Origin of the sequence: Blautia caecimuris, from assembly GCF_024622975.1 — a bacterium.
GTDB lineage: Bacteria > Bacillota > Clostridia > Lachnospirales > Lachnospiraceae > Blautia_A > Blautia_A caecimuris.
Map to the genome: position 1 here is coordinate 1 of NZ_JANJZT010000013.1, position 57671 is coordinate 57671.

A 57671-nucleotide genomic window follows, 5' to 3' on the forward strand; every position below is an offset into this window, starting at 1 on the left:
TTTATTTGTTTTCCAAAGCTTCGTTTTTCGGATCAGCGAAAAACTCCACAATGGCAAACAGGGCTTTGCCCTAACAAAAAAATGTATCACAAAAAACATTCACATATTGTTTTTTGTGATACAGATATTGACCGGATTTATATTCCACTGTCGGAGCCATAATCGGCTGCTCCCATATTCTGTTTTTGTTCATGCTCATACAATTTTTTAATCTTCTCTGCTGTCTGCTGCAGTTTCTGAGCACATTGTCCAAATATCCTCAGGGCCATATCTCCTGTTGTAAGCCGTGTGATGCCGCCCTCTGTTTCTGAAGCTTCATCAAGAATCTGCCAGATTTTTTCCTGAAGCTGCAAATTGGCTGCCGTATCTCTAAGTTTAGTCAAAAAGATATTCGCCACATGTGTGTACCCCTCATACATGCCTATCCCTTCCATCGGCATTCTGTCAGGCTCGTAGCAGGTGTTGTCGCGGTAAATCAGTTTATCATTTCTGTACAGAAGGACTTTTGAGGAAAATCTGCTGTACCGAAAACATTCATTATGTGCTTTTCGGCCACAGGAAATAATTTCCAGCAGGAACAGGCAGGAGGTTTCGTCTTCCAGATGAATCGTCATTCTGCTGTCAAAGGATGACTGTGCGAATGGAATAACCGGCTGGGGATAATAATACAGTGTGGCATTTTTATCCACCTGTACTTCAATAGTCCGGGATGCTGCTCCTTCGTCCATTTTATGAATTTTTTCAAAGGACTGTGACAGTACTTCCAGGTCTGCCCCTTCTTTTACATGGTAAAAAAAATTCTGAGAATCACCTGCCATGATTCCGGCGGAGGCACAGAGAGGCATGATCTGGATGCCGCCGTTCTCTCTCTCAAAAGGCATCATGATTTTATATGGAGCTGTAAAAGACAGCTCCTCCAGAATAGTCTTTCCATCTTTTAAAGCTGCACAGGCACTGATACGGGATATTTTTCCGAATTTATTATCCATATGCATATTCTTTTACATTCCTTCTAAAAGTACATTTTTTCTGATCCACTCTACTACTTTATCCACATTTTCGCCTTCACGGATGTTAGTAAACAGAAATGGTCTGTCACCGCGCATTTTTTCAGAATCCCTCCTCATTATTTCAAGGTTTGCGCCCACATAGGGCGCAAGATCGATTTTATTGATCACAAGGAGGTCAGAACGTGTGATTCCAGGACCGCCTTTACGCGGGATTTTATCTCCTTCTGCCACATCGATAACGAAGATCGTCGCATCTACAAGTTCCGGACTGAACGTTGCAGACAGATTATCCCCGCCGCTTTCAATGAAAAGAAGTTCAATATCCGGGAAGCGTTCTGTCAGTTCGTCTACCGCTTCCAGGTTCATAGAAGCGTCTTCACGGATGGCTGTATGCGGGCATCCTCCGGTTTCCACACCAATGATCCTTTCTACCGGAAGAACACTGTTCTTTGCAAGAAACTGGGCATCTTCTTTTGTATAAATATCGTTTGTAATAACTCCAATGCTGTAGTCCTCTGCCATCTTTCTTGACAAAGCCTCAATAAGCGCTGTTTTTCCCGAACCTACCGGTCCGGCAACTCCGACTTTTACATATGACATACTAATCTCCTCTTTTCTGATTTACTTGTTGACAGCATTTTTTAATCTGTTGCTCCCAGAGCTTTCTGACATGACTAAACTATGACATATACAGTCTGGAATACAGCTTTTCATGCTGGATTCCTCTGAGATCAAATCCAGGTGCGGAAAGGCATAAATCATCTTCCCTTCTGTTCATGACATCTGTTAAAATATCATCAAATTCCACGTAGCATCCGCTCAAAAGCTGCTGTCCGGATGTCTGACTAAGGGGAATCGTTTTTACGCAGTTAGTAACAATTGCAGATGTCTGGGCATAGAGATAATGAGTCATTGCCTCGTTCAATGCAATCTCCATCTCTGCACAGAAGACTCCGTAGATGCAGCTGTGGTTCACTGCTTTTCCTTTTCTCGCATCCAGATATTTCCTGAAAATCCCGTTTTTATTGATATTCAATCCAAGCTTTTCAATAGTTTTGGCAAAACGTGAACCCATTTTTCTGGCTGCTTCCCTCTGTTCCATTGGGATTCTTGATGCTTCCAGAATTTCTTCCAGATGCAGCAGTTTCTGAAGATCTTTTCCCTCTGCGGCTTCATATGCAAGTCTGGCTGACAGAAGTTCTGTATATGCAAGATTCCACTTGATTTTGTGGAGGATATATTCTCTGGCTGTATCTATATCGCGGACAATTCCACGCTGAATATAAGTCTCTAATCCCTGTGAATGGGAATATCCTCCAATAGGAAACAATGCATCATTTACCTGCAAAAGGTAAAACTGTTTTTCTGACATATAAATTCTCCATCCGCTTTCCTTAATGATGATGATTGTGAATACTTGCAGAAATCCTCTGATCAAAATCCAGCTTCAATATTTCTTTTTTTGCCTTAACACCATGAATTTTCTGAAGCATAGCAAGCATTGGTTCGTTATAGACAGTAATAAATGTGGCATTTTCTCCCCAGAAAAGCGGCGCATGTCTGTTTCCAATCTCATAGCAGACTTTTGCGGCCATTTTCTCGTGTCCTGGTTCAAAAGATACCCGTATAACTTCACATGGCGGAGTATTTATCACTACGAGTTTTGTCTCATCTGCATAAATCACATCATCCTGATACAGACCTCGGGCGAGAACAGAATCGTCCATACGAATTCCCACTTCTGTTCCTTTATCTGTTGTTTTCTTATGTATTTTTTTGAAAGCTTCATGCCATTCAATATCTACAAATTCTAATGTTTTTCCTGTAGTATCAAAGTCATGGAGCTTTCCTGAAACCTGTTCACACAGCATTATCTTCAACCTCCAATATCCGATAAATCTTTCTTATCGGTTTATTTTTACCAGATCTGCAGAAGCATCATAACTCCAGGAATCCATGCTGTTACAATGCCTTCAAACACCTGAAGATATGGAACAAATTTTCCAAGCTTCTTTCCACAGATGTCCTCCACAAAGGCAGTTCCCCAGAGAATCGCCCAAAGATACCAGATTGCTGCCCATCGCAGATCCGGTGCGATACCCAGCGCACTGCTTCCTGTAACCCCCTCGATAGTCCCAAAGATCACCGCATTGACTGCTACAAAAGTAGAAAACCATGCAAAAGGAATCGGACTTGCTTTCAGAAATTTCCCCAGAGCCACAAAAAGGTAGGTAAAGCAGAACAGTAATCCCGTTCCCGCTGCATAATAATTACCCTGTACCAAATTAACAAAGTTGATAAACAGGGACAGGCCGCCTGTAAAAATATTCATGATGGCTGTGGATTTTCCATCTACATTGTATAAAGAACACATACCATTATTGATTAATACAATGCCTACAAATAAAAGACAAACTCCTAACATAATAACGCTCTCCTCTCCTGCCCATCTTAAAACAAACTGTAAAGCTGTGTCAGCGGAAGTTTTTCTGCCGGTCTGGAAGTGATTTCTTCCCCGTCAACCGTAACCTTATATGTTTCTGGATCCACTGCCAGCTCCGGTGTTCTGTCATTAAGCACCATATCTTTTTTACTGATATTTCTGCACCCTTTTACAGGCACTACTGTTTTCTCAAGTCCATATTTCTCTTTTACATTTTCATCCACAGCTGCCTGAGATACAAATGTAAGGCAGGTTTCGTTTTTGGCTTTTCCGTGTGCAGCAAACATTGGCTGATAAAAAACTGGCTGCGTGGTCGGAATAGATGCATTTGCATCGCCCATTTTGGATGCAATGATCATACCGCCCTTGATAATGATATCAGGTTTTACGCCAAAGAATGCAGGGTTCCAGAGAACAAGATCTGCAAGTTTACCTTCTTCCACAGATCCTACATATTGTGAAATGCCATGTGTGACAGCCGGATTGATGGTATATTTGGAGATATAACGTTTTACACGGAAGTTGTCATTGCCGTGTCCTGAATCTTCCGGCAATGCCCCCCGCTCATCTTTCATCTTGCTTGCCGTCTGCCAGGTACGTGTGATAACCTCGCCTACACGTCCCATAGCCTGGGAGTCAGAACTCATCATACTGAATATCCCCATATCGTGAAGAACGTCCTCTGCCGCAATTGTCTCCGGGCGGATTCGGGAATCTGCAAATGCAACGTCTTCCGGGATTCTTTTATCCAGATGATGGCAGACCATCAGCATATCCAGATGCTCGTCCAGGGTATTTACTGTATATGGCATCGTCGGGTTTGTAGAAGACGGCAGTACATTTGGAGCTGCCGCCGCACGAATAATATCTGGTGCATGTCCTCCGCCGGCCCCTTCTGTATGATATGTATGGATGGTTCTGCCGCCGATAGCTGCAAGTGTGTCTTCTACACATCCACCTTCATTCAATGTATCTGTATGAATGGCAACCTGTACATCGTATTCATCTGCTACATTCAGGCAATGATCAATAACTGCAGGTGTTGCCCCCCAGTCCTCATGGATCTTCAGACCCATGGCGCCGGCTTTTACCTGCTCAATGAGGGGCGCCTCGTCTGAACAGTTTCCCTTTCCAAGGAAACCAAGGTTCATTGGATATTCTTCAGCAGCCTTTAACATCATTCTTAAATTCCATGGCCCAGGCGTACAGGTAGTCGCATTTGTGCCATCTGCAGGGCCTGTTCCGCCTCCGATCATTGTAGTGACACCGCTGTACAGCGCACAGTCTATCTGCTGTGGGCTGATAAAATGTATATGAGTATCGATTCCACCTGCAGTTAAGATCATCCCTTCGCCTGCAAGCGCTTCTGTAGAGGCTCCGACCGTCATCCCTGGTGTGACGCCGTCCATAGTATCCGGATTTCCTGCTTTTCCTATTCCTGCGATCCTGCCGTCCTTGATACCTATATCCGCTTTGACAATCCCTGTAGAATCTACGATTAATGCATTGGTAATTACCAGATCCAGATCCCCATCTTTACTGCAGGTTTTTACAGACTGTCCCATGCCGTCACGAATGGTCTTGCCTCCTCCAAATTTCACTTCGTCTCCATAAGTTGTATAATCTTTCTCAACCTCTATCACAAGGTTTGTATCTGCCAGACGTACCTTATCTCCCGTAGTCGGACCATACATTGCCGCATATTTGCTTCCAGAAATTTTTGTGCTCATCGTTGTCCCTCCCTATAGAAATCCTTTTCGTTTTGCATTTTCCATGGATGCTGCCTTCGTGTCGTCTGCTGCCCGCGCACAGGTAAGATCATTCAGGCCAAATACTCTCTGTCTGCCGCCCATCTCCGTAAGCTGAACCTCCTTTTCTTCACCTGGCTCAAATCTTACAGAGGTTCCTGACGGAATGTCCAGATGATATCCATAAGATTTTTCCCTGTCAAAGGAAAGGCATTTATTTACCTCAAAAAAATGAAAATGAGAACCTACCTGAACTGGTCTGTCGCCTTTGTTTGCCACTGTTACTGCCACTGTTTTTTTGCCTTTATTAAGTATAATGTCACGATCCACAGGCATAATTTCACCAATTTTCATACCTTATCTCCTCCTTACTGAATTGGATTATGTACTGTCACAAGCTTGGTTCCATCTGGAAATGTCGCTTCTACCTGGATTTCATCAATCATATCAACGACTCCGTCCATTACGTCATCTTTTGTAAGAATCTTCGTGCCAAGCTGCATCAGCTCTACTACGGTTTTTCCATCTCTTGCAAGTTCTAAGAGTTCAGAACTAATATATGCCAGCGCCTCTACATAATTTAGTTTAAGACCTCTTTCCTTTCTCTCTTTGGCAAGGTTTCCTGCCATATGAAGCATTAGTTTTTCCTGTTCTTTTTGATTCAGCCTCATAATATTCCTCCTCTCGAATTGTACAGATTATTATATTTTTCGCTGTTTTCTGCATATTTATGCCCCAAAATTCAAAATACACAAAACAAAAAAGAGCAGACAATGGGATTTTTCAGACCCCATTGTCTGCTCTTCACACGAAAAATTTTATATAGAGGATTATAACTTGAGTCTATATAATGGTCAAGATATTTTATGTTCTTCTTTATATTTTTCTCTATATTCGCTATTGAACCCCGACAATCAATACTCAATTTTGTTAAAAATTATTTGTCTTATTTTACCAGCCACTCACATCCCCTTTTGGCGGGTTGATTGATCGATGTTATGACTGCATGGTTCAATTTCAGTTTCATGGTACAGTTATCAGTTCAGATATTGTTCCGTGAATAATGGATAAATTATGTCAGAACCTGTTTCACGGCCTTTTTCCAGCCCTGGTATTTTTCATTTCGCACTTCCGGCTCCATTTCCGGAGAAAATTTTGTCCGGGTCATCTGGGAGAATACTTTTTCCCGGTCAAAAATTCCTGCTGCAATCCCTGCCGCATAGGCGGCTCCGATTCCGGAAAGCTCTTCCGCTGAGGGCACCTGAACAGTCACATCTGCAATATCACTCTGAAACTGCATCAGATATTTGTTTCTTGTAGGTCCGCCGTCCACCCGCAGCTCCTGAATCTTAATCCCGGATTCTTCGCTCATGGCATTTACCACATCTGTAATCTGATAGGCAATGGATTCCAGACCTGCTCTCACGATCTCAGCTCTTCCGGTCGTCCTTGTGATTCCTGTCAGGATTCCGGATGCTTCACTGTCCCAGTAGGGCGCCCCAAGGCCGCTGAACGCAGGCACCAGATAGGAACGATCACCTGGATTGGCTTTATTGGCCAGTATCTCTGTCTCTGAAGGTGAAGAGATCAGTTTCAGCTCATCCTTCAGCCAGGTAATGACAGCTCCTGTATAATTGATGTTTCCCTCCAGAACATAATTTACCTGGCCGTTCATTTTCCACGCCAGAGAAGTTACCACCCGGTCGCTGTATACAGGCTTCTGCCCAATGTTCATCATAATAGAAGATCCTGTGCCGTAAGTAGTTTTGATCATTCCCTTATCTGTACATCCCTGTCCGAACAAAGCGCCGTGAGAATCCCCCAGAACTCCCCGTATGGGAATGGGATTTTCAAAATATCCCTCAAAATCCGTATATCCGTATTCTCCGTCTGAATCCGTCACTTCCGCAAGACAGGATACCGGAATACCGAATAAGCTGCATACCTCCTGATCCCAGGAAAGACTTCCGATATGAAACAGCTGAGTTCTGGAAGCATTGGAATAATCTGTACGGAATTCTTTTCCTCCGGTCAGCTTATAAACAAGCCAGCTGTCAATGGTTCCGCAGCAGAGTTCTCCTTTCTCAGCCTTTTCCGCAGCTCCTTCCACATTTTCAAGTACCCACGCGATCTTTGCGGCCGAAAAGTAAGGTGAAAGCTGCAGGCCGGTATGGGAGCGGATCATTTCTCCATGTCCCTGTTCTGCAATTCTTTCACAGATCTTTGCGCCTCTGGCACACTGCCACACAACTGCATTATATACAGGCTTTCCGGTATTCCTGTCCCACACAAGGGCAGTTTCCCGCTGATTGCTGATACCAAGAACTTTTATATCATTTTTGTCAATTCCTGATTTTTCCACAAGTTTTTTTACTACCTGAACTGTATTTGCATAAATTTCCTCCGGGTCATGCTCCACCCAGCCCCGCTGATCAATATACTGCCTGTGAGGGAGATCACTTCGGCAGATAAGAGCACCGTTTTCATCAAACAGCAGTCCTTTTGTTCCCTGTGTACTCTGGTCAATTCCCAATACATATCTGTTCATACTATTTCACCAGCTCCGCTGCCTTTTCTGCAATTCCTTCTGCATTCAGGCCATAATAATCAAATACTTCCTTTGAAGTTCCCGTGATCACCGGAGCATCCGGAAGGGAAAGATTCACCACCTTTTTCGGGCACCGGCTTCCTACTATCTGACTTACCATGGATCCCAGCCCACCATAGGGAGCGTGTTCTTCTACTGTCAGCACTGCTTTTGCGTTTTCTGCAGCCTTTACAACCGCTTCAGCATCCAGGGGTTTTACGCAGTACATGTCAATTACAGAAGCGCTGATTCCCTGAGCATTTAAAAGTTCTGCCGCATCCTTTGCCGGCTTTACCATTTCTCCGCATGCAATGATTGCAATATCAGTTCCTTCGCATACAACCGTTGCCTTATCCATTTCAAAAGGAACATGTTCTTCTTCATAAACAGGCTCTACTGCATTTCTCCCCACACGCACATAAGCCGGTTTTTCGTCCTTCAGAAGAGCCTTTACCAGCTCCCTTGTCTGAAGATGGTCGCTGGGAATATATACCCGCATATTCGGAATCGCAGCCATAGCCGCAATATCCTGAGCAGAATGATGGCTCATTCCCAGCGCTCCGTAGCTGACGCCTCCGCTGATACCGATCAGCTTCACATTTGTGTTGGAATAAGCAACGTCCACCTTTGCCTGCTCATAGCTTCTTGTGGAAAGAAAGCAGGCCGGAGAAACTGCATATGCTTTTTTGCCGCACTTTGCCAGTCCTGCAGCAATGCTTACCAGATTCTGCTCTGCAATTCCTGTTTCCACAAACTGTTCCGGATAAGTATCTGCAAAAGGAGTAAAGGAACCGCTGCCTCTGGAATCACTGCACAGAGCAACAATATCCCTGTCTGTTTTTGCCGCATCCATCAAAACCTCACAAATCATCTGTTTATTGGCGATCTTACTCATTTCAGCGCAGCCTCCTTTCTCTCCTCCAGATCCTTCATGATCTGCTCATACTCTTCATCACCTGGCACATGATGATGCCAGGATGCCTTGTTCTCCATTACAGAGGAGCCGCAGCCCTTTACTGTATTGGCGATCAGTACCGTCGGTTTTCCTTTTACTGTTTTCGCTTCCTCAAAGGCCGCATCCAGTTCTTCAATGCTGTTTCCGTTTTTCACGTCAATTACATGCCAGCCAAAGCTTCTGAACCTTTCATGAAGATCATCATGATGCATCACATCTTCAGTATTTCCTGAAATCTGCAGGCGGTTCCTGTCAACTACTGCACAGAGATTATCCAGCTTATAATGAGCTGCAGACATTGCGCCTTCCCACACAGAGCCCTCTGCCAGCTCTCCGTCGCCCATTACTGTATAAACACGGTAATTCTGATGATTCATTTTTCCGGCAAGAGCCATTCCCACACATACCGGAAGCCCATGTCCCAGAGATCCCGAATTCATTTCTATTCCCGGAAGCTTATTATTGGGATGCCCGATAAATTTAGAGCCAAATTTGCTGAAGGTATCAATAACCTCCTCTATTGGGAAAAAGCCTTTCTCTGCAAGCACAGCGTAAAGAGCCTCCACAGAATGTCCTTTGCTCATTACAAAACGGTCGCGGTCAGGATCATCCATATTTTCAGGGCCGATATTCATCTGTTTAAAATAAAGTGTTACAAGTGTGTCGATCACACTCATATCTCCGCCGATATGTCCGGCCTTTCCGGAACGAATCATATTGATCACGTCTTTGCGAAGCTCATATGACAAAGCAGTCAGATTTTCCATAATTTCCATCCTCTCTTTCCGGTTCTTCATTCGCCGCGAAGATATGCTTTTACATCCTCTTCAATGGGGTCGTAGAGATCCGGTTTGATTCCAATATATTTACATGCTTCATACAGCACCGGAACAACGTCTTTGTGGATGCCCACACAGTGGTGAATGTATGGACCCTCTACGATCTTCGCTTCCAGACGTTTGATGTTATCCACCTCAACCCACAGATAGGTTCCCATTCCTTTTGGACCGTCCACACCTTTTGCATTTCCGAGAAGCAGAGAATATTCTCCATTATCACCGTCAAACCGCGCCAGAGTAATGTCTCCGTGCTTTGCCTCTGCAGTGATTGCACCCGGATGGTCAAAAGCCAGCGGATATGTAATCTTCGGAGTTTCTCCGGCAACTGAGATCGGCCACGGTCCGCAGTGCTGAAGCAGCTCACCGTTTTTAATATCCGGATGACGGATGGTCCAGTCTGCAAAGAAGCTTCTTGTTTCTCCCATTCCTGCAGCCTCTACCATAAGAGCAGTGATCGCTCCATGGATATCCGTCTCACATACAACCGGAATTCCTTCTTCATTCAGCAGGGCATTTGCGGCACAGGGCATGATTCCAAGCTCACTCTGCAGCTGGTTCCAGCACTGGATTGCCCCTGCCTGACATCCGTATTTTGTGATCAGATTTTTCATGGCAACCTTCAGAGCAGCTACATTTTCCAGTTCTTCATCCTTGATCTCAACAATCATATTGCTGCGGCAGTAGTCAATTACTTTTGCAACCTCTGTTCCCTCTTTTTTTACTTTTTTCACTTCATCTGTAAGCTCGGGCATGGGAATCGGAGAAAGCTGGATATTGAATTTTTCCAGAAGTTCTCCCTCATTGCACATGGTTGTCCAGAAATCAAAAGGTCTTGTGGAAATCTGAAGGATCCTCATATTTTTGAATTTCTTTACCACATTGCATACAGCCATAAAATCCCGGATCCCGCGTTCAAATACCGGATCATTCAGGCGGCAGTTTGTCATGTAGGTAAACGGAATACGGAAGCGTCTCAGAACCTTTCCGGTAGCAAAAAGTCCGCACTGTGTATCACGAAGCCGCACTCCGTTTTCATCCGGACGCTCGTCAAGAGGCCCCCACAGAAGAACCGGAACATTCAGCTCCTTTGCCAGACGGGCACATTCATATTCTGTACCAAAATTACAGTGGGGAAGAAACAGTCCGTCAATTTTTTCAGCCTTAAACTTTTCAGCAATTTTTTTCATATCTTCATCATTATAGAGAAGACCTTCCTCATTAATATCTGTGATATCTACAAAATCAACGCCCAGTTCTCTCAGACGGTCAGCAGTAAGTCCCCGATATTTAACCGCATCCGGCGCGCTGAAAATACTTCTTCTTGTAGGCGCGTATCCTAATTTAATATGATCCATTGTGATTCCTCCTTCAATATATCCTCATTTACGTTCTTTGAACTTTCTATAAACATTATTATAAATATTTTATATTTTTTTTCAATAAAATATTATGATTATGTTTATAAAATAGGATTTTGCACAATTTATCACCGTATTTTTTGTTGATATCGCCTATATTTTTCTGTTTAAATCATATTTTTCGGCAATTGTTATATAAACATTTATATAAACAAATATAAACAGGCACATATGTATTTTCAGAATTCCCACACACGAAATCACAGAATTTTCCGCAAAAAAGTACCCGGATATCTGAATCAAACAATCCAGATATCCGGGATACATTTTTTACTTATTTTATAGTTTTTTCACTGTATTACGATACACGATTTTCGGACATACCTGAGTTTTTATTACTGCATCTGTCCCTATCCCCTCTATCATCTCGGAAATGCGGCGTACAGCCATTTTCCCCATCTCTCTGTTTGGAACCCGAAGAGTTGTCAGGGCAGGCGTGGAAATCTCACTGAACGGCAGATCATCAAATCCCGCCACAGATACGTCCTCCGGTATCCTGTACCCCATTTCTCTCAGAGCTTTCATAGCGCCCAGAGCAATCATGTCATTATCTGCAAAAAACGCTGTAGGAAGCTTCGGAGAAGTTTTCAGATACTCCAGCATATCCTGATAGGCGCTGTTCAGAGAGGTTCCAAGAGTTACTGTATATTCCTCTTTATAAGGAACCTTCCGCTTTTTTAAAGCAGTCTGAAAGCCCACGAACCTGGAACGGAAGCCCTTTATGCGGAAAGAACCCCTGAGATATCCCACCTCTTTATGCCCATTGTCCAGAAGATGCTCTGTCATCATTCTTGCAGCATCCGCATTATTAATAAGAACCGCATTAAACTCCATAGATTCTGTCCAGTAGTCCAGAATCACCAGAGGACAGGGCGCATTTCTGTAGGGCTCCAGATCGCCGTCCATCATTTCTGTTGCAAGCACCACAACCGCCGCGCCCTGCTCGCTTAACATTTCTCTTACCTGATTCAGATATTCCGGATTCCTCTGATCTGCTCTGGAAACCACCATTTCATATCCAAGTCTTCTGCACTCTTCCTCAAATCCCTCGATCAGGCTCTGAAAGAACGGAGTATCCTCGATGATCCGGCCATTTTTCTTAAAGATCACCAGACGGATCTTTGTGACGGCATTGGCGCTTAAATATCCTGTCTCGCGTGCTATTCTGAATATTTCCTCTGCCGTATCCTTATTGACTCCTTTTTTGTGGTTCAGAGCATTTGAAATAGTTGCCGGAGAAAAGCCGGTCATTTTGCTCAGATCACGAATACTCACCTTCATACAGACACCTTCCTCTTGTAATTTTTACAGACTGCTGTTAAGCACCTCTTCTCTCAGAGGAATCGACGCAGTCGCACCCGGTCTGGAAACAGCGATCGCGGACGCCTTTGCCGCAAGCCGGAGTCCCTCCTGAACCGGCATTCCATTGATAATGGATGAAATAAAATATCCTGTAAACGTATCTCCTGCCGCAGTAGTATCTACAGCCTTTACCTTATAGATTCCCTGACGGTAAATACCTGTTTCATCCTGATAAACAGATCCGTCTCCTCCCAGAGTCAGCACGATTGCAGCTTTCGGATAAAGTTCCCTTATCTTTGCCAGAATCTTCTCCGGTTCTTTTTCCCCTGTAATCTGAAATCCCTCGATCTCATTTACAAGAAACAGACTTATTTTTTTTAAATCACATGTCTCCAGCGCCTTATCATACGGAGACGGATTCAGGATGATCATCATCCCCTTTTCATAAGCCTGGTCAATAATATAATCCAGTTCGTTGATCTCATTCTGCAGAAGAAGTATATCTCCTTTTTCAAAGGCAGAAAGAACCTCATCCACAAACTCTCTGGTAATACTTCTGTTGGATCCGCCAAAAAGAAGAATACAGTTCTGACCGTTTTTGTCCACCTGGATCACAGTATGGCCGCCGGGCCCCTGAATTTTTCTGATAAAGTCTGTATTTACTCCGTTTTCTCTGCAGGTTTCCAGAAGAATATCCCCTTCTTCTCCAATCATTCCCGCATGAAACACAGGAATACCGGCTTTTGCCAGCGCAATGGACTGGTTCAGTCCCTTACCGCCGCAAAATGTCTTCCTGTCTTTTGATGCCTGAGTCTCTCCGGGAATCAGAATAGACTCTACCTGATACACATAATCAAGATTTAAAGACCCAAAATTCAGAACCTTCATAAATATGCCCTCCTTTTTATGCAGGAAATGCAACCCCCGCTCTCAGAATAATATTGGGATATGGAGTAAATTCCCCTGTCCGGACGGCAAACTTCACCCGGGCTGATCTTTCCTTCAGCTCTGTATGCAGGATCATTTCCTCCTCCGCTTCCGGAAGCTTTTCTCTGATATAAGACAAAAGTTCCGGATTCTTCTCAACGATCTCCTTTGCTATAGTATAACTTTCGATTTCCGCCTCGTCAAGAACCGCATCCATTACCTGACGAAAAGTTGGCACGCCGCCGCACAAAGCCAGATCTACGATCTCCACCCCTTTCGGGATCGGCATACCTCCGTCGCCGATCATAAAGGTGTCCTTATGTCCAAGTCCCGCGATCAGCCCTGCAAGCTGTGCATTGATAATACCTCTTTTTTTCATAAAAAACCGCCTCCCATACATTTTTTTAGTCAAAAGATCCCGGTATGCACTCACACCGGGACCAAATATGTTTTATTTGTTTTCGTTGCGTGCCTGAAGCGCCATTTTTGCCTGAAGATTTCTCTGGAACTGGTCAATGATAACCGCTACAATAATTACCAGACCACGAATGATCTTCTGCCAGAATTCAGTTACACCACACATGGTCATACCATCGTTGATCACACCAATAACAAACGCGCCTACAATGGTTCCGCCAATACTGCCCACGCCGCCTGCCATGGAAGTACCACCAAGAACAGATGCCGCAATTGCATTCATCTCCCAGGACTCACCTGTTTTCGGAGTTGCGGAAACAAGCTGGGAAGTTGCGATAATACCTACAATAGCTGAGCACAGTCCGGAAAAAGCATAAACCCAGATTTTCACACGGTCAACCTTGATTCCGGAAAGCTTGGAAGCCTTTTCATTTCCTCCGATTGCCTGCACATGCCATCCGAAAGGTGTTTTCTTCAGGATCAGTCCTGCGATCACAGCTACAATAGCAAGAATGATAACACCTACAGGAATCATGGTTCCCATAAAGTTTCTTCCAAAAAATTCAAATCCTGTATTGCCAAGTCCTTCATGACCGGCAAGCTCTGAAAAGGTTGCCCCGTTGGAACGGATATTTGCCAGACCTCTGCAGATATACATAGAACCAAGTGTGGCAATAAACGGCGCTACATTAAATTTTGTAATTACCACACCGTTTAAAGCACCCACCAGCGCACCCATAAGAATAGTGATCAGAACTACAAGAGGTACGCTGAAATACACAGTCACGCCTGCAAATTTCAGAGTAAGACCTTCCTGGATCAGCCCGCCGGCGATCATTCCTGCCAGACCGGCCACAGAACCTACGGACAGGTCTATTCCGCCAGTGATGATTACATAGGTCATACCAATAGCAAGGATTCCGTAAAGGGCCACATGCTTTGCCACTGTCAGAAGAGAACCTACTGTCAGGAAATTATTTGCTGTAATGCTGAAAAAAATCAGCAACACGATCAGAACGATGAAAGTCCTTCCCTTTAAAAGGGTCATCATTAACGCATTATTTGATGTTTTTTTATCTGCTGCCATATCCTAATTCTCCTTTTCATGATTCTGTACATGATGTCCCTTATAGGACGCCAGTACCAGGGTATCTTCTTTGATCTCGTCTCCGCTGAACTCACCTGTTTTCAGTCCGTTTGAAAGAACCAGAACACGGTCCGCAATGGAAACGATCTCCTGAAGCTCCGAGGAAACAACAATAATGGAAAGTCCCCTCTTCGCATACTGATTGATGATATCAAACACCTCTGTTTTGGCTCCGATATCAATTCCACGGCTTGGTTCATCCATGAGAAGAATCTTTGGTTCTGTCAGGATGCCTTTTCCGATAACAACCTTCTGCTGATTTCCTCCTGAAAGAGAAAGAATCGGAAGATGTTTGTCAGCCACTTTAATATGGATATCCTTGATCTGTTCATCCACTTTCTGCCCTTCTTTGGATGAATCAAGGAATACCCCTGCTTTTTTGTACGTCTTCATTGCAGACAGAGAACAGTTTTTTTCAATGTCCATTGTCTGGACCAGTCCCTGAGCCTGACGGTCTTCAGGTATAAGGGCAAAGCCTTTGTCTATCTGTCCTGAAATGGATTTGATGTTCAGCTTTTCTCCTTCCAGGTATACCTCTCCTGTATGTTCCGGATGAAGTCCCATCAGACATTCAAAAATCTCGCTTCTTCCGGCTCCCATCAGTCCGTAAATTCCAAGGATTTCACCTTTTTTCAGGTCAAAACTCACATGATCCACCAGATAGCCGCCTCCGGCCTTTGGCAGGCACAGATTTTTCACCTCAAGAACATTTTCTACTTTTGACCAGTCCACTTTTGTTTCACGTTTCAGATATGCCTTTGCTCCTCCTGTCATCTCATGGACGATCCACGGAACATCAATATCCTTTACATCTGCATCTGAAACATATTTTCCATCCCGGAGAATAGTCACATGGTCGCCAATCTGCATGATCTCTTCCAGACGGTGAGATATGTAAACAATAGAAATCCCCTGAGCCGTCAGTTCCCTCATGATCTTAAAAAGAACCTGTACCTCCTGCTGGCTGAGAGAGGATGTGGGCTCGTCCATGATCAGGACCTTCAGATCATCAGCCACAAGATTTCTTGCAATTTCAATCATCTGCTGCTGACCTACCCTCAGTTCTCCCACAAGAGTCTCCGGGTCAATTTCATGTTCCAGTCTTTTCAGAATATTTTTCGTCTTTTCTATATGAGTTTTGTTATCAAGTCTGATTTTTCCTACTGTCTGCTCCCTTGCCATAAAAATATTCTGATACACATTCAGATTGGGAAACAGACTTAATTCCTGATGAATAATACCGATCCCATGTTTTCTGGCATCTGTAGTATCTTTAAACGCAACCTCCTGATCACCAATATAAAGCGTTCCTTCACTGGGGTGCTCGATACCTGCTATCATTTTCATCAGAGTCGATTTTCCGGCGCCATTTTCACCGATCAGAACATTCACCTTGCCTTTGAGAAGGTCAAAGGATACGTCATCCAGCGCTTTTGTACCGGGATAAATTTTACTGATATGATCCGCATGCAAAAACACATGCTCCGGACATTTATAAGCCATATCTGACCCTCCTATTTTGCTTCCAGTTCTATGGGTGTAATCAGTACCTTTGTATTGTCATTTGCAGTAAAGCATCCTGTAAATGAAATGGTTTTGCCTTTCAGAGATGCCGGATCCGCTTTTTTCACTATTTCTTCGTCAATCATTTCATTGATACTCTGGGAAACTGCCGCCCAGTCCTGCTGATTTGTATAATCACCGAATTTAATCACATCCAGAGAATCACGGACAGATGACCCCTTATATACAGAACCGATCTGAATGGAGATTTCCTCCGGACCATCGTAGCCGTCAAGCTTTACTGTCATATATCCAGCTTTTTTCTCCTGATTTACTTCCTCAACCGTACCTGTTCCTTTTACAACATAATTGATCTCGCCGCTGGTTCCCATAGAATATTTTCCATATTTATCAACAAGAGATTTCAGATCTCCGTTCGCTTCTGTCAGAAACTCTGAAAGCTCCACTGCTTTCTCCTGAAGTTCCGGCAGCGCTTCTGATTCCCAGATCGCCGCCACATTATCTACTGCATTAAATTCCTGTTCCCCTGTAAGCTCTGCTTCCTGACCGATTTTTACCACCTTTACACATCCGGTCATACAAGTTGTCATCATTACCGCCACAAGCCCTGCCGCTAACATACGTTTTCTCATAACTGCTCTCCTTTGACTGTTTCTTTACCGAAAATGGGGGGCTGCAAAATCACATACCCGCTGGTTTTGCAACGCCCCCGTCATACTGAATTTACGTTTAGAACAGCGGCTTATTCAGCAGCTCCCTCTGTTGTTTCTTCTGCACCGGCATCTTCTGTCTCGGCTTCTGCTGCCTCGGCTCCGCCTTCCGTATAAACAAATGTTTTCAGGTTGTCTACGTTGTCTGCTGTGATCGCAATACAGTCAACAAGCTGTTTTTCATCAAGACCTGTTGTTCCGTCTTTCAGATAAGCGTCTGCCTGCTCTACTGCCATTTCAGCCATCAGAGCGAACTGCTGAAGCGCTGTGCCGGTAGCTTTTCCGTCTTTAATAAGAGCTGCTGCCTCATCAGAGCCGTCAACACCGATAACCGGAATATTTTTGCCTGCTGCCTCACATGCCGCAACTGCTCCTTCCAGCATTGTGTCGTTTCCGCAGATAATTCCGTCCAGCTCAGGATTTGCCTGAAGGATCGCCTCTGTCTTGTCAAAGGCTTCTGTCTTTTCCCAGTTCGCAGTCTGCTGTGCAACCATTTCCAGATCCGGATACTGGTCGATCACTTCATGGAAAGCAGAAGAACGGACACCTGCGTTTGTATCAGATTCTTTTCCAAGAAGCTCTGCATATTTTCCTTCCTCACCCATTGCTTCTACCCATACTTCCGCAATGGCCTTTGCTCCCTGGTAGTTATTTGCTACAATCTGGGAAATCGCTACGCCGTCTTCGTTGATCTCACGGTCAACAAGGAAGGTGGGGATTCCCGCGTCTTTTGCCTTTTTAACAGCTTCAATGGTAGCGTCCGCACCTGCATTATCGCAGATGATCGCTGCTGCTTTGTCAGCGATAGCGCTGTCAAAAAGCTCTGTCTGTTTTGTAGGATCGTCGTCATGGGATGCTGCTTTCACTTCATATCCAAGCTCTTCCGCTGTTTTTGTAGCCACGTCAGCCTCTGTTTTAAATGCTGGATTGGATACAGATGGTGTGATCACATAAATAATATTGGAGCCGCCGCCCGGAAGCGGTTCTTCATTTTCGGCCGCCATTACTGTAACTCCGCCCATCGCCGTAACTGTCATCGCTGCTCCCAGTAATACACTCAGTAATCTTTTTCTCATTTTTTTACCCTCCTGATAACATTATGATTTCCATGCTGTTCCTCCAACAGCATTATGGGAATTTACTTCCCCTGTCGATGTTTATATTTTAAACGATTAGGTAAATATTTCAATAGTATTTTTATATTTTGTTTATTTTATTTTGTGTTTTCGTGAATTTTGCAGAATTTATCTCCCTATTTTTGTGCATATTTACTATCTATCTTGGCATTTTATGCTATCCTTCCTATAAATCCCGTATCATTTGTGTAAACATTTATATAAACATTTATGTAAGATTCCCGGATTCTCCGATCATTTATACATTTTACGTTTTATCCCCTGTTTCTTTTTGTTGGAAAAGCACGGAAAGCCTGTCCCGGGCATAAGCTGTAAGTAAATCCCCTTTGAGGTGAAGACTTGAAGACTTTTTTAAAACCTTTGACATCAGGCGAGGAAAAATTATATCTTCAGCGTTACCGGGAGGGTGATTTGGCAGCAAAAAATATCCTGATTGAGCATAACCTCCGCCTGGTCGCCCACATAGTAAAAAAATATCAGGGTTCCGGTGAAGATCCTGAAGACCTGATCTCCATCGGAACTATCGGTCTGATCAAAGCGATCAGCACCTTTGATGCGGAAAAATCCACGCGCCTTTCCACCTATGCGGCGCGCTGCATTGATAATGAGCTTCTGATGATGCTCCGTTCCAGAAAAAAACGCTCCCGTGAAGTCTCCCTGTATGATCCAATCGGAACAGACAGGGAAGGAAATGAGATCAGCCTTCTGGATATCATTGAAAGCCCTCCTGTAGATATTGTGGAACAATATGCCACGCAGAAGGATATCCGCCATCTTGTCAGTTCCCTGAAAACTGCTTTAACGCCCAGGGAATACCAGGTCATCTGCCTCCGGTACGGTCTGTTCGGAGCTTCTGAGGAAACTCAGAAAACAATTGCCCGGAAGCTTTCCATCAGTCGCTCCTACGTTTCCCGCATTGAAAAAAACGCACTGAAAAAACTCCGCTGTCTTTTTGATGAACAACCGAAAAATCACTGTTGAATATGTATACAGCAGAAGATACTTTTCTGTTTTCTCACCGGTAAAAGCGAACTGCCACAGTACAAAAAAATACAGGAACCGCCTGGCTTTGGCTGTTCCTGTATTTTTTATTGCTGATATTTTATGCGTCTCCTCTTCGGGTGTATTTCCAAAGCTTATAAAGCTCCGGAATATCTTTTATTCCATGACAGGGCTTTATGCCTCCGCCCTTCGGAGAAGATCATATTTTTCTACTTCTGCCCCCAGATCTACCGCAAGCTTCTGCTGAGGATGGGGCGCGCTTTCCACGGAAGCTCCTGTCTCGTCATAAATCCCCTGAACTGTAACCGTCAGGTTTCTTCCGTCCGGCTTCATGATCTCAATGGTTTCTCCTACGCTGAACTTATTTCTCTGAGTAATGTGGACCAGACCCTTTTCGTCAACCTCTTCAGCATATCCCAGATAAGTATATTCCTTTACATAGGTGTTGTTATCATAGATCTGTGTATTCTCATCCGGTTTTCCATAGAAAAATCCGGTAGTAAACTGACGGTACGTACAGTTTGAGATCTGCTCCTTATACCATTCCATATTCGCCTGGTATTTTTCCGGAGATTCCATATAATCGTCAATGGCTTTCCTGTAGGTTCTGGCAACAGTTGCCACGTAAAGAGCGGTTTTCATACGGCCTTCAATCTTCAGGCTGTCAATTCCGCTTGTAAGAACATCATCCATATGCTCGATCATGCACAGGTCTTTGGAGTTAAAAATATATGTGCCTCTTTCATTTTCAAAAACCGGCATATATTCTCCCGGTCTTTTCTCTTCCACAATAGAATATTTCCACCGGCACGGATGGGTGCAGGCGCCTCTGTTGGCATCTCTTCCCACCAGATAATTGCTGAGAAGACAACGGCCTGAATAGGAAATACACATTGCCCCGTGAATAAAGGTTTCAATTTCCATATCCTCGGGAATATGCTCTCTGATTTCTCTGATTTCTTCCAGAGACAGTTCTCTGGCAGTTACCACACGTTTTGCTCCCAGCCGGTACCAGAACCGGTAGGTTTCATAATTGGTGTTGTTTGCCTGGGTACTGATGTGACATTCAATTTCCGGACAAATTTCCTTCGCATAAGTAAAAATTCCCGGATCTGCAATGATCAGCGCATCCGGTTTCAGCCCCTTCAGCTCCTGAAGGTACTCCCGAACGCCTGGAAGGTCGTCATTATGAGCAAGAATATTTACAGTCACATAAACCTTTACGCCGTGCTCGTGAGCAAAAGCAATCCCCTCTGCCATATCTTCTCCGGAAAAGTTTTTTGCTTTTGCCCGAAGACCAAAAGCTTCTCCGCCGATATACACAGCATCTGCCCCAAATACTACTGCAATTTTCAGGACTTCCAGACTGCTGGCAGGTACCAGTAATTCTATTTTTCTCATATTGTCTCCTTACTGCGGGACGTTTCCTGTCCAAACGGCTGCCTGATACTGAGGGCGGCTCCGTCTCCCAGAGGAAGAATGCTTGTCAGAAGCCTTTCATCATGTTTCAGAGCATAAAGATAATCCCGCATTCTCTTATAAATGGTTCTGTTTCTCCGCTCTACCAGATAGCGCGATTCAATCAACTCGCCCTCCTGAAGAACATTATCCGAAAGAAGGATTCCCTCCGGATTCAAAAGACGCACGGCATCCTCCAGCCAGTGAATATACTGCCCTTTTGCCGCATCCATAAAAATCAGGTCAAAACCAGGTTCCAGCTCCCGGAGGATCTGTCCTGCGTCTCCCTCCAGAAGAGTGATCTGATGGCTCCGTCCTGCTTTCGCAAAATTTTCTCTGGCAATGGGAATCCTTTTTTCATAGTTCTCAATTGTTGTTACCTGAAGCTTCTCAGGTCCATATTCACACATAAGAAGTGTGGAGAAGCCTACGGCTGTCCCCACCTCCAGAATACGCTCCGGCTTTTTTACAGCCAGAAGCACCTTTATAAAGCTCTGCATCTCTCTCCGGATAATGGGAACTCCGGATGACAGAGCCTCCTTTTCCAGACTTTCCAGAAAATCTGTATTTCCCATATCCAGAGAATTGATGTAGGTTCTCATTCTCTCTTCTACGATCACGAGTCTGCGCCCTCCTGCTCAGCATCCCCTGCCATGATTGCAAGAAGCCTTGAAGGTTCATAGGCAGTACTCAGAAGATAAGTTCCCGGTTTCATCTGTCCTTTATAATTGGACAGCTTTTCCTGAATCCAGAACACCTTTGCATCCTCCACCAGCCCTTTGCTTTCCAGAGTCTTTGCAATGTCATACACAGAATCATCCTCTTTGACTACCACAGTGATCTCCTGTCCTTCTCCAGGACTCATGGGCTGCTGGTCAAAAATATCATGTCCGAATTGATAAGACAGTCTTCCCAGCCAGATGATCAGAACAACAATACAGACATAAAGCGCAATTTTAAAAGCGCCGCCTGCAACGATCACTCCCGCATTTCCTACCCGGTCTCTTGTGTCTCCCATGTTATCCTCCTTACTGTCCGCCCGTTTCAGAGCAGCGGAATATCATCCATTTCCATTCCATTCTGTTATCCAGTCCAGTTTATGCTTCCATGATGATCGGAAGGATCATCGGTCTTCTCTTTGTGCGCTTCCACAGATAGTCGCCTACCGCATCCTTGACAACAAGCTTGATCTTTCCCCAGTCTGTAATATTTCTGTCCATGCAGGAATCCAGAGCCTGCTCCACTACCTCCCTGGCATGTCCCATCAGGTCTTCTGATTCACGGACATACACAAAGCCTCTGGAAACAATATCCGGTCCCGCAAGAACCACATTGCTGTGACGTTCCAGGGTCATAACCACGATCATAATTCCGTCCTCAGCCAGATGCTGACGGTCTCTGAGCACAATATTTCCCACATCGCCAACTCCAAGTCCGTCTACCAGGATCGCTCCTGTCTGAACGTTTCCTGTGATCTGGGCGCTGTTCTCATCCACTTCCAGAACATTTCCCGATGCAAGAATAAAAATGTTTTCTTTTGGGATTCCAAGCTCCTCGGCAATATGTTTCTGAGCAGTCAGATGACGGTATTCTCCATGAATCGGAATCGCGTATTTCGGACGGACCAGGGAATAGATCAGTTTAATCTCTTCCTGGCAGGCATGTCCCGATACATGAGCATCCTGGAAAATAACTTTTGCGCCCTTCATATACAGCTCGTTGATCACTTTGGAAACTGCTTTTTCATTTCCCGGAATCGGATTTGAACTGAAAATAATAGTATCGTTTGGCTTAATGGTTATTTTTTTGTGAATATTAGCAGCCATTCTTGACAGGGCAGCCATGGATTCTCCCTGACTTCCTGTTGTGATCAGAACCACCTTGTCATCCGGGTAATCCTTTACCTGATCGATCTCGATCAGAGTATTTTCCGGAATTCTCAGATATCCCAGCTCTGAAGCTGTTGAAATAACATTGACCATGCTGCGGCCTTCTACCGCCACCTTTCTGCCAAAGCGGTACGCAGTATTGATAATCTGCTGAACACGGTCTACGTTTGAGGCAAAGGTTGCAATAATGATCCTGCTGGAATGAAATTCATTAAACAGGTTGTCAAAAACTTTGCCCACAGTACGCTCGGACATGGTAAAGCCCGGACGTTCTGCATTTGTACTGTCGCACATCAGAGCAAGCACGCCTTTTCTTCCGATTTCCGCAAAACGCTGAAGATCAATGGCATCGCCGAATACCGGCGTATAATCCACCTTAAAGTCGCCTGTATGGACAACGATTCCTGCCGGTGAATAAATCGCCAGTGCGGAAGCATCCTGAATGCTGTGATTTGTCTTAATAAACTCAATAGAAAAATCACCCAGGTTGATCACCTGTCCATGCTTCACTTCCTTCAGCTTTGTGGAACGGACAAGATTATGTTCTTTCAGCTTATTGGTGATCAGTCCCAGTGTCAGCTTCGTAGAATAAATAGGGACGTTTACGTCCTTTAATACATAGGGAAGAGCTCCAATATGGTCCTCATGTCCGTGGGTGATCACAAATCCCTTTACCTTTGAGATATTGTCCTTCAGATAAGTTACATCCGGGATCACAAGATCAATTCCCAGCATATCATCTTCCGGGAAAGACAGACCACAGTCTACTACTACTATACTGTCTCCGTACTCGAAAGCTGTAATATTCATTCCAATCTGTTCCAGTCCGCCAAGAGGAATGATCTTCAGGCGCTCGCTGCTTCTCCGTCCTCTGCGTCCCTGTTTCTGAAAGTTTCTTCCTGTATTTTTATTCATGGAATTTCTGGAAGAATTTTTTAATACAGGCTTCTGCTGCCTGTCCTGATTCTTTTCGGGATATCTTTCCGCAGATTTTTCCTGATATCTGCTGTTCTGTTTTGCCTGAGGCCTGTATTTATTATTTTTTGATCTGTTTACCTGTTTTCTTGTATTATAACCGGCATTTCTTCCATAACTGCCGTTTCTTTTCTGCCTTTCATCTGTTTCTTTTTTTGTATTATTATCACTGTTCAAATAATGCACCTCCATTTTCATGTGCAAATTTCCGCACGACAACTCAGGAATGCCAGTGACATTCCTTCATCATCCGTTAAATTTCGCTTATTTTCGTTTCATTTTCATGAGTTTTAAAACACAGTACCTGAATTTCCTGTCCGTCCTGTCCGAAAACCTTACATTTCCAGATCCACATCATCCAGCATCTGCTCAAAAACTTTATAAACCGCCTGCAGTTCTTCTTCCTCTTCTACCATTTCATAGCAGGCTTCCGGGCTGTCCTGGGAAGAACAGTCTTTCAGAATATATGCAGACGCCTCATCATCCAGAGAATCTGATACCAGAAGATAGGATCTGCCTCCGATCATTGTCTGTTCCTCTACATAAAACTCTTCTGTTGTCCCGTCCGGGGTCTGAAATTTTATTTTTTCCATATTGCTGTCCTTATCTGTTTGCAGAACAGTCCAGATATCCCTGCAGGATCAGTACTGCTGCAAGGGAATCCAGATGTTCCTTTCTGTCTTCACGGCGCACTCCGCCCTCCATGAGAACGCGGTTCGCCTCCATTGTTGTCAGACGTTCATCCCACATTTCCACAGGCAGTCCCGTTCTTTTCTCCAGCATTTCTTTAAATTCCAGAGATTTTTCTGCCCGCTCTCCAAGTGTATTATTCATATTCTTCGGAAGTCCCACAACAATTTTTTCCACACCATACTCAGCTACCAGCTCTTCAATACGCGCAAGTGTTCTGCGAAGCTTGTTTTCCTGCTTTCTCCATATGGTTTCTACTTTCTGGGCAGTCAGTCCCAGGGGATCACTGACTGCCACTCCTACGGTCTTTGACCCGTAATCCAGTCCAAGTATACGCATATCAGCTTTCCCAGGAGCGGTTCTTAATATACTCGTTCAGAAGCTCCTCTACCAGTTCATCCCGCTCAACCTTCATGATCATGCTTCTTGCGCCTTTATGACTGGTAATATAGGTAGGATCACCGGACATGATATAACCAACGATCTGATTTACCGGATTATATCCCTTTTCGTCCATTGCGTTATACACCAGATCCAGAACCTCTTTCACTTCCAGCTCCTGATCCGGCTTTGTCCTGAAATACTGTGTATTTCCTAAATTGTTTTCTGTCATTTTCTCTCACGTCCTTACTATTATTTCTTTTCTATTTTAATATAATTCACCGCAAAATACAAGGAGAGTTTTGTACGGGGCCATCGTTCACTCCAGGGCAACTATACCAGCTCGCCGCCTAGGATGTGCTCCTCTGTAAATCCCGTGATTTTTACAGTCAGAAGATTATTGACCTTCAGACTTTCTGTTTTCTCCACAGCTACCTTCACATATTCCCGGCTGTGTCCCAGATAATATGCTTTCCCCTGAAGCTCCACTTCCTCTTCCAGAAGGATCTCCAGGTTCTTTCCGATCATGGACTCTTCATATTCAAGGGAGCGCTGCCTGTTCAGCTCCAACATTTTTTCACTTCTGGCGGCTTTGACAGCCTCTGTGATCTGCCCTTCCATTGCAGCCGCTTTTGTTCCCTGACGTCTGGAATATTTGAAAATATGTGTCTCATAAAAATGAATGTTTTTTACAAATTCAAAGGATTCCTCAAAATCTGCTTCACTCTCCATTGGAAATCCCACAATCACGTCTGTAGTTAAAGCAGGGGCAGGATAATACTCCCGGATCAGGCTGCATTTCTGCGCATATTCCTCTGCCGTATATCTTCGATTCATATTTTCCAGAGTCTTCTGACATCCGCTCTGCAAAGAAAGATGGAAGTGAGGGCACACCTTGGAAAGACCGGAAATACCTTCCATAAATTCCCGGGTAATGATCCTTGGCTCCAGCGATCCCAAGCGGATCCTTTCAATGCCTTCTACGCTGTGTACAGCCTGAATCAGTGAAAGAAGGGTCTGTCTTTCTTCCGCCTCCTTAAAGTCAATGCCGTAAGAACTCAGGTGAATGCCTGTAAGAACCACTTCCCTATAGCCCTTTGCCGCAAGAGCCTTTACTTCCTCCAGGATCTCCTGTATTTTCCTGCTGCGCACCCTGCCTCTTGCATAGGGAATAATGCAGTAAGTACAAAACTGATTACATCCGTCCTGGACCTTAATATAGGCTCTTACATGTTCTGCCGTATGGTCAATGGAAAGCTCCTCATATTCTTTTGTTTTATTTATCTCGATCACGCAGGCTTTTTTTGCGTGTTCTTTCTCATATTCAGCAAGGGCCTCAACAATCCTGTTTTTCTGATTATTGCCAAGGATCAGGTCTACAGATGTATCTGCCTTTAGTTTTTCTGTGTCTGTCTGTGCATAACAGCCGGTGGCAACAACAATGGCTTCCGGATTCATTTTTTTTGCCTTATGGAGCATCTGTCTTGATTTCCGGTCCGCAATGTTAGTAACCGTACAGGTATTGATCAGATACACATCCGCCCCTTCCTGAAAAGGGACAATTTCATATCCGGCCTGTTCCAGAAGCTGCTGCATTGCCTCTACCTCATAAGCGTTTACCTTGCAGCCCAGATTATGAAGCGCAACTTTTTTACTCATATTTATATTCATTCCTTTTCTACTGATATAAATTGATTCTGTTACTGTTCACAGGTCATTTTTCCGTAAGGTGCTCTGGCATATATGCCGGAATCCCGGAACGTACATGGCAAAATACCATCGCCAGAGGTGATCTGGAATGCATTTTGACCAGGTTACCGTGAAGGTGGTGAACAGTAACTCGGTTCCTGTTATTTCATGGAAATTTAACAGCTTTTCCCTTGACTTTTTATCAGTGGACGTATAAGATAAAAGCTGTAAATACAATAATTTTTAGGGAGGTTATATCGTAATGAAAACATTAAAAATCTCACTGAACTCCATCGATAAAGTGAAAGCATTTGTAAATGAAATCAGTAAATTTGACTGTGATTTTGATCTTGTATCCGGAAGATATGTTATTGACGCAAAATCTATCATGGGAATCTTCAGCCTGGATCTTTCCAAGCCGATCAACCTGAATATCCATGCAGAAGGCGCAGCTCTGGATGCTATCCTTGCAGTTGTTCAGGCATATGTGATCGAGTAATATCACTGACCCTGTGCAGGCGGCTAAGCTTCGTCACACATTCCATACGGCATTTATTCCGGCGGTACATTCGGGAAACATTCCAGATGTCCGCCGGATATTTTTTGCCTGTTTCTGATTTCTGACAATTCTGTCAGTTAATCTCGATCACTTCTACAGTAGAAAGAGCCTCTTCCATAAGCTGATCAATTTTTTCTTCCAGCTTTGTTTCAGATCTGTGGATCACATTCAGATTCGGCTTGGTTACCGGATGTTTTGCCACAAAAATCGTACAGCAGTCCTCAAAGGGCTGGATAGAAGTCTCAAAGGTATCGATCTTTCTGGAAATCTCCACGATCTCCTGCTTGTCAAATCCGATCACCGGACGGTACACAGGAAGGGTGCACACCTCATTGGTTGCCGCAAGACTCTGTAAGGTCTGGCTTGCCACCTGTCCAATACTCTCTCCTGTGATCAGACCAAGGCAGCCGCATTTCTTTGCAAAATGCTCTGCAATACGCATCATATACCGGCGCATGATAATTGTAAGCTCTTCATGAGGGCACTGGTCGTAAATATAAAGCTGGATATCCGTAAAGTTTACCACATGAAGACGGATAGGTCCGCTGTAGCGGGCAACAAGCTTTGCCAGATCTACAACCTTCTGCTTTGCTCTCTCACTGGTGTAAGGCGGCGCATGGAAATAAACCGCATCAATTTTTACGCCTCTCTTGGCGATCATGTAGCCGGCAACCGGACTGTCAATTCCGCCGGAAAGAAGCAGCATTGCCTTTCCGTTTGTTCCAACCGGCATTCCGCCCGGTCCCGGAATAGTTTCTGAATAAACGTAAATCTTCTCTCTGATCTCCACAGAAAGTGTAAGCTGAGGATTGTGGACATCCACAGAAGCCTCCGGAAAAGCGTCCAGAATCAGCCTGCCAAGACTTGCGCTGACCTCCATGGAATTAATAGGATAGGATTTTCTGGCTCTTCTTGTATAAACCTTAAAGGTTCCGGAAAACTCCGGATACCTTGCCTTCATACAGCTTACAACATCTTTTCCCATCTGCTCAAAGCCCTGATCCTCATAGATCACAACCGGACTGATTCCCACAATACCAAAAACTCTCTGCAGCGCTTCTACTGCCTCGTCAAAATCATATTCCTCCGGGCAGAGCACATAAACACGGCCCTGCTCCTTGATCACACGGAAATCTCCTTCCACAGGTTCCAGAGCAAGACGCATCTGTTTTACCAGAGCATCCTCAAAAAGATACCTGTTTTTACCTTTAATGGCGATTTCCGCATACTTAATCAGAAATGCATGAAATATCATAAATGTTCTCCTTTTTGTATCTTTTACCTTCTTGAATATCTTCTCAGCATGGGAACCAGTTCTCCCATAACCTGAAGGAAGTAATCCGCCTCTTCTATGGTGTTTTCCTCACAAAAGCTTAAGCGCACAGTGCTTTCGATCTGATCTTTTGACATACCCATTGCTGCCAGAGTGGCGCTAGGCTTGCGTTTGTGGCTGGAGCAGGCGCTTCCTGCGGAAACATAAATGCCTCTTTCTTCCAGAGAATGGAGAAGCACTTCGCTTCGCACGCCCATAACACTGATGCTTAGAATCTGAGGCGCTCCCTCTCTTAAATCCATACCGTTGATGCGGATGTCCCCGATCTTCTCAAGGCCCTGCGCAATGTGTTCCTTGAGACGATACATGTTTTCCACATTCTCTTCAAGATTTTTGTAGATTTCCACAGCGGCAGCGCCAAGTCCTGCAATTCCCGGTACATTGTCTGTTCCGGAACGCATTCCGCCCTGCTGTCCTCCGCCAAGAATCTGCGGCTGGATTTTTGCTTTTTCATTAATATAAAGAAAGCCCACGCCCTTTGGCCCATGAATCTTATGACCGCTGACAGAAAGAAGATCGATTCCCATTTTTTTCGGGTAGATTCTGTACTTTCCAAAGGCCTGTATGGCATCTACATGAAACAGAGCCTTCGGGCTCTTTTCGTGAACAAGGGCTGCAATTTCCTCCACCGGCATCACTGCGCCCACTTCGTTATTTACATACATCACAGATACCAGAATGGTATCTTCTCTGAGTACGGCTTTCAGAGCATCCATTTTTACCACACCACGGCTGTCCACCGGAAGGTAGGTTACCTCAAAGCCCTGTTCCTGAAGGAAAAGCGCAGGCTGGCTTACTGCCGGATGCTCTACTGAGGTGGTGATAATATGATTTCCGCTTCTTTTATTTGCAAAAGCCGCTCCGATCAGAGCCAGATTATCCGACTCAGTTCCCCCTGAGGTAAACAGGATTTCCTTTTCCTGAACCTTCAGAAGACGGGCAAGGCTTTCTGCGGAACTCTTAATATATTTTTCTGCTTCCACACCCTTCAGATGCATGGCGGAGGGATTTCCAAAATCCTCTGTCATTGCTTTTACCACAATATCCTTTACCGAATCGTAGCATCTGGTGGTTGCGGAATTATCAAAATAAACTTCCATGATAAACTCCCTTTATTTTACTGCAGCTTCCTGCCGGACTCTGCATTCTGTTTTACTGTTCCAGCTGAAACATCAGCACGGACAGGATCGCAAGTCCGGCTGTCTCTGTCCTCAAAATCCGTTTTCCCAGAGTAATGGGAGAAACTCCCGCGTCAATAGCCGCTTCGATTTCTTTTTCCTCAAATCCTCCCTCCGAACCGATAAAAATACCAATGGACTGTCCGGGACGGATTTCAGACAAAAGGGCTTTTGTCTCAGCCATTCCCTGCGCAAGCTCATAGGGGATCAGCCGAACATCCAGCTCCTTTGCCCAGGCAAGAGCATCCTTAAAGGTCATCACCGGATGAACCGAAGGGATCAGCATACGCTTGGACTGCTTGGCCGCGCTCTCTGCGATCTGCTGCCACCGTTCCACCTTTTTTGCAGCCTTTTTGCCGTCAAGACGGACTACACAGCGTTTGGTTTCTACCGGGATCACCTGACAGGCTCCCAGCTCCACTGCCTTCTGGATGATCAGCTCCATCTTATCTGCCTTTGGAAGACCCTGAAACAGATAAATCTTATTTGGAAGCTCATAGTCCGGCTCCTGAGAATAAAGAATATGAAGGCAGACCTCTTCTGCATCAATGGCTTCAATGGTACAGTGGTATTCTTTTTTGTCTCCGTCACTGATCCAGAGCTCTTCCCCGGTTTTCATCCGCAGCACATTTACAATATGCTTCACATCACTTCCTGTAATGTGGATCTGATGAGCCCCCTCATCAATCTGGGACGGCTCCACAAAAAATCTCTGCATGGATCAGTCCTTTCTGGCTGTCACAGACACCCACTCGCCCTGCTTTGTAACCTCTACAAGAGTCAGGCCTGCATTTTTCACAGCTTCTGTCACAACGCTCTCTTTTACATCCAGAATGCCGGAAGTGATATAGTAAGCGCCTTTTTTCATCTGATGAACGATCACAGGAGTAAGAGGCACAAGAACGTCTGCAAGGATGTTTGCCGCTACAATATCATATTTCTCATAGCCCACCTGATCCTGAACCTCTTTGTCATCAATGATGTTTCCGATCATCATATCAAAAGCTTTATCCGGAATCTGGTTTGCTTCTTTGTTTTCCTGGACTGCAGGAACTGCGCAGGGGTCAAGATCTGTTCCCACTACATGGCCTGCGCCAAGCTTCAGAGCAGTAATTCCAAGAATACCGCTTCCTGTTCCCACATCAAGGAGCTCGCAGCCCTCTTTCACATATTTTTTCAGCTGGCGGATCACAAGCTGAGTAGTCTCATGCATACCGGTTCCAAAGGCTGTTCCCGGGTCAATGTGAAGGATCATTTTATCCTGATCCTCTGCCTTTACTTCCTCCCAGGAGGGAACGATCAGAATATCATCCACATAAAACTGTTTAAAATACTGTTTCCAGTTGTTGATCCAGTCAATATCCTCTGTCTCGTCAACCTCAATGCTGCCCTCTCCGATATCCAGAAAAGCTCTTAAAGCTTCCAGCTCTTCTTTTACTTCTTTCAGAATGGATTCTGCATCTGTCTCCTGGCCGTTTTTCAGAAGTTTTCCGTCCTCTGCTTCCTCCACGAAAAAGCTCAGATATGCAGTTCCGTCATCCTCCTGCATCTGAGGAAGGATATCCACAAACATCTGCTCCTTTTCCAGCGCAGTAAGAGGTACATTATCCTCAATCTGCGCACCTTCCAGGCCAATATCATATAAGGTGCTGATAATGATATCCTCTGCCTCGGTTCTGGTTTTTATTTTAAACTTTTTCCACTTCATAACAAATCTCCTGTTTTATCATAAAATATATGTTTCTATGATCTGCCGGGCTTCCGGCTGATACTTTGTTATACTTATAATACCTCGCACTTTATCATACACGAAAGAACAAAAAAAGAAAAGAGGTTTCCCTCTTTTCTTTAAAAGATTTATTAATCTTCAAAAGTCTCTTTCAGCTTATCCATAAAGCTTTTTTTCTTCTTTTCATGTTTCTCTGTGCCTTCGCTGTTTGTCTCTGACGGTCTGTTTCCACAGGCCTCGTCAAACTTGCGGAGAGCTTCCTTTGCCTCTTCATTCAGGTTTGTAGGAACCTGAACAACCAGAGTCACATAATGATCTCCACGGACATTCTTGTTTCTCAGAGAAGGAACACCCTTGCCTTTCAGACGGATGCGAGTATCAGTCTGAGTTCCCGGCTTCACATCATAAACAACGTCTCCGTCCACTGTATTGATATGAACCTCTCCGCCAAGAGCAGCCTGCGCATAGGTAATAGGCGCAGAAGAGAAAATATTCATATCCTGTCTCTGGAAAATAGGATGGCGGGCAATATTTACCTCCACAAGAAGGTCGCCTCTTGGGCCGCCGTTTGTGCCCGGTTCTCCTTTTTCACGGATACGGATGCTCTGTCCATTGTCAATACCAGCAGGAATGGATACCTGAATCTTCTTTCTGGAAGATGTATATCCGGTTCCACGGCAGGAAGTACATTTTTCTTTGATTACTTTTCCTGTACCGCCGCATTCCGGACAGGTCTGGACATTACGCACCATACCGAACATGGACTGCTGAGTATATACAATCTGTCCTTCTCCATTACATTTCGGACAGGTTACAGGCTGAGTTCCGGGTTTTGCTCCTGTTCCGTGACAATCCGTACATTCATCCTTCAGAACGATTTCCAGCTCTTTTTCACAGCCAAATACAGCTTCCTCAAAAGTGATATTCACTCTTGCACGAAGGTTTGCGCCTCTCATCGGTCCATTGTTTGCACGTCTTCTGCTTCCGCCGCCAAACAGGTCACCGAAAATATCACCGAAAATATCGCCCATATCAGCGCCGTTAAAGTCAAAGCCGCCGAATCCTCCGGCACCGCCGCCGCCATTTTCAAAGGCTGCATGACCGAACTGATCATACTGTTTTCTCTTATCCGGATCACTTAAAATGCCGTATGCCTCTGTAGCCTCTTTAAATTTTGCCTCTGCTTCTTTATCACCCGGATTTACATCCGGGTGATACTTTTTGGCTAATTTTCGATATGCTTTTTTCAGTTCCGCGTCACTGGCGTTTTTTGCAACGCCCAGGACTTCGTAGTAATCTCTTTTATCAGCCATCGTTTCTCTTTCCTGTGCTTTCTATCAGACTTCTTTATAGTCTGCGTCTACTACATCATCGCCATATCCGGCTTCGTTTCCACCCTGGGAAGCTCCGCCGCCCATGTTGCCCATATCCGGGCCTGCCTGGCCGCCGCCCTGCTGTGTCTGCTCATACATTTTTGCAAACAGCTTCTGAGCGCTTTCCATCATTTTTTCCTGTGCAGCCTTGATATCAGCTACCTGTGCATCTGTCATCTCAGCATTTGCAGTCTGTGCAAGAAGATCTTTCAGTGCGTTAAGGTCTGTCTCAACTGCTGCTTTGTCATTTGCATCAATTTTATCGCCTGCTTCTTTCAGGGCATTCTCAACCTGGAATACCATGGAATCTGCATTATTTCTTGTATCAATTGCCTCTTTACGTTTCTTGTCCTGAGCCTCAAACTCTGCTGCTTCTTTTACAGCCTTGTCAATTTCGGAATCAGACATGTTGGAGCCTGCTGTAATAGTAATGTGCTGCTCTTTTCCTGTTCCAAGATCTTTTGCAGAAACATTTACAATACCGTTGGCATCAATATCAAAAGTAACCTCGATCTGCGGAACACCACGACGTGCTGGCGGGATTCCGTCCAGACGGAACTGGCCAAGAGATTTGTTATCTCTTGCGAACTGACGCTCACCCTGTACAACATTGATATCTACAGCAGTCTGGTTGTCTGCTGCTGTGGAGAAGATCTGGCTCTTCTTTGTAGGAATTGTTGTATTTCTCTCGATCAGACGTGTTGCGATTCCACCCATTGTCTCGATAGAAAGAGACAGAGGAGTAACATCCAGAAGAAGGATATCGCCTGCGCCTGCATCTCCTGCAAGCTTACCACCCTGTACGGAAGCGCCAAGTGCAACGCACTCATCCGGGTTCAGAGATTTGCTTGGCTCTTTGCCTGTGATCTGTTTTACTTTATCCTGTACAGCCGGGATACGTGTAGATCCACCTACCAGAAGTACCTGGCCAAGCTCGGAAGCTGTGATGCCTGCATCAGACAGTGCACGACGTACCGGCTCTGCTGTTTTTTCAACAAGATCATGTGTGAGCTCATCAAATTTTGCTCTTGTAAGGTTCATATCAAAATGCTTCGGTCCCTCTGCTGTTGCAGTGATGAACGGAAGGTTGATGTTTGTAGTTGTTGCAGAAGAAAGCTCTTTCTTAGCTTTTTCAGCAGCTTCTTTCAGTCTCTGGAGAGCCATCTTGTCGCTGGAAAGATCTACGCCCTCAGTTCTCTTGAACTCTGCAAGCATGTAGTCTGTAATCTTCTGGTCAAAGTCGTCACCACCAAGGCGGTTGTTTCCTGCTGTAGAAAGAACTTCGATAACACCGTCACCAATTTCAATAATGGAAACATCGAAAGTACCGCCGCCAAGGTCATATACCATGATCTTCTGTTCTTTTTCATTGTCAAGACCATATGCAAGAGCTGCTGCTGTTGGCTCGTTGATGATACGTTTTACATCAAGACCTGCAATCTTACCTGCATCCTTGGTTGCCTGACGCTGAGCGTCATTAAAGTAAGCCGGAACTGTGATAACTGCTTCTGTTACAGTCTCTCCAAGATATCCCTCTGCGTCTTTTTTCAGCTTCTGAAGAATCATAGCGGAAATTTCCTGCGGAGAGTATTTCTTGTCGTCAATTGTTACACGGTAATCGGAACCCATCTCTCTCTTAATGGAGGAGATTGTTTTTTCTGCGTTGGTAACTGCCTGACGTTTTGCAGGCTCACCTACCAGACGCTCTCCTGTTTTTGTAAAAGCTACTACAGACGGTGTAGTTCTTGCACCCTCTGTATTTGCGATAACGGTGGGCTGGCCACCTTCCATAACTGCCACACAACTGTTTGTTGTACCTAAGTCAATACCAATAATTTTTCCCATGATAATTTTTCCTCCTGATTTATTTTCATTCTTTGTCTCTATATCCATGACTACTTATTATCTAAGAATGCTCGATTCACTAAATTCATCCTTCCCTGCGGTCGGATTCATTAAGTTCCTTCGAGCGACCTTCGCACTAAATTCAACCTGCGCCATACGGCTTGTTTTCATTAAGTGCTCTGGGTCAGTTGGCAACCTTTACCATACTGTGACGAACTACAAATCCTTTATAGGTGTAGCCTTTCTGAAGCTCTTCCACAACCATATTGTCTCCGGCTTCCTCATCTTCCACATGCATTACCGCATTATGGAAATCCGGATCAAATTCTTTGCCGACAGCCTCGATCGCTTCTACACCAAGTCCCTCCAGTGTTGTCATAAGCTGTTTGTAGATCATCTTCATGCCGTCTGCAAAAGCATCTCCCTCCTGAGCCTGTGCAAGTCCTCTCTCAAAGTTATCAACTACCGGAAGCATATTTTCAATGATCTCTTTTGCGCCGATCACATACATGCTGGATTTTTCTTTTTCTGTACGTTTACGGAAATTGTCAAACTCTGCCATGCTGCGTTTCAGCCGGTCAGTCAGCTCTTCAATCTGCTGATCTTTTTTATCCTTTTTCTTTTTTCCAAAGAAAGAGGTTTTTGTTTTTCCCTCAGTTTTTTCATCCGCGGAAGCTTCGCTTTCCTCTGCGGTATTTTCTCCGGCTGTGGCTTCCGGTGAATCGTCCTGAGCCTCTGTTACAGTCTCGTTTTCAGAAATTTCTTTTTCTGTATCTTCCTGTACTTCAGCTGCGTTCTTCTTTTCTTCTGCCACGCGTTCTCTACCACCTTTCTATCCAGCCTGCTGGCTGTCACCATTTTCCTTTTTATTTTTTCCAAATACCTGATCTAATTCAACCTTCAGGGTCTTCAGATTATTAACAACATTTTCGTAATCCATCCGTTTCGGTCCTACGATGCCAATTGTTCCATGCATCCCCTCGCCTAACTCGTAAGTGGCTGTTACAACACTGCAGTCTTTCATGGTAGGAATCGGAAGTTCATCTCCGATATACACCTGAACGCCTGTGTTGTCTGCATCTGCCATGCTTTCCTTTACAAGATCTGCAAGCTGCTGTTTTTCTTCAAATGCGGAAATCAAACCCGTTGCTTTTTCCTTATCTGATAATTCCGGATACTTGAAAAAGTTCGTAGCGCCTGACGTATAGATTTCCAGATCCTCTTCATCCACATGTATAGTGGCTGCAACTGCGTCCAGTACACTGGCTACCAGCCCGCTGTGGATTCCCGCCTGCTCCTTCAGCCTTGCGATCATTCCCAGGTTAATATCCTGAATCGGAAGCCCGTTGAGATTTGTATTAAGAAGAAGATTCAGTTTTAAAATTGTCTCATCATCCATTTCCTCATCAAGATCTATAATCTGGTTCCGGATGACATTTCCCTCACAGACAACTACAGCTACCAGCTGAAGTTCATTTACTCTGGAAAGCTGAATAAATTTCAGCTTGTTTCCGCTGTACTGGGGAACTGAGATCATTGTTGCATAATTGGTATTGCAGGCAAGAACTCTGGCTACCTTTTTCAGGACCTTTTCCATCTTGTCTGTTTTCTCAATCATCAGATTTCGGATCTCTTCAATCTCATCTTCCTTTTCCTGCATCAGCTCATCCACATACAGCCGATACCCTTTATCTGAAGGAATTCTTCCAGCAGAGGTATGAGGCTGTACAATATAGCCCAAATCTGTCAGGTCAGACATTTCATTTCGGATTGTTGCTGAGCTGACATTAAGATCTGTATACTTGGAAATTGTCCGGGATCCCACCGGCTCCCCTGTTTCCATATAGGTCTTGATGATCGCTTTTAAAATCTTCTTCTTACGATCAGTCAAAATATCTTCCACGCCCTCAGCTCCTTTCCCTTTATTAGCACTCAATATCAAGGAGTGCTAACATCTACATTGTTAAGATAGCACCGTTAAAATAGTTTGTCAAGAGATAAGAAGTATTTTTATGAAAATCTTTTTATACAGAAAGAATGCAGGCACTCCAGAAAATACTTATCTGAAATGCCTGCATTTATATTAATGAAGGGGAATTTATCTATTCCAATTCCTGAAGATTCCTCTTCAGCTCCAGCATCTTATCCCTCAGCTCTGCCGCCTGCTCAAAGTTCAGATCTGCTGCTGCCGCGCGCATCTGCTTTTCTACCTGGGCGATCAGCTTCATCAATTCCTTACGGCTCATGGACTCCGGATCTTTTTTCAGCTTCACTTCAGTCTCCGCAACTGCTTTGGAAACTGTGATCAGGTCACGAACCGCCTTTTTAATAGTCATTGGAGTAATTCCATGCTCCTTATTATAAGCTTCCTGAATACTTCGGCGGCGCTCTGTTTCCTGAATGGCTTTTTTCATGGAATCTGTCATAACATCCGCATACATGATTACATGGCCTTCACTGTTTCGTGCCGCACGGCCAATGGTCTGGATCAAAGAGACTTCTGAACGGAGAAATCCCTCTTTATCTGCATCCAGAATTGCCACCAGCGTAATCTCAGGAATGTCCAATCCCTCCCTGAGAAGGTTAATACCCACCAGAACATCAAATACATCCAGGCGCATATCACGGATAATTTCCGCGCGCTCCAGTGTATCAATATCTGAGTGAAGATACCGGACACGGATTCCTACATCCTTCATATAAGCAGTAAGATCCTCTGCCATACGCTTGGTCAGAGTTGTAATCAGAATTTTGTGACCCTTTTCAACCTCTTTGTTGACCTCGCTGATCAGATCGTCAATCTGTCCCTCTACAGGACGGACTTCCACTTTTGGATCAAGAAGCCCTGTAGGGCGGATGATCTGTTCTGCCCGAAGCAGCTCATGGTCAGCCTCATACTGCCCCGGAGTTGCTGACACAAACATCACCTGATCCAGTTTACCTTCAAATTCATCAAAGCTTAATGGACGGTTATCCTTAGCTGACGGCAGACGGAAACCATAATCTACCAGAGTCTGCTTCCTGCTCTGATCGCCTGCATACATTCCTCCTACCTGAGAGACTGTTTTATGAGACTCATCAATAATAAGAAGAAAATCATCCTTAAAATAATCCATCAATGTATAAGGCGGCTGTCCCGGAGCCAGTCCGGTCAGATGTCTGGAATAATTTTCGATTCCTGAGCAGAAACCAGTCTCTTTCATCATCTCTACATCAAAATTAGTTCGCTCCGCTATTCTCTGAGCCTCAATGAGCTTGTCCTCACCTTTAAAATAATCTACCTGCTCCTTCATTTCTGCAAGAATGGCATCTGCAGCTTTTTTAATCTGCTCCTGAGGCACAACATAATGAGAGGCCGGGAAAATTCCTACATGGCTCTCTTCATTTTTAATCTCGCCGGTCAGCACATCAATCTCCGTGATCCGCTCGATCTCATCCCCAAAAAATTCCACACGAACCGCCCGGTCTGTGGCATTGGCCGGAAAAATTTCAAGCACATCTCCCTTCACCCGGAAGGTACCTCTATGAAAGTCCATTTCATTCCGTGTATACTGAATGTCGATCAGCTGCCGTATGACCTCATCCCTGTCTTTTTCCATGCCCGGACGCAGAGAGATCATCATATCAAAGAACTCCTGGGGAGCGCCCAGACCATAAATGCAGGATACAGAAGAAACCACAATCACATCCCGTCTCTCACATAGAGCCGCAGTTGCAGAAAGACGCATCTTATCAATCTCGTCATTGGTAGACGCATCCTTTGCAATATATGTATCCGTGGAAGGAACATAGGCCTCCGGCTGGTAGTAGTCGTAGTAGGATACAAAGTATTCCACTGCATTCTCCGGAAAAAATTCCTTAAACTCACCGTAGAGCTGTGCCGCCAGAGTTTTATTGTGGGCAAGCACCAAAGTTGGTTTATTTAACTTGGCAATGACGTTCGCCATTGTGAAAGTCTTACCGGAACCTGTGACACCCAGCAAAGTCTCGAACTGGTTGCCTTCTTTGAAGCCCTTCACCAGTTTTTCGATTGCCTGTGGCTGATCGCCAGTTGGTTTGTATTCAGAGTGAAGTTTGAAGATTTGTTGTAAGTTCTGCACAAAAGCACCTCCTGGTTTTTATATCATAAAATAAACGTTCGTCTGTCAGGCAGAAATTCGTCGAAGTACATTAAAAAATAGTGAACCTAGCATGGACGAATTAACACTTAAATTTAAGAGATATTGTACCATGAAAAAATAAAATTGTATATGGGATTTGAACATTTGTTCTTTTCAAATTATTACCATGTACATCCATGGTTAGCAACTCTTAATAGCTGTTTGCAGCGTTTCCAGTGGAAATCCTTACTTCTACATCAAGCAGCGTCTGCATTCATACCGTTTATGATATAAAAATCACCTGTTGCACTTATTCGCATAACATCTGTTTACATAAAAATATCCCTCAGGTTTTCAAACCCTGGGGGACATCTCAATGCAATTTAATATCAAAATGCCAGAAGACAAAATATTCCATCCCATTGTCCGGGAAGAATCCTTTAAACTCGCCGTAAAGCTGGATGCCAGGGTTTTATTGTCGACAGGCACAAACATAGGCTTATTCAATTCCTGATCCATGCAGTTCTCCTTAAATTTTGCTGACAATCATATAACTTCCCATTCCTGCCCAAAGCAAATGATATTACATATCTCTGATATCTCTCACATAACTGCCAGAAGCAAAGTTCCCACAGTCATACATGCCACGCCCAATGCTGCTTTTTTAGTCAGTTTTTCATGAAATACAGTCCACGAAAATGCAATGGTAACAAGAATGCTTAATTTATCCACAGCAACAACCACACTTGCCGGGCCCTGCTGCAAAGCATGATAGTAACAAAGCCAGGAGGCTCCTGTGGAAAGCCCTGACAATACCAGAAATACCATTGTCCGTGTACCTATTTTTCCAATCCCGCTCCCGGCTCCTGTAATCAGAACCATCAGCCAGGAAAATATCAGTACAACAACTGTTCGAATGGCTGTAGCCACATCGGAATCTGTTTTCTGTATTCCGCATTTTGCAAGAATTGCTGTAATTCCTGCAAAAAACGAAGAGCCTATTGCATAAAAAATCCACATAACTGCCTCCTTTATCCTGAGTTCTGTCACCTTCACCATTGAATCAAGGGTTACTTTTTCAATCTCTGCAATATCTGTCAGGATGTACAGTAAAAAATCATGCACTTTGATCTTTTTTAATTCAATCAGATCCTCCGTCCAAATCCTTATTAATGAAAAAGCACAGAAAAATTCCTGTGCTTTTTCATAAGCTACTGCATCGGACACATCACAATAATTCTTTGCGGCGCAGTCTGCGGAGGAATGCTTTTTGTCACAGAGCTATAGTAAACCAGCAGCTCCTGCCCTTCCGGGCTGCACATAAAACGCTGCCCGTTCAAAGTGCGTATATTTGTGACAGGGGAAAGATTCAGTTTCAGAGATCCATCTTCTGCAGTCAGCGTATCATCAAAAAACTTCAGCGCAACATCCTGCCCGGCTCTTAATGCAGTCACCAGTTCCGCCTGATACTGGGGTGGAAAAATAGCCGGTGCAGGAAGGCTGGTATCATAAAAAGCAGCTACCTTCATCCCCCGCCTGAGTCTGGTGTTATCCACAACAATGGTATCACCCGACACCACAAAATTCACAATTTCTCCATCTGTATCAACGGAAATCAGAAGCGAGCAGCAGGAACCTCCACTCCTGATATCCCGGATTACTCCAGTTACCTTTTCATAAGAAGAAAATGTCATGACAAAACCTTTTTTATTTATTTTATGAAATAAGAAACGATTCTGTTACTTCTCTGCCGGAGTTTTTCCTACCTGATATAAATGCCATCTGTCCCCACAAAAGCATCTTCCGGATATTCTGAATCCAACAGTTCACTTCTTTTCTGCAAAAAATTCTCGTACTCATTCTCCATCAGGCAATACAAAAGCTTTCTGGGCATTCCTACACGGACTCTACGTTCTTCCTCCTTGGACTCTGTTTCAGAAAAATAAGGTACTGTCAGGGAAATTTCTACATTTTTCCCACAAAGACGAAGCCCCTCTCCCTGTTCCATAAACAGCTCACAAAGAGGCTGGTAATATGCTCTGAAAAAATCTTCCTCTCGAAATCTGATACACTCTTTTTTTTCTTTCCGGTCACTTTCAGGCTGACGTACCACTCCGCAAAGATAGCTGTGATCATAATAAGTCATACACACAGCCGCCGGAGCAGGTACATTTCCATTTACAGATTCTATATCTGAAATCTGCTGACTTCCCTTTTTCAAAGCCTGCTCTCTTCTGTTGCTTCCTCCTTTTGCTTCCCACACACTCCACTGGTTTTTAGGTATGCTCAGTCCGATCATATCCTGCCGCCATTCACTGTTAAAGAAGTCAATAAATTCTTTCTGATCAATACTGCTGATCAGGTTCAGATGCGTCAGATAGTCTGCTCCGTAAAGCCTTCCGCTGATAAGCTTTGTCAGAAACATTCCCATATAATAGGACATCACACTCTTTTCAGAAGAATCCAGATAAGCAATCCGTTTTGCTTTTTTCAGACGGTCCCCCTCTGTGTCAAGAGCAGTCTCCACAAGAAACATTTTATAGGTAAGCTCCAGCTTCTTTTTTGATAAAAAAGAAGCTGTCATTCTCTGGATAGGCATTCCGCAGGTAACCACTGCATGGAGCAGCTCCTTATTAGAAAATACCAGCTCTGTATTTTTATTTACCAGGCCCGTAGTGCTGCCACAGTCCTCCTGCTCCAGGGATATCGTATACGTTTTATCTTCTGTTAAAATCATAATCCGTCTCCTTGAAAAATGATAAAATTTCTGCTTTTATTGTATCATTTTTTAAATGATTTAGGCAATGGATTTTAACGAAATCTTCCTGTTACTCACCCCATATGGAATTTCATTTTACACTGGAATTTAAGATTTCAAATCAGCTGATCCTCCTATTCGCACACTTCCGTTTTTATGACATAAAATATATGGTATCTCAATTTATCAGAAAGGATTTGTTCATGGAAAATTATCATGTGAACCGTTCCTGTGGACGTCCATACCATGCAACCTGCGGTATGGCTAAAGCACAGATGGCAGCCAGGTCTTCTTCCTGTCCGTGTACAGAACAGCATAAGAATCAGTCCTGTGCCTGCCGTATGCCCAATACAGTTACAATAAATCCGGAAATGTACACCCATGCAGATCATATGGAGCCAGCAATGGCATATGTGCCCTGCCAGCAGCTTACCACTACCTATGATCTGTGTTATGCACTGAATGTGGGAACGATTTTTCCGCAGCTTTGCAAACCATTTTGCGGAAAGAGAGGTGGACGAAGATGATGTATCAGAATTCTTCAGGCTCCAAAGCACAGCTTCTTCAGAAAATCAATGAAGTCAGCTTTGCAGTCAATGATATTCTCCTTTATCTGGACACACATCCCTGCTGCGAAAAAGGAATGGCACTTTACCGTGAATATGCAGCAGAACGAAAAAAGCTGATGAAAGAATATGCGCAGTGTTATGGTCCTCTTACTGTAGATGATGCTCTGGAATCAGACGGAAACACCTGGAAATGGATGGAACAGCCATTCCCATGGGAAACGGAAGGAGGATGCAGATAACTTATGTGGAATTATGAAAAAAGATTGCAGTATCCCATCAACATTAAAACCCCTAATGCGAAGCTTGCTCAGTTTATCATGAGCCAGTATGGTGGCCCGGACGGTGAGATCAGTGCTTCCCTCCGCTATCTTTCCCAGCGCTTTTCCATGCCAAACCGAATGGCAACAGCTGTACTAAACGATATAGGCACGGAAGAGCTGGCCCATCTGGAGATGGTATCTACTATCGTTCACCAGCTTACCCGCGATCTCTCCATGGAGGAAATAGAAAAAAGTGGTCTGGGCGCCTATTATATTGACCATACGGTAGGCATATGGCCTCAGGCTGCGGGTGGGATCCCATTTAACGCCTGTGAATTCCAGAGTAAGGGCGATCCCCTTACCGATCTTTTTGAAGATCTTGCAGCAGAGCAAAAAGCCCGTGCCACCTATGACAATATTCTCCGTGTGGTACGCAACATCCCTGAGATTGCAGATCCCATCCGATTTCTCCGTGCAAGAGAAGTGGTTCATTTTCAGAGATTCGGTGAAGCCCTTCGAAGTGTTCAGGAACAGCTTGACTCCAAAAACTTCTACGCCTTCAACCCGTCCTTTGACATGCCCTGCGAGGCTTCCTGCAAAAAATGCTGATAAAAATCCCCCGGTCGTTACGGCCGGGGAATCACTTAAAATTTACTCAATAATATATGCGTTGACAATTTCTCCATAATATGCAATATGTACATCCCGATTAGAGCCTGTAAAAGAGCTCTCTACATTCTGAGGATAAAATTTTTCTACAGTTTCTTTTTCCATTGCATTAATATCCTGCTTCTGTTTGTAGACAATCCTGCACTCCAATGTAAGAGGAAGCTCTTTAATTCCTGGAACGGAAATGCTTTCCGGCTCTTCCAGAGTCAGGCCAAGTTCTTTGAGCTTGTTCACGTCACGTCCGGATTTTGAACCGCAAAAACCAAGAGCTTTTTTCTGGCTGTCATCAAGGGGTATATTTACTGTAAATTCTCCATTCTGTTCCAGAAGCTCTCTTGTAAATCTTCCCTCTCTGATCACAGTAATAAAAACAGGTTTTCCCCATTCAATTCCAAGCATTCCCCAGGAAATTGTCATGGAATTTACCCTCTCATCTGATTTTGATGTAATCAGAACGCCTGATTTTACACCATTTAAAATCTGTCCTGTATACTCAAATACATCAATCTTTTTTTTCATTTCCTGAATCCTCCGTTTCATTTTTCCGAATTTACTTGTAAAAATAATGAATTCTTTTTTCTATCATATTCCAATTTCTATTTGTTTACAAGTCCTATAATCAAGCATATTTTAACACAAGCTTTTGCCTGTTTTTGTATCATGCATATAAACTGTTTACAAGTGCTTTTCTGCCTCTATATTGCAAATACTATTTTACAGCTTCCAACTCCTTTTATCACTACTCTGGATGTACTCAGTTTTTGCCGACAACTAAACGGAGCATGGAAATGTAACAGTCTCAAGTCAGTTTTTTTCATTTTCTATATATTCAGAAGGGCTCATCCCTGTCCATGTATGAAAAATACGACTGAAATAAAACTGATCTTTATATCCCACCTGTGTTGCTACATCCTTGACAAATACCTTATCCTGGCTTCCTAAAAGTTCCTTTGCTTTTTCCATTCTCAGTTCTGTCAGATAATTATTAAAGGACTGTCCCTCATATTTCCGAAATAATCGGCTCAGATATGTCTGAGAAACTCCCATTTCATGGCTGACCTCCTGAAGATTCAACGGTTTTTCCATATTTCTCTGTATATAATTCCTTATTTTATTAAAGTAGTCCTCTGCTGACGTTTTTTGTACACCCATTGTTTTTTCTTTCAAATCTCTGAAAAAAATATCTGATATCTGTTCTGCAAGCTGACTCATATCACCGGCATTGCTGAATGCTTCATCCATCAGATATTCATAATCTCTGTATTCACCGTTTCCTGCTCCGTATCGTTGCAGCATATAACAAATCTGTCGTACTCTGCACTCTACCCAAAGCTGTGTTCTCTGTTCTTCTCCCCAGGTATAAAGCAATTCTCTCACCGTTTTTTTCAGACTGTCGTACTGCCTGGATTTTATCATACTCTCCAGCTTTTGAAGATAGCTGTAATCATTATCCTGAGAAGAAACAAATTCTTCTCCTGTATTCATAATAAGCATCTGATTCTTTCCAAGAATAATGCTCTCATCCAGAACACGATAAAGTCTTTTTATCATATTCCCAATGGTCTGCCGGGCAAACGGTTCCCGAAAAATAACTGTTGTTATATATTCTGCTTCCGGCTGTTCTTTTTTTATCTGATGACTGATAATATCCACATAGTCTCCGCATACAATTTCTTCCGGACAAAGATATAATGTTTCCTGATCGTCACGCCCATATGAAATCATCCATTCATTAATGTCAGAAAATACCTCGCTGTTACATCTGTCTGAAAATCTTGATAAAATGCCGTTTCTTCTGACAATCGCTCCGTAATAACAATTTGACTGAAAATATTTTTCAATTTCAATTTCATCCACCGGAAGCTGATTTACCATTCTGTGAATCAGGATATTTCTCTGATAGTAGTACGTCTGTTTCAGTTTCTTTCCCAGTTTCACAAACAGTTTTTTTATATCTGACGGAACAATTGGTTTAAGGATATAATCCGAAACTCTGTACTGAATTGCCTGTTTCGCATATTCAAATTCCTGATATCCACTTACAAGTACACAAAGCATTTCCGGATATTTCTCACGGATTCTCTTTACAAGTTCCAGTCCGCTCATTACCTGCATCTGGATATCTGTGATTAAAATATCCGGCTGAACACCTTTTAACTTTTCCATAGCTTCTGTTCCGTCATATGCGATTTCTGTTACCTGAAATCCATCGCACTTTTTTTCAATTACTGTTTTTAACAGATTTACTGATGTTGGTTCATCATCCACAATCATTACCTGATACACTGTCATCCTCCCTTCTGTTTCTGACGCCTACTGTAATACTGAATCCATCCTGACAGTTTTTCATATCAAAAATAACTCTGTCTGTATACATAAGGAACATTCTTGCATAAGTATTTGCAAGTCCCATGCCTCCAATTTCCAGTTCGATATTACTTTGGCTTCTCATAATCTTCCGCCGTATGTTTTCCATTTTATTTTCCAGTTTCAGAGAAATCTGTTCTGTAATTCCGTCCCCATTATCATGTACACGAATATACCATCCCTGTTCATCTCTCCAGCCCTGTACACATATTTTCATAATGTCTTTTCCATTTTTATATCCATGCTGAATACTGTTTTCTACCAGCTGCTGAATCACAATTTTTGGAAGAACTTCTCCTTCTATAGATAAATCATAATCTACTGTTACTTCCAGCCTGTGCTCATATCTGGATTTTAAGAGATAAATATATTTATCCAGATAAGCAAATTCCTCTTTTACTGTAGCGTATCTCTCCTTATTATTAGCGGAATAGCGCAGCATTGCTGCCAGACTTCCACATATTTCGCAAATTTCTTCATCCTCATCCACAATCCCTCTGTTAGAAATTACATTTAAAACATTATATATAAAATGAGGATTCACCTGTGCCTGCAGCGTGTCAAACTGAGCCTGCAGCTGAAGAAGAGAGATTCTTTTTTCTTTCACCATAGCTTCATTTAAGCGTCTGATCAGTTTTTGATAGGCAATGCTCAGAGCTTCCATTTCATCATCTGTATTAAAAATCACAGGTTCCATATCCAGATTTTCAATCCCTGTATTTTCCATCTGATCTCTCAGCTGCATGATCGGACGTGAAAGCTTATTGGCTATGATCACCGCCACTGCCTCCGAAATCACAAAGCATCCTAAAGCTAAAAAAGCTGATAAAAGTACTACCTGTTTCATATCAGCAAACATTCCCTGACTGTCCTGTACTACCGCTGCACGGATCGCTGACTTTTCTGAAGTATGCACTGCTGCAATCCGATAGTCGCCTTTATCTGTTCCGGTTTGCAAAAACTTTTCCTGCATGTTAAAAATATGATCCGTAAACTGCTCCGGAAATTTTTCCGACTCATAAAAAATCCTTCCATCTGGAAGATACACAATTACTTTTACATTAGCGTCCGGTACATAAAGAACAGATTCTAATTTTTCCGCTTCGTTTTGGACTTCTATATATCCAAAATTTCCTCCCTGAATTTTTCTTGCAAGAGAAAACACTTTTTCTGAACCGCGAAGTCCCCATCTGTCTTCATGGGGTGGAACCAAAACAACTTTGCCTTTGGCCGCTGCTGCATCTGAAAGCCAGGAAATCTCTGATATATTCCGGTTTCTGTCAATAATTCCCGATCCGGTATTTGTACTGCTGAATACATCTCCCATTTCATTAAATACCAGTACTCTGTAAAAATCTCTGTTCAGATAATAAAGAGATAAACCTGATGTAATTACTTCTCCCTGTTTTTTTCTTTCCTGATCAGCTCCTGTTTCATGATACCTGGGCATTGCCTGAATTGCAGAGAGCATGTCTGGATCTGATACTATATAATCTGTTACCTGTTTCATGGATTCCACCATATTATCCATATTCACAGTTAATTGTTCTGCATAAAACTCCAGATTTTGTCTTGTCATCTCTGTAATATGTTTTGAATTAAACTGATAATAAACAATTCCCAGAATAGCCGATATAAAAAATACAATCACAGAGAATCCAATAATCAGCTTTGTTCGAAATTTCATCGCTCATCTCCTTTAATTTACCGACAATATAAACATTATAAATACCCCCCCCCCTCATTTTTCAATGTTTTTCATATAATTCACTGAATTTACCTTCAGTAATTTCGAAATTGGAAATAAGGAAAAAGAAATCTTCTGTATCATAAAAAAAAGTATCACAGAACTGAACGAACAGCTCTGCAATACCCTCTCTTGAAAACGTATCAGCCTTTTACAGCTCCTGCTACCATACCATCAACAATTTTCTTATTAAAGATTAAAAACAGAATCAGCATAGGAACCGTAATAATCAGCACATCAGCAAAAAGCAGATTATAAGAACTGGAATACCTTCCCATAAAATTATACAAAGTAAGCTGAACTGTTACATTGTCATTTCCAGGAAGAAAATACAAAGGATTTGTAAAATCATTAAAAATAGTAACAGCATTTAAAATAATGATTGTAGATGTAACCGGCTTTAACAGTGGAAAAATAACCTTCACAAACATTCTTCCTCTGGTACATCCGTCAATATACCCGGCCTCCTCTAATTCTACCGGAATTGTATTCATAAAGCCTTTATACAGCATAATGGTAAACGGAATCTGAAGAGCAGTCTCTACCAGGATCATTCCAAACATGGTTTTATAAATATGCAGCCCCTGCATCACCCATATTGTAGGAAGTATTGCCGGAGGGATCATAAGTCCTGTCATAACAATTGTATCTACTGTTCTGGTGGTTCTGTCCGATCTTCTCTGAAGCACATAGCCAGCCATAGAACCGGCAAGAATCAGTATAAGAAGAGAACCGGCTGTCAGAATAATACTGTTTTTAAAAGCAGTAAGGATCTGATAATTATTTGCAGAAATTACCTCCTTAAAGTTTTCCCACATCCATTCTGTAGGCAGCGAAAGATTAAGCAGATTAGCCTCTCTTCTGTCTTTCAGAGAATTTACAAACATAAATACAAACGGCACTGCAAAAATAAGAATCCCAAATATGCAGCCCAGAATATCACCCAGAAGTGTCAGTCTTTTTTTCTTTTTCATTTTAGTTATACACCTCTCTTCTGTTCAGAAATCTCTGAAGAGGAAATGCAATTATAGCAATCAATATGAACATAATTACATTGCCTGCTGTTGACAGTCCGTAAAAACCAGAAGCATACTGTTTATAAACAACAGAGGATAAAACGTCTGTTGCAAATCCCGGACCGCCTTTTGTCATTGCCCAGATCAGATCAAAGCAGCGAAGTCCTCCGATCAAAGACAATGTAATAATTGTATTCGTTGATGTACGTACAAGAGGCATCACAATATGCCTGATTGTCTGCCAGCGGGTTGCACCGTCAATGGACGCTGCCTCATAATAACTGGAATCAATAGACGTGATCCCTGCTATAAAAATAACTGTAGAAATACTTACGCCTTTCCATACATCTACTGCAATGACTGAAAACAGTGCCAGATTTGTATCCCCCAGCCAGTTTGGTCCCGCAATACCAATTGCCTCTAACGCAGCATTGATCAGACCCTTACTTGGATGCATTAAAGCCTTAAATACAATACCTATCGCAACCGCACTTACAAGGTTCGGAAAAAATACCAGTGCCCTGAGAAAATTCTTTGTTCTGATCTTGCTGGTAAGAAACAGAGCAATAAAAAATGCAATCACAACCTTCAATCCGCTTGTCATAAAAGCATAGATCAATGTATTTCTTACAGATATGCTTAAAGAACGCTCTCCAAAAAATGTCTTGAAATTATCAAGTCCGCAAAATGTAAATGATTTCAGATCCCACACTGTTAAACTGAAAAATAATGATGTTACCATAGGAATGATAAAAAAAACCAGAAAAATGGTCAATGCCGGAACAAGAAACCATGTACTGTATACCTTCTTTTTATTCATGCTTCACTTTCCTCTCCTGACGGAAAACAGCCGTCTGTATTAGCTGCAGACGGCTGTTTTATCATTTTTATTCCCAGTCCAATCCAAGCTGCGTAGCCTGTTTTTTACAGTCATCATCATATGCCTGTGCAGCTTCCTCTGCTGTTGTCTGGCCTGTTGCCAGCTCAGAGCAGATATACTCACAGTTGGTTCCTTTTACAGCAGTCTGAAATTCCAGTGCAACATTTACCTTACCTGCATCAAAATATTCCTGTGCCTGTTTTACTGCATCATAGGAATCCTCAGGAAGCTCATATCCTTTAATACAATATGGTCCATCCGGTTTCTGAGCTTCTGTAAACGCATCCAGAGCTTCGTCTGATGTATAAAATTCCATAAATCTCAGAATATCTTCTTTTTTATCACTGTTTGCATTTCCATAAATAGATGTGGGTTCCCACACAGTCAGTCCATGATTTTCCGGATCGTCTCCCGGAATTCCCATCAGTCCGATTTTATTGACCTCATCCCCATACAGTTCATAAATGCTGGAAAGTGCCTGAGTAAGAATAAAGTAATGTCCGGCTTCTCCATTTACCAGTTTGTCACATGCATCAGCATAGGTAGTTGCTGTATAATCTTCGTTAAAATACGACTGAAGATCCTCAAGCTTCTGGAAACTCTTTAAACCTGCCTCTGAGGTTGCATATTTTGTTTCTCCTGCTTCAAACTTTTCTGCAAAATCCGACTCTCCTGCCAGCACATTATAATGATCTCCCAAATATGGTACCTGAATCGTCCAGGAATCACCAAGTGATCCTACAACTGCATCGATTCCTGCTTCTTTCAGTACATCACAGTTTTTCAGAAAATCATCCCATGTATGAGGGATCTCCAGGTTATTTTCTTCATACACTTCTTTATTATAAAGAATCGCACCTGACATTGTAGCTGTCAGTGGAATACCGTAAACTGCCGTATCGGAACCTGCACTTACCGCAGTTTTATAAGTATCATCCAAACGTTGTGCAAATTCTTCTCCTGAAATATCAATAAAATTTTCTTCCGGATTTAACTCACCAAGTTTGGAACCGGAATTATAACCGCAAAGATCTGTCATCTCGCCGGATGCAAGCCTTGTTTTTACCTGATTGTCACCATCTCCTCCTGATGCACGGATTTCTGTTTCAATATGGATTCCTGTTTTTTCCTCACAAAGATCAAACACAGCCTGATATCCTGCTGATGCAGTATCCGGATCAATCAAAAATGTAAGCTCAGCTTCCTTATATTCCCATTCTTTCTCTCCTGCATCCTTTTTCTCTTCTTCTGCTAATACAGTGGTTGCCCCTGCAACAGTTGTGGCCGTCATCGCTGTACAAAGCAGAATGCTCATCAGTTTTCGTTTCATGTTTTCTTCCTCCTTCTTAATGGTTTTCTGTTCGCTTATGATAAATTTATTTTATCTGCAGCGTAAAAAAAAGTACATGGAGAATCAAGCCTTCCCCATGTACTTTCCAGCACAGTTATTATACAATATATTTATTTTTCAAACACAAATCTGTAATCTCCGGATCCTGTCTCTGCCTTCATATAACCTTCGCACTGAATAAATTCAAGTCCATCTGCTTCTGTTACTTTTTTTGCCCTGTCAAGGCAGATTGTGGCTGTTGTATTTGCAGGTACGGATACATGCAGAACCGCTTTTTCTCCCTGGTCCTCCCAGAACGCCTTTACCGGACCATAAACTGATTTATATTCTGCTTTCAGCCATCCCAGATTTCCGCCAAATCTTGGATAGATCACTGTATGCTTATATCCCGGATTTTTCTCATCAATCTCAATACCTGCTGCAACACGGACCATCCACTCTCCGATTGCACCGTACGCATAATGATTAAAGGAATTCATATCCGGACTCCACATAGTTCCGTCAGGTTTTATACCATCCCAGTGTTCCCATACGGTAGTCGCTCCCATTTTTACCTGATACAGCCATGATGGAAAATCGTCCTTCAGAAGAAGATCATAAGCTTCTTTTACATGACCGTTCTGGCTGAGAGCATGGCAGAAATATGGCGTTCCCACAAATCCTGTTACAAGATGTCCATCTTCCTTATCCAGCAGTTTTAAAAGTCCGTTTACTGTTTTTTCTCTGTATTTCTCCGGAACCAGGCCAAAGTAAAGCGCTACTATATGGGCAGTCTGTGTCTGAGCAGTCATCACACCATTTCGGTCAAAGAATGTTTTTTGAAATTTTTCTACAATCTTTTTATGCAGTTCACTGTAAGCCTTTACATCCTCTGTTCTACCCAGAATCTCTGCAATTTTTACAAAAAGCTGTGTAGAATATGCAAAATAAGCAGTACAGGTAAGATCATTGGGCGTTGCGCCAAAATAGCTTCCTTCTTCTGCATCCAACGCAACCCAGTCGCCAAACTGAAGCTTATAATTCCAGATATAATCAACAGAATGATCTTTCATAAAATCAATCCATCCCTTCATACTCTGGTACTGAAGCCTCAGAATTTCTTTATCTCCATAAGTCAGATACATGGTCCACGGATTGATCACTGCCACATCTGCCCAGGCTGCCGCTGAATGACTTCCCTGCTGCAGCAGCCAGTCTGCTCCTGTATTTCCTGTGATAATATCCGGAACCACATGAGCTACTCCGCCCTCAGGTGTCTGATCTGCTTCCACGTCTCTCAGCCATTTTCTGTAGAATGAGTAAGTATTCATTAAAAAGCAGGCAGTTCTGCAGAAAATCTGGGCATCTCCAGTCCATCCCAGACGCTCATTTCTCTGTGGACAGTCTGTAGGCACATCTACAAAATTTCCCTTTAATCCCCAGAGAATGTTGTGGGCAAGCTGATTCAGATCCTGATTGGAACATTCAAAGCTTCCTGTTTTCTCCATCTTCGTATGCAGAGTATAGGCTGTGAAATTTTCTACTTCCGGTTTCCCAGGGAAAGAAACTATCTTTGCATACTGGAAGCCCATAAAGGTAAATGATGGCGCATAGCTGATCTCTTCCTCCCGGGCAAAGGTATATTTCATTGCTTCTTTTGCCCCTCTTAAATTATCCAGATATACATTTCCCTTTGCATCCAGAACCTCAAAACAGTGAAGTTCAATCACATCTCCTGCTTTTCCCCGCGCATGAACCCGGATATGACCTGTCATATTCTGCCCGAAATCAATTACTGTATCTCCTTCAGGGGTCGTAAAGATTCTTTTTGCAGGAACCTCGTCCATTTCTCTTACTTTACCACTGCCCTGAGCAGTAAGAACATTCATGTCATAATCAACTGCTGAAACTGCTCTCCAGTTTCCCCCATTACTTCCCGGTTCAGCCCATCCCGGAATCTCTTTTCGGGCATCGTAAACTTCTCCATCATAGATTTCCGCAAAAATAACAGGAGCATCCTCACCTGTCCATGAAGTATCTGTCACAAAAATTTCTTCCCGTCCATCCTCATATCTTACTGCCATCCGGGCAAGAAATGCAGTTCTGTCCCCATAATGATTTCTTGTATTTGCCAGACCGTCAAATCCCATTTTTCCTTTATACCAACCGGCAGCCAGAATAGCGCCCATGGCGTTTTCGCCCTGTTTCAGACAATCTGTTACTTCATAGGTCTGATAGCAGAGATGTTTTCTGTAAGAAGTCCAGCCTGGCGTAAGCTCATCCTGTCCTACTTTCTTTCCGTTTATATAAAAATTGTACAAACCGAGAGCTGTGGTACAGACAAATGCTTCTTTAACCTTCCCGTTTACGCAAAAGTCTTTTCTTACATAAGTTCCTTTTGAATTTGCAGCATCCTCATCATTCTCTGCAGTAATAAATAAAGCCTTCCATTCCTGAGTATTCAGGATACCTGTAACAAAAAATGTCTCTGCCCAGCAACTTTCTTCTTTTCCTGCCCATACTTTTACACGTACAAAATACTTTGTCATGGATTTCAGACTGATATTCTTTACCATGATCTGAGCAGAAGCGTTCTCCATGACCTTTCCGCTTCTGTATACACAATCACAAAAGTCCTGATCCAGAGCAATGTCTAACTCATATGCTTCCTGCTGGATATTCCGTCCATCACTTTCCAGCTTCCAGCCAAGCTGGGGCATATGGTCCATTCCTGTCTGTTCTTTTTCGTAATCCATTAAAATTTCTGTAATCTTCAGCATCGTTTCCGCCTCCATAAGAATTATATTTTAAAGCTTCCCTTTCCTGATTTTCTTTACAATACAAAAAAAAGCGTTATTTCTCAATAACGCTTTTCAATAAAAAATTGACTATTTTTAAGGTGTATGACTTTCTCTTTTCATTTTTCTGTAATATGCAGGCGTACATCCACTGGCCTCTTTAAATTTTTTATAAAAAAAGTTCATATTATTGTATCCGCATAGTGGAATAAGCTCTGCCATAGGAATATCTGTATTTTCCAGAAGCATTCTGGCCTTTTTCAGTCTCTGCTCCTGCACATGTTCCACAAAGCTCCTTCCGGTTTTTTCTTTCAGAAGAGCAGTCAGATAATTCCCATGCATTCCAAACACTTTCCCCATTTGTGTAAGCGTACAGGTTTCGTAATTTTTTTCGATATAGGAAAGAAGCTCCACAATCTGAACCTCTCTGGAAAGGTCATCCTTTTGTGTGGATTCATCTCTTATTGTTCTTAAAAGCTCGGTAAACAGGATATTTATATAACTTTCCAGAACTTCAGCTGTCCCGATATCCTGTGAAAAATATTCCACCATAATATTTTTCATCAGTTCATGTACCTTTGGATTCTTATGGGAAGGAAAATAAAGATAATGTTCTTTCTTACGGCTTTCTGTAACTGCATCCACAAGAAATTCTGAGACAATTCCTTGGACTGTCATCCGGCTTAAAAAAGCAGTGTCAAAAAATTCTCTGCGCATAAGTATATTTACAAGAATATCATCTTCTCCTGCCGATTCTATAGAATGAACAGCATGAGTATCAAAAATACATACGTCTCCCTTTTCTGTAGTAACAGCTTTTCCTTCTATCGTCTGATAACAGATTCCTGACCATACATAACAAAGCTCAATATAATCGTGCTTGTGAGCTCTCACCTTATTAAAGCGATCCTGTCTGGTAACAACAATCTTGTCCTCCGGTTTCATAAACTGTCGGCTTTCCAGAATATACCCGTCCTTTTCTCTGCTTCTTTGATTCCAGAATTCTTCATTACTGAATTTTTCCGGAAACCTGCTTTTCATACATTCTTTTTCCAGCTCTGTATACTGACGGATATAAGCTTCCAGTTCCTGTTCTGTCATCCTCATTCTTTTATCCACCTGCTTTTTCTGCTACTGCAGATTCCATCCCACTGACAGTTTCCACAGATTTCCTTTCTTTTTCCCGGCTGTAAAATCAATTTTTCTACTTTTTCTGTAAACTCTGCAAATGAAATGGTTTCATTTTCCTGTAATCCGCATAACAGAAGTACCTTTCTGTCATATTCCGCTACCTGGTCTGCAGTCACGCAAACCTGCCCCTTCAGGTTGGGACAGGCAGAACAGATTACATCGCCCCCAACTGTTAAAGATACCCTGGCATCTCTTTCCATAATATCCAGAATTTTTCCCATATGCTCTGCAAATTCCCGGCTGTAACCCCTGCCCTCAAAATAAGCCAGGCACATACCATGATGAGGGCGCAGGCAGATGCTGTTTTGCTTTTCTTTCATATTCTCTCCTGATTATAACAAAACCGGGGAGGTTCCCCGATTCTGCTTTACATGATATACTTTTTTAATTTTCTGGACAAACCATATGCCATCACGATTTTAATAATGTCCGGAATAATAAAGGGTATCACACACCATCCAAGAACCGCCATCAAGCCTACCGGACCGCTTGTTTTCATATACACAGCCATAAACCATACAGTACCAAAAGCATAGCATACAATCAGGCCCACAGCCATAGATAAAATCTGTATTACAGATTTTTTTCCGGGAATCTTTTCCATTGCCCACATAACAAGGGCAGAAAATAAAAATCCCACAATGTATCCTCCGGTTGTTCCTGTGAGAATTCCGATTCCCCCTGTCATTCCCGCAAATACAGGAACTCCCACTGCTCCAAGAATAATATAAAGAGCAACGGACATGGTACCTCTTCGTCCTCCCAGAACACCTACTGCCATAAATACTGCAAAGGTCTGCAGGGTAAAAGGAACTGCTGTAGGAACTGAAATCCAGGAACAGACTGCCATCAGTACTGCAAATACCGCAATATAAACAAGATCATAGGTTTTACTTTTTGCTGCTGCCATTGTATTCATCTCTTTTCCTCCTGCTGTAACACATTTTGACTGTCTTACTTTAACACAGGGAAGATACATTGTCAACTTTATTTATACTTTAGTTTACGTTTGATCTTTATGGTGTACATAGATGTCCATCTGATTATAAGGAATTACAATTCCCTGAGCGTCGAACTCCTCTTTAATCTTCTGATTCAGTCTCCACTTCACAGGCCAGTAGGAATCCGTAGGAACCCATACGCGCAGTCCCATGATCACAGCGCTGTCTGCAAGCTGATCCACAAATACCACCATTTCGCTTCTGTCCCCCTGGGTGTCCGGATCCTCCAGAAGAATTTTTTCCAAAATTTCTTTTGCCTTCTGAATATTCGACTCATAGGAAATCCCTACTTTTATTTCCAGTTTTCTTGTCTCTTTTGCTGTGACATTGATGATTGTACTGTTGGAAAGTGTTCCGTTAGGCACCACGATTTTTTTGTTGTCAATGCTAAGAAGTGTGGTGTAGCACATTTCAATCCTTGCCACGGTTCCCTCACAGCCATTCTGCTGGTTTTGAATAATATAATCCCCAACCACAAACGGTTTAAAAACCAGAAGAAGAACTCCTCCTGCCAGATTGGCAAGTCCTCCCTGAAGAGCAAGACCTATGGCCACACCTGCTGTACCCAGGAGAGCTGCCACCGAAGATTCCGTTACTCCCAGGCTGACTGCAATATTAAAAATCAGCATGGTATACAGAACTGCCTTACCTGCGGAACATGCAAACTGCACCACGCCCTCGTCCAGCCGCGCACGTTCCATGGAACGCTTCATCAGCTTTACCGCCCAGCGTATCAGTTTTCTTCCTACAAAAAATACAATAATCGCAAGTACCACCTTCAGACCAAAGCCTACGATCGCAGGAATCTGACCTGCCATATATTCTTTCAGATTCAAAATCTCCTTTATATTATCTGATACTCCGCCAAGTCCTATTTCCTCCAGTCCCTGATCCACCTTTTCAACAGTTTCATTTACGGTTTCCATATCCATAATCATCACCCCGTTTTCTGTATTTTATCTTATGCCCCTTTATCATACCATAAATTGCTCACATAAAACACACAGGAATCCCTGTATTTATCGATCTATCTTTTTGTTGCTACCCACTCTATTCACAGAAACCTGGACAACATGCATTCCAAGTCACTTTCTGTAATGGTATTTTGTCCTGTTTATATCTCGGGATTCTGATATATATATGCTAAAAGTAACTGTCAGAACAATGATCTGGAAACAGGAGCTATTTCTTTTCTTTTAATTTCATTCTGATTTTCTAAAAAAAGCACAAAAAATCTCCTGAAAACTCATGAAGTCAAAAGATTTTTCCTATTTAAAAACTGTTCCTACAATGCTATAATAAGGACGCTTATATAATATTTTTTATAATGGAGGAAACCATGCATATCATAATCGTCGGGTGCGGAAAAGTAGGACGTACCCTTGCAGAGCAGCTTCAGGAGGAAGAAATTGACCTGACGCTTATCGATACTGTAGAAAAAACGATCAACGATGTTACTGAGGATATTGATGCAATGGGTATTGTAGGAAACGGCGCCAGCATCAATACATTAATGGAGGCAGGCATCAGCACTGCCGATATTCTTATTGCCGTTACCGCTTCAGATGAGCTGAATCTTCTCTGCTGCCTGATTGCACAGAAAACCGGCTCCTGCCAGACAATTGCCCGGGTACGCAATCCGATCTACAGTCAGGAAATCGGATTTATCAAAGAAAAGCTGGGTATCTCCATGATCATTAACCCGGAATACGCTGCAGCTCAGGAAATTTCCCGTCTGCTTCGTTTTCCGGCTGCCATAAAAATTGATCCTTTTTCCAGAGGAAAGGTAGAGCTTTTAAAATTTAAGGTCCTTCCTGAATTTCATCTGGACGGCATGAGCATTTCCCGGATCACAGAAAAATTCCGGTGCGATATTCTCTTCTGTGCTGTGGAAAACAAAGATGCGCTTACCATTCCGGGAGGCGACTATATCATACATGACGGTGATTTTGTCTCTATTATTGCCACTCCACAGAATACTGCCCTGTTTTTCAAAAAAATAGGTTTTCGGACAAACCAGGTGAAAAATGCGCTGATCATAGGCGGCGGAACTATTTCCTATTATCTTGCAAAAACTCTGATTGATACCCGAATCCATGTAAAGATCATCGAAAAAGATCCGAATCGCTGTGAATTTCTCAGCGATCTGCTTCCGGATGCCACCATTATCAACGGCGACGGAACGGACCGCGCCCTTCTTCTGGAGGAAGGTCTGGAAACTGCAGAGTCCTTTGTTACGCTTACCAATTTTGATGAAGAGAATATTTTTCTCTCTCTGTTTGCCAAAAAAAGCTCCAATGCAAAAGTAGTGGCAAAGGTAAACCGTCTGCCCTATACAGACGTCATTGACGATCTGGATCTTGGAAGTGTGATCTACCCAAAATACATAACCTCAGACAGTATTCTCCGCTATGTGCGGGCTATGCAGAATACCATTGGCAGCAATGTAGAAACTCTTTACCATATTCTGGACAGTCAGGCAGAAGCTCTGGAATTTGCAGTACACGATCATTCACCAGTGACAGGGGTTCCACTTTCTGAACTGAAGCTGAAAAAAAATCTTCTGATCTGTTGCCTCACCCGTAACGGATCTGTACGGATTCCCCGCGGCCATGACACCGTAGAGGTAGGAGATCATGTAATTGTTGCTACTACACACAAGGGACTTCGCAATATCTGCGATATCCTTGAGAAATAAGGGGTGCAATCATGAATTACCGT

57 protein-coding genes (1 of these 57 running past the window's edge) are annotated in these 57671 nt (G+C 43.2%); 7 read left to right on the forward strand and 50 right to left on the reverse strand.

Going from position 1 to position 57671, the window contains the following annotated elements:
* Window positions 1–137 precede the first annotated feature (137 nt).
* From NSA57_RS09425 to NSA57_RS09515, 19 genes are all read right to left on the reverse strand, one after another.
* Window positions 138–989: an urease accessory protein UreD gene (locus NSA57_RS09425; RefSeq protein WP_243873669.1), complete on the reverse strand. Its 852-nt coding sequence runs from the start codon at window positions 987–989 to the stop codon at window positions 138–140.
* Between the two features lie 12 nt (window positions 990–1001).
* The gene (gene ureG / locus NSA57_RS09430) at window positions 1002–1610 is read right to left on the reverse strand and encodes an urease accessory protein UreG (protein WP_022068720.1); all 609 of its coding nucleotides are present in this window, start codon (window positions 1608–1610) and stop codon (window positions 1002–1004) included.
* A 79-nt stretch (window positions 1611–1689) separates the two neighbouring features.
* Window positions 1690–2382, reverse strand: a complete 693-nt coding sequence (locus tag NSA57_RS09435) for an urease accessory protein UreF (protein ID WP_022068719.1) — start codon at window positions 2380–2382, stop codon at window positions 1690–1692.
* Between the two features lie 22 nt (window positions 2383–2404).
* Window positions 2405–2881: an urease accessory protein UreE gene (locus NSA57_RS09440; RefSeq protein WP_022068718.1), complete on the reverse strand. Its 477-nt coding sequence runs from the start codon at window positions 2879–2881 to the stop codon at window positions 2405–2407.
* A gap of 47 nt (window positions 2882–2928) precedes the next feature.
* On the reverse strand, window positions 2929–3435 hold the full coding sequence (locus NSA57_RS09445; RefSeq protein WP_138271162.1) for an AmiS/UreI family transporter: 507 nt from the start codon (window positions 3433–3435) through the stop codon (window positions 2929–2931).
* Between the two features lie 26 nt (window positions 3436–3461).
* Entirely contained in the window at window positions 3462–5183 is a 1722-nt protein-coding gene (ureB, locus tag NSA57_RS09450; protein ID WP_257464693.1) for an urease subunit beta, read from the reverse strand.
* Window positions 5184–5195: 12 nt separating this feature from the next.
* Window positions 5196–5555: an urease subunit beta gene (gene ureB / locus NSA57_RS09455; protein ID WP_022068715.1), complete on the reverse strand. Its 360-nt coding sequence runs from the start codon at window positions 5553–5555 to the stop codon at window positions 5196–5198.
* Between the two features lie 14 nt (window positions 5556–5569).
* A complete protein-coding gene (gene ureA, locus NSA57_RS09460) occupies window positions 5570–5872 on the reverse strand; it encodes an urease subunit gamma (protein ID WP_022068714.1) in 303 nt (100 codons plus the stop codon).
* A gap of 401 nt (window positions 5873–6273) precedes the next feature.
* A complete protein-coding gene (gene glpK / locus NSA57_RS09465) occupies window positions 6274–7749 on the reverse strand; it encodes a glycerol kinase GlpK (RefSeq protein ID WP_257464694.1) in 1476 nt (491 codons plus the stop codon).
* A 1-nt stretch (window position 7750) separates the two neighbouring features.
* Window positions 7751–8683: a transketolase family protein gene (locus NSA57_RS09470; protein WP_147599712.1), complete on the reverse strand. Its 933-nt coding sequence runs from the start codon at window positions 8681–8683 to the stop codon at window positions 7751–7753.
* Window positions 8680–9510: a transketolase gene (locus tag NSA57_RS09475; RefSeq protein WP_257464696.1), complete on the reverse strand. Its 831-nt coding sequence runs from the start codon at window positions 9508–9510 to the stop codon at window positions 8680–8682. The genes NSA57_RS09470 and NSA57_RS09475 overlap by 4 nt, the downstream gene beginning before the upstream one ends.
* 26 nt (window positions 9511–9536) lie before the next feature.
* The gene (locus NSA57_RS09480; RefSeq protein WP_257464697.1) at window positions 9537–10937 is read right to left on the reverse strand and encodes an L-fucose/L-arabinose isomerase family protein; all 1401 of its coding nucleotides are present in this window, start codon (window positions 10935–10937) and stop codon (window positions 9537–9539) included.
* A gap of 342 nt (window positions 10938–11279) precedes the next feature.
* Window positions 11280–12281: a substrate-binding domain-containing protein gene (locus NSA57_RS09485; RefSeq protein ID WP_147599713.1), complete on the reverse strand. Its 1002-nt coding sequence runs from the start codon at window positions 12279–12281 to the stop codon at window positions 11280–11282.
* Window positions 12282–12305: 24 nt separating this feature from the next.
* Window positions 12306–13190, reverse strand: coding sequence for a ribokinase (locus NSA57_RS09490; protein WP_257464699.1), 885 nt, complete (start codon window positions 13188–13190; stop codon window positions 12306–12308).
* 16 nt (window positions 13191–13206) lie between these two features.
* Window positions 13207–13608 carry a D-ribose pyranase gene (gene rbsD, locus NSA57_RS09495; protein ID WP_022068707.1) on the reverse strand — a complete coding sequence of 134 codons (402 nt, stop codon included), beginning with the start codon at window positions 13606–13608 and terminating at the stop codon, window positions 13207–13209.
* A gap of 72 nt (window positions 13609–13680) precedes the next feature.
* Window positions 13681–14733 (reverse strand): ABC transporter permease, encoded by a 1053-nt coding sequence (locus NSA57_RS09500; RefSeq protein WP_022068706.1) that lies wholly within the window; start codon window positions 14731–14733, stop codon window positions 13681–13683.
* A gap of 3 nt (window positions 14734–14736) precedes the next feature.
* Window positions 14737–16296, reverse strand: coding sequence for a sugar ABC transporter ATP-binding protein (locus NSA57_RS09505; RefSeq protein ID WP_257464700.1), 1560 nt, complete (start codon window positions 16294–16296; stop codon window positions 14737–14739).
* 11 nt (window positions 16297–16307) lie between these two features.
* Window positions 16308–16949, reverse strand: a complete 642-nt coding sequence (locus tag NSA57_RS09510; protein WP_022068704.1) for a DUF2291 domain-containing protein — start codon at window positions 16947–16949, stop codon at window positions 16308–16310.
* A gap of 110 nt (window positions 16950–17059) precedes the next feature.
* On the reverse strand, window positions 17060–18103 hold the full coding sequence (locus NSA57_RS09515) for a D-ribose ABC transporter substrate-binding protein (protein ID WP_257464702.1): 1044 nt from the start codon (window positions 18101–18103) through the stop codon (window positions 17060–17062).
* A gap of 399 nt (window positions 18104–18502) precedes the next feature.
* Here NSA57_RS09515 and sigK point away from each other — a divergent pair, with 399 nt between their 5' ends.
* A complete protein-coding gene (gene sigK, locus NSA57_RS09520) occupies window positions 18503–19144 on the forward strand; it encodes an RNA polymerase sporulation sigma factor SigK (protein WP_257464703.1) in 642 nt (213 codons plus the stop codon).
* Between the two features lie 195 nt (window positions 19145–19339).
* Here the strand turns inward: sigK and NSA57_RS09525 are convergent, their stop codons facing one another.
* The 8 genes from NSA57_RS09525 to mtaB form a co-directional block, all read right to left on the reverse strand.
* Complete coding sequence (locus tag NSA57_RS09525; protein ID WP_022068701.1) at window positions 19340–20566, reverse strand: peptidase U32 family protein; 1227 nt, start codon at window positions 20564–20566, stop codon at window positions 19340–19342.
* Window positions 20563–21243 carry an O-methyltransferase gene (locus tag NSA57_RS09530; RefSeq protein WP_147599717.1) on the reverse strand — a complete coding sequence of 227 codons (681 nt, stop codon included), beginning with the start codon at window positions 21241–21243 and terminating at the stop codon, window positions 20563–20565. Before NSA57_RS09530 ends, NSA57_RS09525 begins: the two co-directional genes overlap by 4 nt.
* The gene (locus NSA57_RS09535) at window positions 21240–21641 is read right to left on the reverse strand and encodes an endolytic transglycosylase MltG (RefSeq protein WP_138271156.1); all 402 of its coding nucleotides are present in this window, start codon (window positions 21639–21641) and stop codon (window positions 21240–21242) included. The genes NSA57_RS09530 and NSA57_RS09535 overlap by 4 nt, the downstream gene beginning before the upstream one ends.
* A gap of 79 nt (window positions 21642–21720) precedes the next feature.
* Window positions 21721–23427, reverse strand: coding sequence for a ribonuclease J (locus tag NSA57_RS09540; RefSeq protein WP_138271167.1), 1707 nt, complete (start codon window positions 23425–23427; stop codon window positions 21721–21723).
* Window positions 23428–23822: 395 nt separating this feature from the next.
* Window positions 23823–24080: a DUF1292 domain-containing protein gene (locus NSA57_RS09545; protein WP_022068697.1), complete on the reverse strand. Its 258-nt coding sequence runs from the start codon at window positions 24078–24080 to the stop codon at window positions 23823–23825.
* A gap of 10 nt (window positions 24081–24090) precedes the next feature.
* Entirely contained in the window at window positions 24091–24516 is a 426-nt protein-coding gene (ruvX, locus tag NSA57_RS09550; protein WP_147599719.1) for a Holliday junction resolvase RuvX, read from the reverse strand.
* A gap of 1 nt (window position 24517) precedes the next feature.
* A complete protein-coding gene (locus NSA57_RS09555) occupies window positions 24518–24790 on the reverse strand; it encodes an IreB family regulatory phosphoprotein (protein WP_022068695.1) in 273 nt (90 codons plus the stop codon).
* Between the two features lie 101 nt (window positions 24791–24891).
* On the reverse strand, window positions 24892–26217 hold the full coding sequence (mtaB, locus tag NSA57_RS09560; protein WP_257464706.1) for a tRNA (N(6)-L-threonylcarbamoyladenosine(37)-C(2))-methylthiotransferase MtaB: 1326 nt from the start codon (window positions 26215–26217) through the stop codon (window positions 24892–24894).
* Between the two features lie 292 nt (window positions 26218–26509).
* Between mtaB and NSA57_RS09565 the strand changes: the two genes are divergently transcribed.
* Window positions 26510–26746, forward strand: coding sequence for an HPr family phosphocarrier protein (locus tag NSA57_RS09565; RefSeq protein ID WP_022068693.1), 237 nt, complete (start codon window positions 26510–26512; stop codon window positions 26744–26746).
* Window positions 26747–26879: 133 nt separating this feature from the next.
* Here the strand turns inward: NSA57_RS09565 and thiI are convergent, their stop codons facing one another.
* From thiI to NSA57_RS09625, 12 genes are all read right to left on the reverse strand, one after another.
* A complete protein-coding gene (thiI, locus tag NSA57_RS09570) occupies window positions 26880–28061 on the reverse strand; it encodes a tRNA uracil 4-sulfurtransferase ThiI (protein ID WP_257464707.1) in 1182 nt (393 codons plus the stop codon).
* 23 nt (window positions 28062–28084) lie between these two features.
* Window positions 28085–29239 (reverse strand): cysteine desulfurase family protein, encoded by a 1155-nt coding sequence (locus NSA57_RS09575; RefSeq protein WP_257464708.1) that lies wholly within the window; start codon window positions 29237–29239, stop codon window positions 28085–28087.
* Window positions 29240–29291: 52 nt separating this feature from the next.
* On the reverse strand, window positions 29292–30035 hold the full coding sequence (locus NSA57_RS09580) for a 16S rRNA (uracil(1498)-N(3))-methyltransferase (protein ID WP_257464709.1): 744 nt from the start codon (window positions 30033–30035) through the stop codon (window positions 29292–29294).
* 3 nt (window positions 30036–30038) lie between these two features.
* Window positions 30039–31025, reverse strand: coding sequence for a 50S ribosomal protein L11 methyltransferase (prmA, locus tag NSA57_RS09585; protein WP_138271152.1), 987 nt, complete (start codon window positions 31023–31025; stop codon window positions 30039–30041).
* Window positions 31026–31177: 152 nt separating this feature from the next.
* Window positions 31178–32359: a molecular chaperone DnaJ gene (gene dnaJ, locus NSA57_RS09590; RefSeq protein ID WP_147599725.1), complete on the reverse strand. Its 1182-nt coding sequence runs from the start codon at window positions 32357–32359 to the stop codon at window positions 31178–31180.
* A gap of 24 nt (window positions 32360–32383) precedes the next feature.
* The gene (gene dnaK, locus NSA57_RS09595; RefSeq protein ID WP_257464710.1) at window positions 32384–34264 is read right to left on the reverse strand and encodes a molecular chaperone DnaK; all 1881 of its coding nucleotides are present in this window, start codon (window positions 34262–34264) and stop codon (window positions 32384–32386) included.
* 184 nt (window positions 34265–34448) lie between these two features.
* Window positions 34449–35078 carry a nucleotide exchange factor GrpE gene (gene grpE / locus NSA57_RS09600; RefSeq protein WP_257464711.1) on the reverse strand — a complete coding sequence of 210 codons (630 nt, stop codon included), beginning with the start codon at window positions 35076–35078 and terminating at the stop codon, window positions 34449–34451.
* Window positions 35079–35096: 18 nt separating this feature from the next.
* Complete coding sequence (hrcA, locus tag NSA57_RS09605; RefSeq protein WP_257464712.1) at window positions 35097–36167, reverse strand: heat-inducible transcriptional repressor HrcA; 1071 nt, start codon at window positions 36165–36167, stop codon at window positions 35097–35099.
* 199 nt (window positions 36168–36366) lie between these two features.
* Window positions 36367–38364, reverse strand: coding sequence for an excinuclease ABC subunit UvrB (gene uvrB, locus NSA57_RS09610; protein WP_257464713.1), 1998 nt, complete (start codon window positions 38362–38364; stop codon window positions 36367–36369).
* A 603-nt stretch (window positions 38365–38967) separates the two neighbouring features.
* A complete protein-coding gene (locus NSA57_RS09615; RefSeq protein WP_257464714.1) occupies window positions 38968–39384 on the reverse strand; it encodes an EamA family transporter in 417 nt (138 codons plus the stop codon).
* 191 nt (window positions 39385–39575) lie between these two features.
* Complete coding sequence (locus NSA57_RS09620) at window positions 39576–40058, reverse strand: hypothetical protein (protein WP_257464715.1); 483 nt, start codon at window positions 40056–40058, stop codon at window positions 39576–39578.
* A 68-nt stretch (window positions 40059–40126) separates the two neighbouring features.
* Complete coding sequence (locus NSA57_RS09625) at window positions 40127–41101, reverse strand: hypothetical protein (RefSeq protein WP_257464716.1); 975 nt, start codon at window positions 41099–41101, stop codon at window positions 40127–40129.
* Between the two features lie 224 nt (window positions 41102–41325).
* Between NSA57_RS09625 and NSA57_RS09630 the strand changes: the two genes are divergently transcribed.
* The 3 genes from NSA57_RS09630 to NSA57_RS09640 are packed head-to-tail and all read left to right on the forward strand — an operon-like array spanning window position 41326 to window position 42560.
* Window positions 41326–41649: a spore coat associated protein CotJA gene (locus NSA57_RS09630; RefSeq protein WP_243873673.1), complete on the forward strand. Its 324-nt coding sequence runs from the start codon at window positions 41326–41328 to the stop codon at window positions 41647–41649.
* Window positions 41646–41930 carry a spore coat protein CotJB gene (locus NSA57_RS09635; protein ID WP_022068677.1) on the forward strand — a complete coding sequence of 95 codons (285 nt, stop codon included), beginning with the start codon at window positions 41646–41648 and terminating at the stop codon, window positions 41928–41930. The genes NSA57_RS09630 and NSA57_RS09635 overlap by 4 nt, the downstream gene beginning before the upstream one ends.
* Window positions 41931–41933: 3 nt before the next feature.
* A complete protein-coding gene (locus NSA57_RS09640; protein ID WP_257464717.1) occupies window positions 41934–42560 on the forward strand; it encodes a manganese catalase family protein in 627 nt (208 codons plus the stop codon).
* Window positions 42561–42602: 42 nt separating this feature from the next.
* On the opposite strand, the gene NSA57_RS09645 is transcribed toward NSA57_RS09640, so the two are convergent.
* The 11 genes from NSA57_RS09645 to NSA57_RS09695 form a co-directional block, all read right to left on the reverse strand.
* The gene (locus NSA57_RS09645) at window positions 42603–43139 is read right to left on the reverse strand and encodes a flavin reductase family protein (RefSeq protein ID WP_147600137.1); all 537 of its coding nucleotides are present in this window, start codon (window positions 43137–43139) and stop codon (window positions 42603–42605) included.
* 285 nt (window positions 43140–43424) lie between these two features.
* Entirely contained in the window at window positions 43425–44906 is a 1482-nt protein-coding gene (locus NSA57_RS09650) for a response regulator transcription factor (RefSeq protein WP_257464718.1), read from the reverse strand.
* Window positions 44881–46674: a sensor histidine kinase gene (locus NSA57_RS09655; protein ID WP_147600139.1), complete on the reverse strand. Its 1794-nt coding sequence runs from the start codon at window positions 46672–46674 to the stop codon at window positions 44881–44883. The genes NSA57_RS09650 and NSA57_RS09655 overlap by 26 nt, the downstream gene beginning before the upstream one ends.
* 203 nt (window positions 46675–46877) lie before the next feature.
* Window positions 46878–47708 (reverse strand): carbohydrate ABC transporter permease, encoded by an 831-nt coding sequence (locus NSA57_RS09660; RefSeq protein ID WP_147600140.1) that lies wholly within the window; start codon window positions 47706–47708, stop codon window positions 46878–46880.
* A 1-nt stretch (window position 47709) separates the two neighbouring features.
* Window positions 47710–48570, reverse strand: coding sequence for a carbohydrate ABC transporter permease (locus NSA57_RS09665; RefSeq protein WP_257464719.1), 861 nt, complete (start codon window positions 48568–48570; stop codon window positions 47710–47712).
* Between the two features lie 67 nt (window positions 48571–48637).
* Window positions 48638–49960 carry an ABC transporter substrate-binding protein gene (locus tag NSA57_RS09670; RefSeq protein WP_257464720.1) on the reverse strand — a complete coding sequence of 441 codons (1323 nt, stop codon included), beginning with the start codon at window positions 49958–49960 and terminating at the stop codon, window positions 48638–48640.
* 131 nt (window positions 49961–50091) lie between these two features.
* Window positions 50092–52740 (reverse strand): family 78 glycoside hydrolase catalytic domain, encoded by a 2649-nt coding sequence (locus NSA57_RS09675; protein ID WP_257464721.1) that lies wholly within the window; start codon window positions 52738–52740, stop codon window positions 50092–50094.
* Between the two features lie 114 nt (window positions 52741–52854).
* Window positions 52855–53865 (reverse strand): AraC family transcriptional regulator, encoded by a 1011-nt coding sequence (locus NSA57_RS09680; RefSeq protein ID WP_257464722.1) that lies wholly within the window; start codon window positions 53863–53865, stop codon window positions 52855–52857.
* The gene (locus NSA57_RS09685) at window positions 53862–54269 is read right to left on the reverse strand and encodes a DUF1284 domain-containing protein (protein WP_147600144.1); all 408 of its coding nucleotides are present in this window, start codon (window positions 54267–54269) and stop codon (window positions 53862–53864) included. Before NSA57_RS09685 ends, NSA57_RS09680 begins: the two co-directional genes overlap by 4 nt.
* Before the next feature lie 47 nt (window positions 54270–54316).
* Complete coding sequence (locus NSA57_RS09690; RefSeq protein ID WP_147600145.1) at window positions 54317–54868, reverse strand: biotin transporter BioY; 552 nt, start codon at window positions 54866–54868, stop codon at window positions 54317–54319.
* Window positions 54869–54952: 84 nt separating this feature from the next.
* Window positions 54953–55882 carry a mechanosensitive ion channel family protein gene (locus NSA57_RS09695; protein ID WP_330671323.1) on the reverse strand — a complete coding sequence of 310 codons (930 nt, stop codon included), beginning with the start codon at window positions 55880–55882 and terminating at the stop codon, window positions 54953–54955.
* A 407-nt stretch (window positions 55883–56289) separates the two neighbouring features.
* On the opposite strand from NSA57_RS09695, the gene trkA reads away from it, so the two are divergent.
* Both trkA and NSA57_RS09705 read left to right on the forward strand, forming a co-directional pair.
* A complete protein-coding gene (gene trkA, locus NSA57_RS09700; RefSeq protein WP_257464723.1) occupies window positions 56290–57648 on the forward strand; it encodes a Trk system potassium transporter TrkA in 1359 nt (452 codons plus the stop codon).
* Between the two features lie 11 nt (window positions 57649–57659).
* Window positions 57660–57671, forward strand: the start of a protein-coding gene (locus NSA57_RS09705) for a TrkH family potassium uptake protein (RefSeq protein ID WP_147600147.1). Its footprint extends 1428 nt past the window's final position; only the first 12 of its 1440 coding nucleotides appear in the window; its start codon is at window positions 57660–57662; its stop codon lies off the right edge, out of view.

Excerpts from the sequence above, each read along its gene's own strand:
- NSA57_RS09615 (WP_257464714.1), bottom strand. The coding sequence starts at position 39,384 with ATGTGGATTTTTTATGCAATAGGCTCTTCGTTTTTTGCAGGAATTACA.
- NSA57_RS09555 (WP_022068695.1), bottom strand. The coding sequence starts at position 24,790 with ATGACAGAAAACAATTTAGGAAATACACAGTATTTCAGGACAAAGCCG.
- NSA57_RS09640 (WP_257464717.1), top strand. The coding sequence starts at position 41,934 with ATGTGGAATTATGAAAAAAGATTGCAGTATCCCATCAACATTAAAACC.
- NSA57_RS09545 (WP_022068697.1), bottom strand. The coding sequence starts at position 24,080 with ATGGAAAAAATAAAATTTCAGACCCCGGACGGGACAACAGAAGAGTTT.
- NSA57_RS09635 (WP_022068677.1), top strand. The coding sequence starts at position 41,646 with ATGATGTATCAGAATTCTTCAGGCTCCAAAGCACAGCTTCTTCAGAAA.
- NSA57_RS09660 (WP_147600140.1), bottom strand. The coding sequence starts at position 47,708 with ATGAAAAAGAAAAAAAGACTGACACTTCTGGGTGATATTCTGGGCTGC.
- NSA57_RS09435 (WP_022068719.1), bottom strand. The coding sequence starts at position 2,382 with ATGTCAGAAAAACAGTTTTACCTTTTGCAGGTAAATGATGCATTGTTT.
- NSA57_RS09670 (WP_257464720.1), bottom strand. The coding sequence starts at position 49,960 with ATGAAACGAAAACTGATGAGCATTCTGCTTTGTACAGCGATGACGGCC.
- NSA57_RS09485 (WP_147599713.1), bottom strand. The coding sequence starts at position 12,281 with ATGAAGGTGAGTATTCGTGATCTGAGCAAAATGACCGGCTTTTCTCCG.
- NSA57_RS09575 (WP_257464708.1), bottom strand. The coding sequence starts at position 29,239 with ATGGAAGTTTATTTTGATAATTCCGCAACCACCAGATGCTACGATTCG.
- NSA57_RS09645 (WP_147600137.1), bottom strand. The coding sequence starts at position 43,139 with ATGAAAAAAAAGATTGATGTATTTGAGTATACAGGACAGATTTTAAAT.
- NSA57_RS09540 (WP_138271167.1), bottom strand. The coding sequence starts at position 23,427 with ATGAATAAAAATACAGGAAGAAACTTTCAGAAACAGGGACGCAGAGGA.
- NSA57_RS09565 (WP_022068693.1), top strand. The coding sequence starts at position 26,510 with ATGAAAACATTAAAAATCTCACTGAACTCCATCGATAAAGTGAAAGCA.
- NSA57_RS09665 (WP_257464719.1), bottom strand. The coding sequence starts at position 48,570 with ATGAATAAAAAGAAGGTATACAGTACATGGTTTCTTGTTCCGGCATTG.
- ureG (WP_022068720.1), bottom strand. The coding sequence starts at position 1,610 with ATGTCATATGTAAAAGTCGGAGTTGCCGGACCGGTAGGTTCGGGAAAA.
- prmA (WP_138271152.1), bottom strand. The coding sequence starts at position 31,025 with ATGAAGTGGAAAAAGTTTAAAATAAAAACCAGAACCGAGGCAGAGGAT.
- NSA57_RS09510 (WP_022068704.1), bottom strand. The coding sequence starts at position 16,949 with ATGAGAAAACGTATGTTAGCGGCAGGGCTTGTGGCGGTAATGATGACA.
- NSA57_RS09695 (WP_330671323.1), bottom strand. The coding sequence starts at position 55,882 with ATGGATATGGAAACCGTAAATGAAACTGTTGAAAAGGTGGATCAGGGA.
- trkA (WP_257464723.1), top strand. The coding sequence starts at position 56,290 with ATGCATATCATAATCGTCGGGTGCGGAAAAGTAGGACGTACCCTTGCA.
- NSA57_RS09500 (WP_022068706.1), bottom strand. The coding sequence starts at position 14,733 with ATGGCAGCAGATAAAAAAACATCAAATAATGCGTTAATGATGACCCTT.
- ruvX (WP_147599719.1), bottom strand. The coding sequence starts at position 24,516 with ATGCGTATACTTGGACTGGATTACGGGTCAAAGACCGTAGGAGTGGCA.
- NSA57_RS09425 (WP_243873669.1), bottom strand. The coding sequence starts at position 989 with ATGGATAATAAATTCGGAAAAATATCCCGTATCAGTGCCTGTGCAGCT.
- NSA57_RS09690 (WP_147600145.1), bottom strand. The coding sequence starts at position 54,868 with ATGAATACAATGGCAGCAGCAAAAAGTAAAACCTATGATCTTGTTTAT.
- NSA57_RS09685 (WP_147600144.1), bottom strand. The coding sequence starts at position 54,269 with ATGAAAGAAAAGCAAAACAGCATCTGCCTGCGCCCTCATCATGGTATG.
- NSA57_RS09480 (WP_257464697.1), bottom strand. The coding sequence starts at position 10,937 with ATGGATCATATTAAATTAGGATACGCGCCTACAAGAAGAAGTATTTTC.
- NSA57_RS09475 (WP_257464696.1), bottom strand. The coding sequence starts at position 9,510 with ATGGAAAATCTGACTGCTTTGTCATATGAGCTTCGCAAAGACGTGATC.
- dnaJ (WP_147599725.1), bottom strand. The coding sequence starts at position 32,359 with ATGGCTGATAAAAGAGATTACTACGAAGTCCTGGGCGTTGCAAAAAAC.
- glpK (WP_257464694.1), bottom strand. The coding sequence starts at position 7,749 with ATGAACAGATATGTATTGGGAATTGACCAGAGTACACAGGGAACAAAA.
- NSA57_RS09470 (WP_147599712.1), bottom strand. The coding sequence starts at position 8,683 with ATGAGTAAGATCGCCAATAAACAGATGATTTGTGAGGTTTTGATGGAT.
- thiI (WP_257464707.1), bottom strand. The coding sequence starts at position 28,061 with ATGATATTTCATGCATTTCTGATTAAGTATGCGGAAATCGCCATTAAA.
- NSA57_RS09525 (WP_022068701.1), bottom strand. The coding sequence starts at position 20,566 with ATGAGAAAAATAGAATTACTGGTACCTGCCAGCAGTCTGGAAGTCCTG.
- NSA57_RS09505 (WP_257464700.1), bottom strand. The coding sequence starts at position 16,296 with ATGGCTTATAAATGTCCGGAGCATGTGTTTTTGCATGCGGATCATATC.
- NSA57_RS09440 (WP_022068718.1), bottom strand. The coding sequence starts at position 2,881 with ATGCTGTGTGAACAGGTTTCAGGAAAGCTCCATGACTTTGATACTACA.
- NSA57_RS09490 (WP_257464699.1), bottom strand. The coding sequence starts at position 13,190 with ATGAAGGTTCTGAATTTTGGGTCTTTAAATCTTGATTATGTGTATCAG.
- mtaB (WP_257464706.1), bottom strand. The coding sequence starts at position 26,217 with ATGAGTAAAAAAGTTGCGCTTCATAATCTGGGCTGCAAGGTAAACGCT.
- ureB (WP_022068715.1), bottom strand. The coding sequence starts at position 5,555 with ATGAAAATTGGTGAAATTATGCCTGTGGATCGTGACATTATACTTAAT.
- NSA57_RS09445 (WP_138271162.1), bottom strand. The coding sequence starts at position 3,435 with ATGTTAGGAGTTTGTCTTTTATTTGTAGGCATTGTATTAATCAATAAT.
- NSA57_RS09580 (WP_257464709.1), bottom strand. The coding sequence starts at position 30,035 with ATGCAGAGATTTTTTGTGGAGCCGTCCCAGATTGATGAGGGGGCTCAT.
- ureB (WP_257464693.1), bottom strand. The coding sequence starts at position 5,183 with ATGAGCACAAAAATTTCTGGAAGCAAATATGCGGCAATGTATGGTCCG.
- ureA (WP_022068714.1), bottom strand. The coding sequence starts at position 5,872 with ATGAGGCTGAATCAAAAAGAACAGGAAAAACTAATGCTTCATATGGCA.
- rbsD (WP_022068707.1), bottom strand. The coding sequence starts at position 13,608 with ATGAAAAAAAGAGGTATTATCAATGCACAGCTTGCAGGGCTGATCGCG.
- NSA57_RS09630 (WP_243873673.1), top strand. The coding sequence starts at position 41,326 with ATGGAAAATTATCATGTGAACCGTTCCTGTGGACGTCCATACCATGCA.
- NSA57_RS09680 (WP_257464722.1), bottom strand. The coding sequence starts at position 53,865 with ATGAGGATGACAGAACAGGAACTGGAAGCTTATATCCGTCAGTATACA.
- NSA57_RS09625 (WP_257464716.1), bottom strand. The coding sequence starts at position 41,101 with ATGATTTTAACAGAAGATAAAACGTATACGATATCCCTGGAGCAGGAG.
- NSA57_RS09515 (WP_257464702.1), bottom strand. The coding sequence starts at position 18,103 with ATGAGAAAAAGATTACTGAGTGTATTACTGGGAGCAGCGATGACAGTT.
- NSA57_RS09535 (WP_138271156.1), bottom strand. The coding sequence starts at position 21,641 with ATGGGAGACACAAGAGACCGGGTAGGAAATGCGGGAGTGATCGTTGCA.
- NSA57_RS09675 (WP_257464721.1), bottom strand. The coding sequence starts at position 52,740 with ATGCTGAAGATTACAGAAATTTTAATGGATTACGAAAAAGAACAGACA.
- dnaK (WP_257464710.1), bottom strand. The coding sequence starts at position 34,264 with ATGGGAAAAATTATTGGTATTGACTTAGGTACAACAAACAGTTGTGTG.
- NSA57_RS09620 (WP_257464715.1), bottom strand. The coding sequence starts at position 40,058 with ATGACATTTTCTTCTTATGAAAAGGTAACTGGAGTAATCCGGGATATC.
- NSA57_RS09655 (WP_147600139.1), bottom strand. The coding sequence starts at position 46,674 with ATGAAATTTCGAACAAAGCTGATTATTGGATTCTCTGTGATTGTATTT.